The 57,671-nt window shown below is 67.4% G+C and carries 42 protein-coding genes and 1 pseudogene (1 of these 43 running past the window's edge); 19 read left to right on the top strand and 24 right to left on the bottom strand.

The window, feature by feature from the left end; genetic code table 11:
- Both ACILR9_RS16690 and ACILR9_RS16685 read right to left on the bottom strand, forming a co-directional pair.
- A protein-coding gene (locus tag ACILR9_RS16690) for a hypothetical protein (RefSeq protein WP_395711078.1) crosses the window boundary here: on the bottom strand, positions 1–804 show its beginning. It extends 867 nt beyond the left edge of the window; the window shows 804 of its 1,671 coding nt (coding positions 1–804); it begins with the start codon at positions 802–804; its stop codon lies off the left edge, out of view.
- Between the two features lie 282 nt (positions 805–1,086).
- Positions 1,087–2,598 (bottom strand): extracellular solute-binding protein, encoded by a 1,512-nt coding sequence (locus ACILR9_RS16685; protein ID WP_395711077.1) that lies wholly within the window; start codon positions 2,596–2,598, stop codon positions 1,087–1,089.
- 202 nt (positions 2,599–2,800) lie between these two features.
- Between ACILR9_RS16685 and ACILR9_RS16680 the strand changes: the two genes are divergently transcribed.
- Entirely contained in the window at positions 2,801–3,079 is a 279-nt protein-coding gene (locus ACILR9_RS16680; protein WP_395711076.1) for a hypothetical protein, read from the top strand.
- 127 nt (positions 3,080–3,206) lie between these two features.
- Here ACILR9_RS16680 and ACILR9_RS16675 read toward each other — a convergent pair whose 3' ends face one another.
- From ACILR9_RS16675 to ACILR9_RS16630, 10 genes are all read right to left on the bottom strand, one after another.
- Positions 3,207–4,793, bottom strand: a complete 1,587-nt coding sequence (locus ACILR9_RS16675; RefSeq protein ID WP_395711075.1) for an ABC transporter substrate-binding protein — start codon at positions 4,791–4,793, stop codon at positions 3,207–3,209.
- A 382-nt stretch (positions 4,794–5,175) separates the two neighbouring features.
- Entirely contained in the window at positions 5,176–6,102 is a 927-nt protein-coding gene (locus ACILR9_RS16670; RefSeq protein ID WP_395711074.1) for a hypothetical protein, read from the bottom strand.
- Positions 6,099–9,107 carry a hypothetical protein gene (locus ACILR9_RS16665; RefSeq protein ID WP_395711073.1) on the bottom strand — a complete coding sequence of 1,003 codons (3,009 nt, stop codon included), beginning with the start codon at positions 9,105–9,107 and terminating at the stop codon, positions 6,099–6,101. The genes ACILR9_RS16670 and ACILR9_RS16665 overlap by 4 nt, the downstream gene beginning before the upstream one ends.
- 50 nt (positions 9,108–9,157) lie before the next feature.
- Positions 9,158–10,072 carry a caspase family protein gene (locus tag ACILR9_RS16660; RefSeq protein WP_395711072.1) on the bottom strand — a complete coding sequence of 305 codons (915 nt, stop codon included), beginning with the start codon at positions 10,070–10,072 and terminating at the stop codon, positions 9,158–9,160.
- Between the two features lie 25 nt (positions 10,073–10,097).
- Entirely contained in the window at positions 10,098–12,548 is a 2,451-nt protein-coding gene (locus ACILR9_RS16655) for a hypothetical protein (protein ID WP_395711071.1), read from the bottom strand.
- A 199-nt stretch (positions 12,549–12,747) separates the two neighbouring features.
- The gene (locus ACILR9_RS16650; RefSeq protein ID WP_395711070.1) at positions 12,748–15,060 is read right to left on the bottom strand and encodes a hypothetical protein; all 2,313 of its coding nucleotides are present in this window, start codon (positions 15,058–15,060) and stop codon (positions 12,748–12,750) included.
- Positions 15,061–15,252: 192 nt separating this feature from the next.
- Positions 15,253–17,442 carry a hypothetical protein gene (locus ACILR9_RS16645; protein WP_395711069.1) on the bottom strand — a complete coding sequence of 730 codons (2,190 nt, stop codon included), beginning with the start codon at positions 17,440–17,442 and terminating at the stop codon, positions 15,253–15,255.
- 36 nt (positions 17,443–17,478) lie between these two features.
- Positions 17,479–18,264 carry a hypothetical protein gene (locus tag ACILR9_RS16640; RefSeq protein WP_395711068.1) on the bottom strand — a complete coding sequence of 262 codons (786 nt, stop codon included), beginning with the start codon at positions 18,262–18,264 and terminating at the stop codon, positions 17,479–17,481.
- Positions 18,261–19,994 carry a hypothetical protein gene (locus tag ACILR9_RS16635; RefSeq protein ID WP_395711067.1) on the bottom strand — a complete coding sequence of 578 codons (1,734 nt, stop codon included), beginning with the start codon at positions 19,992–19,994 and terminating at the stop codon, positions 18,261–18,263. Before ACILR9_RS16635 ends, ACILR9_RS16640 begins: the two co-directional genes overlap by 4 nt.
- Before the next feature lie 4 nt (positions 19,995–19,998).
- Positions 19,999–22,779 (bottom strand): hypothetical protein, encoded by a 2,781-nt coding sequence (locus ACILR9_RS16630; protein ID WP_395711066.1) that lies wholly within the window; start codon positions 22,777–22,779, stop codon positions 19,999–20,001.
- Between the two features lie 584 nt (positions 22,780–23,363).
- Between ACILR9_RS16630 and ACILR9_RS16625 the strand changes: the two genes are divergently transcribed.
- From ACILR9_RS16625 to ACILR9_RS16615, 3 genes are all read left to right on the top strand, one after another.
- The gene (locus ACILR9_RS16625; RefSeq protein WP_395711065.1) at positions 23,364–24,179 is read left to right on the top strand and encodes a peptidoglycan-binding protein; all 816 of its coding nucleotides are present in this window, start codon (positions 23,364–23,366) and stop codon (positions 24,177–24,179) included.
- Positions 24,180–24,334: 155 nt separating this feature from the next.
- Positions 24,335–27,118 carry a DUF4214 domain-containing protein gene (locus ACILR9_RS16620; protein ID WP_395711064.1) on the top strand — a complete coding sequence of 928 codons (2,784 nt, stop codon included), beginning with the start codon at positions 24,335–24,337 and terminating at the stop codon, positions 27,116–27,118.
- A gap of 172 nt (positions 27,119–27,290) precedes the next feature.
- On the top strand, positions 27,291–28,982 hold the full coding sequence (locus ACILR9_RS16615; protein WP_395711063.1) for an Ig-like domain-containing protein: 1,692 nt from the start codon (positions 27,291–27,293) through the stop codon (positions 28,980–28,982).
- 24 nt (positions 28,983–29,006) lie between these two features.
- Here the strand turns inward: ACILR9_RS16615 and ACILR9_RS16610 are convergent, their stop codons facing one another.
- Genes ACILR9_RS16610 through ACILR9_RS16590 form a run of 5 tightly spaced genes read right to left on the bottom strand, consistent with a single transcriptional unit; the run spans position 29,007 to position 33,415 of the window.
- On the bottom strand, positions 29,007–29,204 hold the full coding sequence (locus tag ACILR9_RS16610) for a hypothetical protein (protein WP_395711062.1): 198 nt from the start codon (positions 29,202–29,204) through the stop codon (positions 29,007–29,009).
- Between the two features lie 18 nt (positions 29,205–29,222).
- Complete coding sequence (locus tag ACILR9_RS16605; RefSeq protein WP_395711061.1) at positions 29,223–30,497, bottom strand: substrate-binding domain-containing protein; 1,275 nt, start codon at positions 30,495–30,497, stop codon at positions 29,223–29,225.
- 19 nt (positions 30,498–30,516) lie between these two features.
- Positions 30,517–31,356, bottom strand: coding sequence for a carbohydrate ABC transporter permease (locus tag ACILR9_RS16600; protein WP_395711060.1), 840 nt, complete (start codon positions 31,354–31,356; stop codon positions 30,517–30,519).
- A gap of 30 nt (positions 31,357–31,386) precedes the next feature.
- Entirely contained in the window at positions 31,387–32,277 is an 891-nt protein-coding gene (locus tag ACILR9_RS16595; protein ID WP_395711059.1) for a carbohydrate ABC transporter permease, read from the bottom strand.
- Entirely contained in the window at positions 32,270–33,415 is a 1,146-nt protein-coding gene (locus ACILR9_RS16590) for an ABC transporter ATP-binding protein (protein ID WP_395711058.1), read from the bottom strand. Before ACILR9_RS16590 ends, ACILR9_RS16595 begins: the two co-directional genes overlap by 8 nt.
- A 247-nt stretch (positions 33,416–33,662) precedes the next feature.
- On the opposite strand from ACILR9_RS16590, the gene ACILR9_RS16585 reads away from it, so the two are divergent.
- From ACILR9_RS16585 to ACILR9_RS16575, 3 genes are read left to right on the top strand one after another with little or no spacing between them, the layout of a single operon-like run.
- On the top strand, positions 33,663–34,556 hold the full coding sequence (locus ACILR9_RS16585; protein WP_395711057.1) for a MurR/RpiR family transcriptional regulator: 894 nt from the start codon (positions 33,663–33,665) through the stop codon (positions 34,554–34,556).
- 19 nt (positions 34,557–34,575) lie between these two features.
- Positions 34,576–35,328: an NTP transferase domain-containing protein gene (locus ACILR9_RS16580; RefSeq protein WP_395711056.1), complete on the top strand. Its 753-nt coding sequence runs from the start codon at positions 34,576–34,578 to the stop codon at positions 35,326–35,328.
- A gap of 43 nt (positions 35,329–35,371) precedes the next feature.
- Entirely contained in the window at positions 35,372–36,439 is a 1,068-nt protein-coding gene (locus ACILR9_RS16575) for a hypothetical protein (protein ID WP_395711055.1), read from the top strand.
- 144 nt (positions 36,440–36,583) lie between these two features.
- On the opposite strand, the gene ACILR9_RS16570 is transcribed toward ACILR9_RS16575, so the two are convergent.
- Positions 36,584–37,372: a phosphodiesterase gene (locus ACILR9_RS16570; RefSeq protein WP_395711054.1), complete on the bottom strand. Its 789-nt coding sequence runs from the start codon at positions 37,370–37,372 to the stop codon at positions 36,584–36,586.
- Positions 37,373–37,514: 142 nt separating this feature from the next.
- Here ACILR9_RS16570 and ACILR9_RS16565 point away from each other — a divergent pair, with 142 nt between their 5' ends.
- The 3 genes from ACILR9_RS16565 to ACILR9_RS16555 are packed head-to-tail and all read left to right on the top strand — an operon-like array spanning position 37,515 to position 41,310.
- Positions 37,515–38,537 (top strand): ABC transporter substrate-binding protein, encoded by a 1,023-nt coding sequence (locus ACILR9_RS16565; RefSeq protein ID WP_395711053.1) that lies wholly within the window; start codon positions 37,515–37,517, stop codon positions 38,535–38,537.
- Positions 38,534–40,246: an ABC transporter permease gene (locus ACILR9_RS16560; RefSeq protein WP_395711052.1), complete on the top strand. Its 1,713-nt coding sequence runs from the start codon at positions 38,534–38,536 to the stop codon at positions 40,244–40,246. The genes ACILR9_RS16565 and ACILR9_RS16560 overlap by 4 nt, the downstream gene beginning before the upstream one ends.
- Before the next feature lie 5 nt (positions 40,247–40,251).
- Positions 40,252–41,310, top strand: coding sequence for an ABC transporter ATP-binding protein (locus ACILR9_RS16555; RefSeq protein WP_395711051.1), 1,059 nt, complete (start codon positions 40,252–40,254; stop codon positions 41,308–41,310).
- Positions 41,311–41,501: 191 nt separating this feature from the next.
- Here the strand turns inward: ACILR9_RS16555 and ACILR9_RS16550 are convergent, their stop codons facing one another.
- The 5 genes from ACILR9_RS16550 to ACILR9_RS16530 all read right to left on the bottom strand — a co-directional run bounded on the left by ACILR9_RS16550 (position 41,502) and on the right by ACILR9_RS16530 (position 45,455).
- Positions 41,502–42,080, bottom strand: a complete 579-nt coding sequence (locus ACILR9_RS16550; protein ID WP_395711050.1) for a nucleotidyltransferase family protein — start codon at positions 42,078–42,080, stop codon at positions 41,502–41,504.
- A 58-nt stretch (positions 42,081–42,138) separates the two neighbouring features.
- A complete protein-coding gene (locus ACILR9_RS16545) occupies positions 42,139–42,495 on the bottom strand; it encodes a Bug family tripartite tricarboxylate transporter substrate binding protein (protein WP_395711049.1) in 357 nt (118 codons plus the stop codon).
- On the bottom strand, positions 42,495–43,868 hold the full coding sequence (locus ACILR9_RS16540; protein WP_395711048.1) for an SLC13 family permease: 1,374 nt from the start codon (positions 43,866–43,868) through the stop codon (positions 42,495–42,497). Before ACILR9_RS16540 ends, ACILR9_RS16545 begins: the two co-directional genes overlap by 1 nt.
- Positions 43,869–43,959: 91 nt before the next feature.
- Positions 43,960–44,304 (bottom strand): succinylglutamate desuccinylase/aspartoacylase family protein, encoded by a 345-nt coding sequence (locus ACILR9_RS16535; protein ID WP_395711047.1) that lies wholly within the window; start codon positions 44,302–44,304, stop codon positions 43,960–43,962.
- On the bottom strand, positions 44,301–45,455 hold the full coding sequence (locus ACILR9_RS16530) for a phosphoserine transaminase (protein ID WP_395711046.1): 1,155 nt from the start codon (positions 45,453–45,455) through the stop codon (positions 44,301–44,303). Before ACILR9_RS16530 ends, ACILR9_RS16535 begins: the two co-directional genes overlap by 4 nt.
- 85 nt (positions 45,456–45,540) lie before the next feature.
- Between ACILR9_RS16530 and gcvA the strand changes: the two genes are divergently transcribed.
- The 9 genes and pseudogenes from gcvA to ACILR9_RS38405 all read left to right on the top strand — a co-directional run.
- The gene (gcvA, locus tag ACILR9_RS16525; protein WP_395711045.1) at positions 45,541–46,443 is read left to right on the top strand and encodes a transcriptional regulator GcvA; all 903 of its coding nucleotides are present in this window, start codon (positions 45,541–45,543) and stop codon (positions 46,441–46,443) included.
- Between the two features lie 85 nt (positions 46,444–46,528).
- Positions 46,529–46,792: a hypothetical protein gene (locus ACILR9_RS16520; protein WP_395711044.1), complete on the top strand. Its 264-nt coding sequence runs from the start codon at positions 46,529–46,531 to the stop codon at positions 46,790–46,792.
- 9 nt (positions 46,793–46,801) lie between these two features.
- A complete protein-coding gene (gene glmS, locus ACILR9_RS16515) occupies positions 46,802–48,622 on the top strand; it encodes a glutamine--fructose-6-phosphate transaminase (isomerizing) (RefSeq protein WP_395711043.1) in 1,821 nt (606 codons plus the stop codon).
- A gap of 158 nt (positions 48,623–48,780) precedes the next feature.
- Positions 48,781–51,168, top strand: a complete 2,388-nt coding sequence (locus tag ACILR9_RS16510; RefSeq protein WP_395711042.1) for a cache domain-containing protein — start codon at positions 48,781–48,783, stop codon at positions 51,166–51,168.
- Positions 51,168–51,986: an ABC transporter permease gene (locus ACILR9_RS16505; RefSeq protein WP_395711041.1), complete on the top strand. Its 819-nt coding sequence runs from the start codon at positions 51,168–51,170 to the stop codon at positions 51,984–51,986. Before ACILR9_RS16510 ends, ACILR9_RS16505 begins: the two co-directional genes overlap by 1 nt.
- A 17-nt stretch (positions 51,987–52,003) precedes the next feature.
- Positions 52,004–52,708, top strand: a complete 705-nt coding sequence (locus tag ACILR9_RS16500; RefSeq protein ID WP_395711040.1) for a hypothetical protein — start codon at positions 52,004–52,006, stop codon at positions 52,706–52,708.
- Positions 52,705–53,754, top strand: coding sequence for an MlaD family protein (locus ACILR9_RS16495; RefSeq protein ID WP_395711039.1), 1,050 nt, complete (start codon positions 52,705–52,707; stop codon positions 53,752–53,754). The genes ACILR9_RS16500 and ACILR9_RS16495 overlap by 4 nt, the downstream gene beginning before the upstream one ends.
- Positions 53,755–53,818: 64 nt before the next feature.
- A complete protein-coding gene (locus ACILR9_RS16490) occupies positions 53,819–54,724 on the top strand; it encodes a hypothetical protein (protein WP_395711038.1) in 906 nt (301 codons plus the stop codon).
- A 175-nt stretch (positions 54,725–54,899) separates the two neighbouring features.
- Positions 54,900–55,391, top strand: a pseudogene (locus tag ACILR9_RS38405) (glycogen debranching enzyme GlgX); the annotation flags it as partial.
- A gap of 720 nt (positions 55,392–56,111) precedes the next feature.
- On the opposite strand, the gene ACILR9_RS16480 reads toward ACILR9_RS38405, so the two are convergent.
- Positions 56,112–57,371, bottom strand: a complete 1,260-nt coding sequence (locus ACILR9_RS16480; protein WP_395711037.1) for an MFS transporter — start codon at positions 57,369–57,371, stop codon at positions 56,112–56,114.
- Between the last annotated feature and the right edge of the window lie 300 nt (positions 57,372–57,671).

Raw genomic sequence — 57,671 nt, 5'->3', positions numbered from 1 at the left:
CAGCTGGCGCAGGTCGGCGATCTCGCTGGCGAACGGCGCCAGCTTCTCGTTGGCGGTCTTCGCCGCCTCGCGTTCGGCGTCGAGCTGGGCGCGCTCCTCGGCGGCCGCCTTGGCGTCGGCGCGCAGACGCTCGATCTCGCGCTCGTTGCGATCGATCTGCCGCTTGGCGTCGGCCTTGATGTCACCGAAGCCGAACAGGCTCTTCTGGGTACGCTGGTAGGCGATGTCGTCGGCGAGCCGCGTCAGCTGGGTCTCGATGCCCTTGAGACGATCGGCGTTGGCCACGATCCTGGTCTGGATCTCGCGCTCGTGCTCGCGATCACGCTCGATCTGGTCGATGGCGTCGAACGAGACGTTGTTGGTGCGCAGGTTGAATAGCGAGGTGAGCACGCGGGTGAGCGGCTCGATCTTCTTGTCGAAGTCGCGCAGCCGGTCGGTGAAGCCGCCGTAGACGGTCTGCAGCAGGCCGAAGGTCTCGTTGTCCTGCAGGGCGATGATCTGGCTCGACATCAGCTCGCGCTGGTAGGACAGGTATTCCTTGAATTCCTCGTAGGCCTTCTCGCGCTGGCGCACCTCCTCCTTGGTGCCGCTGAAGGTGCGCGCCTTGGCGATGGCGCTGCGCTTCTCCTCCGGCCGGCCCTCGGCAAAGACCAGCTGGAAGAACGGGTTCTCCTTGATCTTGGGAAACTTCTCCTCGGCGGCAACCGCCTCCGTCTTCCTTTCCTCCCGCGCCTGTTCGGCCTGACGCATGACGGCATCGGTCAGCACCGACGCGCGACGGGCTTTCTTGCTGGCTGTGGACATCGACGACACCTCCGGAAGGATCGTGGGCCTGTTCGGGAATCAAAGGCTGGCCGGTTCGTGAAAGGATCGCTGACCCGTTCGTGACTGCTCGAGCGACGACTGTTGCCTACGGCGCACGCACTTGGTGGCGAGGGGCCCAGGCGGTCGCTCCGTGCGCGCTACCGGTATCCTCGAAACAAGGCAAAGTGTGGCATGATCCGGTGGAATCGTCGAGGTAACCGCCTCCCCGAGGGGCCTCCCAGATGTGCAGACTCGGGCATTGCAGCCTGGGAATGTGTGGACTCAAGGCTTGCGGAACGGTGCGGTGGCATGGTCGACCTTCTCCCTGATCGCCGTCATGCACAGGTCCGGGCTGGCGTGCTGGCCGGCCAGAAGCTTGCCAAGCTCGACGGGGATGGCGTTGTTCGAGATGTCGACCCAGGCCGGCAATTTGGGCTCGGTGCCCATGGCGTTGTTGATGGTCCACTCGGTCGCAGGGAAGTGGCGCGTCGTGCCCGGCCCGACCTTGGCGGCGGCCAGCACGCGCGGGTCCTTGTAGGTCGAGGCGCGCACCACCGCGCCGCCGCTGCCCAGGACGGCCGAGCGCGCCGCCACGTCCTTGGAACACAGCCATTGCAGGAAGACCCAGGCGGCGTCGGGATTGCGCGAGTATTTCGCCAGGCCGACCGAGGAGCCGCCCTGATGGCCGATGTGCGGAATCTCCGAGAAGCCGGCCGCGTCGGGCGAGCGCAGCCTGGCCTCGCTCGGCGGACGGGCGGCCTGCATCAGGCCGACCACCCTTGAGCCCGGGCCGTCGAAACCGGGAAAGAACTCGCCCCACGACAGCGCCATCGCCGCGTTGCCGCGCGCCAGCGATTGCCATTCGCCATCCCAGGTCCAATCCCTAGCCTCGGCCGGCATGTGCTTGGCCAGCTCGAGCATGTAGGCGAGGCCTTTCAGGCCATCCTCGTCACCGCCGGAGAAGGTCCCGTCTTGGCCGAACACCGAGCCGCCATGCGCCCACAGCCAGGCGGTCCAGTCGCAGTTGAGCGAATAATGGCCGGCCTTGAGCTGGCCGGTGGTGCCGCGGATGCCGCTGCCGCGCTCGGCCGCGTCCAAGGTCTTCACGGCGGCCATGTATTCGGCCATCGTCGTCGGCACCTTGAGACGGTGCTTGTCGAACAGGTCCTTGCGGTACATCAGGATGAAGATCGGGATGTCGAAGGGAATGCCGACCAGCGTGTCCCGGTAGGTCGCGATGTTCTGCATGACCGGCCCGGGGAAGTCGCCCCAGTCGAACGCGGGCAGGGCGAGGTCCTTCTTGCGCTCGTAAAGGTCACGCGGATCGATCGTGTCGCCAATAAAGAGCGGCGCCCACGACTGGTCGAGGTAATAGAGGTCGTAGGCACCTGCCCGATCCTTCACGTCCACGCTGACCTTGTGCAGGACCTGCTCGAGCGGCGCGACCTCGATCTCCACCTCGATGCCGGTGCGCGCCGTGAACTCGTCCCGGGCCAGCGTCCGGGCGACCAGCGTGGGCGGCGTCGGCTCGGAGACGAAGCGGATCTTCGTGCCCTTGAACGGCCGCCCGACATCCTCGAGCCACTTCATCAGCTCGGGCGAGGCGGCCGGCGCCTGCTGCGCGAAGCCTTTCGAGACAAACGGCCGGGGCCCGCCCAGCATGGCCATGGCAAAACCCGAAAGCCCGACCCCGCCGCGCGCCAGCCGGCGCAGAAAGTCGCGCTTGCCGATGCGCCGCTGCGAGAAGGCCCGGGCGGCGGCTGCAACATGGTCCTTGCGATCGCTGTCCTTCATCTTTCGCTCAACGATTGTCCCCTGCTCGTGTGCTCAAATTGCACCCTAACGCGCCCGTCCGACCCGTCAAAGACCGAGGAGATTGGCGGACAGCACTCGAACTGCTGAGCGCGACATTCGGGCGCCACCATTGGGCAGATCGCCGAGAGTAGAATGGCACGACGCTCACACTCCGAAAGATCAGCTCGCAGCAGACAAGGCCATGACCCTTTTCAATGTCTTCCTCGTCATCGTCACCTCGATCGCGGGGTCGGTCATCGGTGTTCCCTACCTCTGGTGGAATGTCATCTTTGCCGAGGGCGGCCTGTTCTCCGTAGAACTGGGCGCCGCCGTGGTCGGCACCGTGGCGTTCTGGGGCAGTGCCTTCACCGCCATCCAGAGACACGACGTGCATTGGCTGTGGCGCGGCGCTGGCGCCGTCGCGGCCACTGTGGTGATTTCCGCGTTGGTCCAGCGGGTGAGACACCGGGCCGGAAAGTAGCTCCGGCGCACTCCGTGATATTGCAAGGCCGCCCGCTCCTTCAGCCCGTCGAGATCCGCACCCGAGCCGCCGTCCGACCGCAAGCGACAGCGCGGCCGCGAGGTCGAGAAACGGCAGGGGCCGCAGGTTAGCGGTCGAGCCAAATGTCCTCGAAGCGCCACCCGTTGTAGATGCTGTTGGTCTGGATGGTGTAGTTCTTGACGTAGGGGTGCCAGCAGCCGGCGGCCATCTGGTTGGAGATGATCGGGCGGGCGATGTCCTCCTGGAGCTGCCGGTCGATCTCCCATACCATCTGCCGGCGCTTCTCCTGGTCGACTTCCTGCGACTGCGCCTCGAACAGCGCCGCCATCTTGGGATTGCAGTAGCCGTCGTAGTTGCGCAGCGAGCCGCAGGCATAGCCTTCGAAGAAGGTGACGTCGGGATCATCGACCGCGCTGCCGCTGTAGTTCATCGCCACGAAGAAATCCTTCTTGAAGACGCGGTTGTAGTAGACCGCGGTGTCGATGATCTCGAGCTCCGCCTCTATCCAGATCTGCTTCAGCTGGTCGATCAGGATCACCGCCGGGTCGCGGAACACGGCGATGTTGCGCGTGCTGACCTTGATCTTGAGCGGCTTGTCCGGCCCATAACCGGCCTCCTTCATCAGGGCGCGGGCCTCCTCGCGCGCCTTGGCGACGTCGCCGTAGCCGACAATCGACCTCAGCATATCCGGCGTCAGCCCCCACTGGCCGTCGGGCGGCGGCAGCATGGCGCCGCTCATCTGCCCCTGCCCCTCGTTGAGGATGTCCATGAATGCCTGGCGATCCACGCTCAGCGCCATGGCGCGGCGGATCCTCGGGTCGTCGAACGGCGGCTTCTCGCGATTGATCATGACGTTGGCGGCGACGCCGGTGCTGCGCATGGTGCACAGGGCGTTCGGCGCATCCTTGCGGATGTTCTTGAGCAGCGGAACCGTCACATCGACCGGCAGGGTCATGTCGAACTTGCCGCTGATGAAGGACAGCATGCGCGTCGAGCGATCGGCGATGATCGTGTACTCGATGCCGTCGAGATACGGCAACCCGGGCTTCCAGTAGTCGGGGTTCTTCACCAGCTTGATGCCCTCATTCATCTTGAACTCGGCGAGCTTGAACGGGCCGGTGCCGATCGGCTTCCGCCGCATCTCCGCGGTCGGGACGTGACACGGGTAGATCGGCGTGTACCCCGAAGCGAGCAGAGCGGGCAGCGCCGGTTGGCGGCGCTTGAGATGGATGGTGACGTCGAAGTCGCTCTCGACCGTCACCTTCTCGAGGTTGCCCCACCAGGCAGAGCGAGGGTTGCGCCGCAGCTTCTCGGGGTCGATCAGGAGATCGAAGGTGCAGGCGACGTCCTTGGCGGTGAACGGCTTGCCGTCATGCCACTTCACACCCTGGCGCAATTTGAAGCTGAGCGCTTTGCCGTCGGCGCTCCACGTCCAGCTCGTGGCGAGATCGGGCACGATGGATTCAAGGCTGTTGCGCGCGACATGCTGGTCGAAAATAACGAGGTTGTTGTAGAGCGCCATGAACGGCATGACGGCCGAGAACGTTGCCTCCTCATGGATCGAGGCGCTGGGCGGCGTATCCATGTGCTCGATCTTCAGCACACCACCGGACTTCTGGGCGAGAACCGGGTTGCTCGCCAAGATGAAAGATGCCACGGCGGCAAGACCGAGGTATCGGATCAGGCTTTTCATTGTTTCCTCCTCGACGCGTTAACGCTTTGCCTCCGCACGCTGGGTACTCCGGATGAATTCTGGGTGCAGAGACGGCCCCTGCGCAAGCTTGGGCATGACTTCATTCACGTGCGAGTGCCCCAGCCCGAGCGCAGCGAGGCGACCTTTCCTTTCTCGGATCTGCGCCCAAAGTCGCCTCAGCCACTATATTCACACGCTCTCCGCGGCGCTCTTCTCATTCTCCTCCCCAGCTTTGCTGGGGAGGTGTCCGCGTCTTCTCGGACGGAGGGGTCGAAAGCCCCACTGAGACTCCTGACCCCTCCGTCTCGGATTACCGAGACACCTCCCCAGCGAAGCTGGGGAGGAGAATGAAAAGTGCGCCACGGCGTGGCGCGTTCCCGGCCTAGACGATCCTGAGGCCGATGGCTGTCGCGATGCCGACCGATGTGGCCCCTAGGGTCAGCATCATGGGCCGCACCTGGCGGTCGGCCCACAGCGTCGCCAGCGCCGGGTTGGCGTCGCCGCCGGAGTCCAGGAGACGTTTGCGCACGCGCTCTTCGCCGCCGGCGGCGCTCACGCGCATGAAGGCGGCCAGGGCGGTGACATGGCCCGTCGCATCGAGAGCGAGGCTCAGTCCGAGGCGGCTGCCGTCCTCGTCGTCGAAGCCACCGCCGGTCCAGTCGGCCAAGGCCGCATCGAGGCTCCGCGCAAGCGGCTCGATCTCAGGGTCGGCGCAGAGGCGCCAGAGGTCGCCGGCGACGCGTGTCGACCGGGCCCAGTAGAATTCGCGACCGCCGTCCCGTGTGAGGCCGAGCATCATCGGTTTGTCGTCGCCGCGCAGCAAAGGCGCGGCGCGCTCGACGCGAGGCGCAGCGAGGCGGCAGAGGACATAGAGCTTGCCGGCGTCGCCCCTGGCGTCGTGGCGGCCTGCCGCCCAGACCGGCCACGGCTCGTCGACCTGCGCCAGCGCTTCGCGCGCAGCCGAGCGCGTGCCGCAGGGCAGGCCGCCGTCGATCGAGCGCAGCAGAGCCAGCGCGCGCGTGAGGCAACGCGCGCCGGACCATTCCGGCGCCGCGGGCTCGGCGGTCCAGAACAGGCCGGGGCGTCCCGGGCGCCATACCAGCTCGACCGGCACGCCGTCGGCGAGCGGGCTGAACTGCCAGGCGACTTCGGGCCAGTCGGTCCTGGTCGTCCAGCTCAGCGCGGCGGCGAGCGCCCGCCGACCGCGCTCCACCGGCTCGGGCGCCTCGCGCTCGAGCGCCGCCAGGGCGCGATCGAGCGCGGCCTGCCCAGCCTCATCAGGAGCGCGACCGAGCGCGACCGTAGTCACATCAGCAGCTCGACCAGCGTGTTGGTCGTGGTCGTCGCCGGGCGTTCGAAGCGGCCGTTGTCGGTCCTGACGAACAGCGCCTTCCAGGTGAACTGCCGCGCCTTGCGGTCGCGGATGGTGATGCGCAGCCGCTTGGGATCGCGGTCGGCGCCGGCGAACTGGATGCGCTCGGTGCGCTCCACGCCGTTGGTCGCGTCGGCATAGGAGACGTCGACGAACACACTGCGCACCACGGCCGGGTCCCACATCGGGATGAGGTCGAGGTCCAAAGCATTGGGGAACGGATCGTCGATCGACACTGCGTTGGCGTTGGTGGTCACCGGCTGGTCGACGATCGGCGGATTGCCGTCCTTCAGATGATGGGTCAGCCGGAAGGTGAAATCGCGCGCGTTGGGCGACGAGGTCCGCACCTTCCAGAATTGCGGCGCGCTGCCCCCCCGCACGGTCAGGGTCTTGCGCGCCTTCCAGCCCGACGGATCGTCGAAGGCGAGGTCGACCTCGATGCGCTCGACCATTTCCGCATCGATTCGGTTGGCGATGATCTGCACCTCGAGGAAGCCGAGATGCTCATGCGGTGTGACCATCAGGGTGCGATCGACCGTGCCGGTCGCCGGGATCTCGTAGCTGAGCTTCTCGCCCTGCCAGCCCGAGCCCTGCTCCGAATCGAAGTGGAACTGCTTGCTGGCACGATAAGCGACATCGAGCGCCGGGCTCATGAAGGTCGAGAAGGTCGCACGAGTCGGCGCGTTGCGGTCGAAGGTCAGGTCCTTGTGGCGCAAGGTCGCCGGATCGTCCGGGTTGCCGTAGTCGACGGCAACCTGGATCGCGTTGAGGCCGATGCGCGCATAGTCCACTGGCGCGTCGACCGTCACCTCGAAGGCTCGGAAGAACGGATCGTCGAGATCGACCTCGACGAAGTGTTTGCTGAAATCGTCGATCTGCCCAAGCATCAGGCCGATGAAGCCTTGCGGCGCATAGGTTCGCTGCACCGCCTCGGTGCGGTCGTAGACCAGCTCGACGGTCTTGCGTTCCTCCTTGCGGATGAACTTGAGCTTGAACGACACCAGCGCCGGCATGCTGGTCGGCACTGGCGCCGTGACCGGCGGAGTCACCGGAGGCGTGACCGGCGGAGTCACGGGCGGAGTCACCGGCGGTGTTACGGGCGGGGTCACCGGTGGCACGACCGGCGGCACGACGGGCGGCGTGATCACCGGAGCCGGACGCAGGATGACGCCCGTCACCGTGACGGCCGGAACCTGCGGCACCACCGGCTGCGTGCCGCCGACCCAGCGGCAGATGACGTAGCGGTCGTCCGGCTGATCCTGCCGGCCGGCCGCCTGCGCATCCGAATGGCCCTTGGCGAGGCTGTTGCGGAACGTCGCGTGGCCCTGCATGCAGGCGCGCGCCACGTCGATGCGCCGGCGCGACAGGTCGAGATCGTGCTGCTCGCGCGCCGGCGGCGGGCCGAGCGGATCGGGATTGAGCACCTCGAAGCTGGCGTTGCCCTCGCAGTCGATGATGCGCGGCGTCGGCAGCGTGTCCAGCCACGCCTGGAAACGCTTCGACCCGGTCGGCGGGCCCGACGGCGCCGGCTGGCCGTCCGGCCCGCTGGCATTGTGGAAGCGCTGGTCGGTGGTGGTGTTGGCCGCGTACTGCGCCTTGATCGTGTTGAAGTTCGCCGCCGCGGGCTTGTCCTTCTCGAAGAACAGCTTGAAGGCCAGCGACGTCTGCGGCGGCGGCCCGCCGCCGCCGGCCGGCCACAGCACGGCGATGGTCTGCGGCGGTGCGCCACCCACGACATTGACGACGATCTTGTTGTCGCGAACCGTCGCCGGTGCGCCGTTGACGGTCGCCGTCCAACCGGCCGGCCCGTCGACGGCGATCTTCTCCTCGTCGGTCGTGCTGCCGGGCTCGAGGCGGATGTTCTGTCCGGCCGGTGGCGGCTCGGGCAGGCGCGTCACCGTGAGCCTCGCCGGCTGGCGCGTCGAGGTTCCGCCCGTGGCGCCGGTGGCACCCGTGGCACCGGTGGCGCCGGTCGAGCCGGTGGCACCGGTCGAGCCGGTGGCACCGGTGCGTCCCCCGCTGGCACCGGTCGGCCCGGTCGGCGTCGGGTTCATCTCGCGGGCGCGCTTCAGCACAGCGTCGAGGCTTTCGGGCTTGGCCATGCGCTTCTCGACGTCATCCGGCGTGATCGACGGCTCGAACCACTTGGAGAGCAGGTTGTCCTTGAAGAAGTCGAGCGCCCACTGCTCCTTCTCGTTCTTGTCCTGCTCGCCGGTGAAATCGATGACCTCGATCTTGATCGCGCCGTCGGCCACCAGCTTCTCGAAGCCGGCATCGATGCCGGCCTTGACCCAGTAGACCTGCGCCTCGAGGCCGGCCGAGAAGTGATTGAAGATGTCCTCGTACTTGGCCGTGATCTTCACGTGCAGCGCCGGCCGCAGGATCGTGTATTTGAGATCGTAGACGACGCCCACCGGCGTGGTGCCCTGCGTGAACGCCTGCTCGAGGATGATCGCGCCTTCCTGGCTCAGGGTCAGCGAGAAGGCCGCGACGTTGTCGCCGGCCAGCGACGGCACCGTGGCGCCGCGAATCGTCTCCACCGCGCGGAAGGTGCCGGGCGGCGCGTTGGCCGGCGCTGCCGTGCCGCCCGATCCTTCGAGATCGAGCGCAATGCAGCGCACCGTGCCTTCGTCGAACGGGATCGCCGACAGGCGCACCGGCCCGCCGCCGCGGCTGCGGCTGGCGAGCTGGGCGCGGATGCTGCGCTCGGTTGCCTCGGGCAACTTGAGATTGGCCTCGAAGGTGCAGAAGCCACCGCCCTTGGCACCGCCGGCCACCGCCGCCGGCCGCCACTTGATCATGGTGAAGGCCGGCCGGCCGTCGAGCGCACGCTTGGCCAGCGCCACCGGCGAGGCGAGGTACCAGAACTGCTTGGGGTCGGCGTGATCGGAGAAGACGGTGACCCCGTCGACGGTGATGGTCGCCGTGCCTATCTGCTGCATGCTCTCTCTCCCGCGCTCTTGTTCGACCGTGACTTAAGGCGACCGGATGCTCAGCGACTGTCGGTGAAGCCCTCGAGGAAGTTCTCGCCCATCCGGTTGTCCTGGCCGACGAGCTGCGGCTGCTGGACGATCGCCGGACTGGCGCCGGGGAAGAGCTGGGTCACGTAACCAGAGACGCGCGTGTTCAGCTCGTCGACCAGCGAACGGTGATCGATCTGGAAGTTGGACTGGTTGACCAGGTCGACAAGCGACTTGGTCATCAGGCCGTTCTTCACCGCCGAGGATGCCGGCCCCTCGTAGGTCAGCTCGTCCGGCCGGCACCCGGAGATCAAGGTCGTCTTGGCCTGCTTGACGGTCGTGAAATTCGGCCCCGGATCGAGGTCGATCCGGTCATGATCGAGGTGGACGTTCTTGACGTTGCCCTCGCAGACGACGCGATCGGTCGGCGACAGAAGCAGGCCGCAGGGGATCAGGCTGGTCATCTGCGCGACGATGCGCTGGACCAGCGTCTGCTCCATGGGAGGCGTCCTCGCCTCTGCCTCGAGGCTCATGCCACCCGAATGGCAACTGTCGAAAACACAGGTGAAATTGACGTGGCTCGGCTGCAGCCCGTCGGAAATGTTGAACAGCTCGTGGTCGGAGATCCATTGCCCCGATGCCGGGATGATCACCTCGTAGAATTGTCCCGGCTTGGTAGGATGCGGCAAACGGCTGCCATGGCCTGCGTAATAGAAGCAGAGCACGTCGCCGGGCTGGGATTGCGTGACGCAGTATCGGAGCGCCTTCAGGATCACCGCCGAATCGGCCTTCAGGTCGAGATAGGTCAGGATGTTGTCGGGCTCGAACAGGAAGGCGTCGACCAGCAGGTGATAAAAGGCGCTCGCATCGCGCACGCACATGGCGAGCGAGTTCACGCCCTGGACCGAGTAATCGTTGATGCCGATGACGACGGCGCGCTTGGTCATGACCTGTCTCTCCTCTTCTGGTCGGTCAGTCCGAAACGGCGATCAGCGTCTCGGTGGAGTCCACGAACTCGCCGGCCCGCATCGCGCCCGTCTTGGGCACCACCGTGACTCGGAAGCGGAACGACTTGGTGGCGCCCTTGGGCAGGCCGACCCGCACCTCGCGGTCGACATCGGTCGGCGCGATGCGGAAGCGTTCGCTGCGCTTGAAGCCGGACGGCGCATCGGAGTAGTCGAAATCGACGAACGCCAGGCGGGTGCGTGCGGCGTCGAGGATCGGGATGAGTTGCAGGCTCAACCCCTCGGGGAACGGATCGTCGATCAGGATCGAGCTGGCCTCGGTCGTTCCGGCTTCGCCGCCGCGCGTCGTGCGATCCTTCATGACGAAGGTCGTGCTGAAGCCGATCGTCCGTGCAGCCGGATTGTCGAGGCGCAGCTTCCAGGCCGCCTGCTTGGCCGCCTCGGTCAAGATCAGCGTCTTCTTCTGCTGCCCGCTGGTCAGCGCCACCTCGACACGCTCGATCTGGCCCCAGTCGATCTTGTTGGCGACGGCGCTGATCGTCCTGACGCCGACATGTTCGAACGGGTTGAGCACGATCGTGCGATCGGTCGTCTCGAACGGCCCGAACTCGTAGCTGAACTTCGATCCTTCGAAGCCCGATGCCGGATCGAAGTGAAACTGCACGGTGTAGCGCAGGCTCTGCACGTCTCCGTCGTTCTGGAACACCGTCCAGCTCTGCTCGGCGGCGTTCTGGCCCTCGAAGCGCAGGTTCTGGCTCTTCACGCCGCCCGGGTCGCCGGGCTTGCCGTAGCTCAGCGCGATCTCGGCGGCGCGAAGGCCGATCGCGGCGAAGTCCGGGATGGTCGATACCTTGATCTCGAACCGGCGGAAAAACGGGTCGTCGAGATCGACCTCGATGAAGTGGCTCTTCTTGTCGAGATCGCCCGCCAGCAGCCCGAAGAAGCCCTGCGGCGCATAGCTGCGCTGGGTGGCCTCGCTGCGCGAGTAGCGGAAGACGAGCTTCTTGCGCTCTTCCTGCTTGATGCCGCGGAAGCGGAAGGAAGTGACCGCCTGGGCACCGCCGCCTTGCGTTGGTGTGGAACCCGACGTGGAGGATGTCGTCGCAGGCGTCGCCGGCATGGATCCCGCAGCGCCGGTCGCACTGCCGCCCGTCGTCGCACCGCCGCCCGTCGCGCCCCCGGCCGTCGCGCCTCCTTTCGTCGCGCCTCCGGTCGCTGCGCCTCCCGCTGGTGGCGCCGTGCCGCCGCTCGTCGTTCCCGCGGTGGCGTTGCCGCCCGTCGTCGCGCCCGCCGGCGTGCCGGGGGGCCGGCCGGCCGTCACCGTCGGCGATACGCCAGCCGCGGCCGAGGAACCGAGCGCCGCTCCGGTCGCGGCACCCGCCGCCTGCCCGGTCGATTCGGTCGGGCTTTCACCCGGCCCGCCGGCGGGAGGCTGAGCCACGCGGCCCGGCTCCGTGCCGCCGCGGCCCGTCCCTGCCGTCGGGCTGTCGGCGACGCTCGCCGGCGGTCCCGGACGCGACACCACCTCATCGTTGGTCGGGCGGCTCGGCACCGGTGTCGGCGGCGGGCGCAGCGCCTCGCCGCGCTTCAGCACCGCATCGAGCCCTTCAGTCTGCGGAATGCCGCCGCGCAACTCGCCTACGGTCAAGGTCGGCGTAAAGTACTGTGCCAGCAGCGACTCCTTGAAGAAGTTCAGCGCCCACGTCTCCTTGCTCTCGCGGTCGGTGGCGCCGATGAAATCGTGCACCTCGATCCTGATCGCGCCGTCCTGCACCAGTTTCTCGAAGCCGGAATCGATGCCGCCGCGCACGAACATCACCTGGCTGTCGACGCTGCCGGCAAACTGCTCGAACACGCGGCTCATGTCGGCGGTGATGGTGACGTCGAGCGCCGGCCGCATGCCGGAGTATTTCAGCTCGTAGATGACGCCGACCGGCATGCCGCCCTGCTTGAACGCCTGCTCGACGATGATCGCGCCTTCCTGGCTCAAGGTCAGGCTGAAGCTCGCGCGATTGACCGCGTCGAGCGATGGCACGGTGGCGCCGAGCGCTTTCTCGACGGCGCGAAAGGCACCGGCCGGCGGCGGCTGGGCGCCGGGGCTGGCCGTCGCGCCGCTGTCGAGATCGAGGGCGATCACGCGCACGCTGCCCTCGTCGAACGGCACCGCGGCGAGCCGCGGCTTGCCGCGCGCCATGGCCGACAGCTTCGAGAGGATGCGCCGCTCGAGCTCGGGGTCGAGCTTCAGGTCGACGCTGAAGGTGAGGAAACCGCCACCCTTGGCGACGCCCGCGGCATCGGCGGCCCGCACCTTGATGAAGGTGAACTCGGCCCGCCCGTCCTCACGCCGTCGCGTGAGCTGCACCGGGCCCGGCAGATACCAGAATTGCCTGGCATCGGCATGATCGGCAAACACCTGGATCCCCTCGATGGTCCAGGCCTGGCTGTTGAGCATCAGCATGGTGCGTGCCTCCCGCTTCCCGGGCCAAGGGCCTGTAACGAAACAAGTGCTCCACTTGTGATGACACTTCTGTCATCCCGAGTGAGGCGCTTGCGAAGCAAGCGCCGTAAGCGAGGGGCCTTTGTTTGGAGCCTCAAAGGTCCCTCGCCGCGCTCGGGATGACAGCGATTCCGCAGCGATGAGTTCGTTGCAAACGACACTAGGGCGCCTTCACAAGCAACTCGTCTTCTTCGGCTTCCCGCCAGTCGGTTTCCTGGGTCATGCCGTTGGTGAACAGGTACTTGGCGCGCCAGCGATAGGCGTTGCGCGCCGCATCGACGTAGTCGAACTCGAAGAGCTTGCGCGCGCCCGGCCCCTCGAAGGTGGCGCGATCGGCGACGTCGATTCCGGCATCGGCGTCCTTGTAGGCGAGATCGACCTCGACGCGCTCGAGCTTGGGCTTGGCAAAATCGAGCGGCGGCAGCACGCCGATGATGCGATGGCCCTTCATGTCGGTGCGCACCAGGATGCGGCTCGCCTCGGTGAAGGATTCGGGGACCTCCATCACCGTGCCGCCCTTGAGGATCGTGGTGACCTTGAACGACACCAGCTTCCTGGTGCGGTCCTTGCGGTCGATCACGAACTTCTTCGGTGCCTTGTCCTCGGGTGAGAAGGCGAGGTTGGCGCTCTCCTCGACATCGTTGGCCTTGTCGACATACTGCAGGTCGACGAAGATCTGCTCGACATCCTCCCAGCGGCCGACCACCGGAACAACCTCGACGCTGAGCCGCAAGGTCCCGAACGGATCGCGGATGTCGACGAGATCGCCGTCACTGGTCTGCCAGCCACTGTCGACATCCTCATGGTTCGCCGCCTGGTGCACGAGCCGGTAGCTGAAGCCGCGGCGGGCCTTGTCGAGGGCGACGAAGGTCCAGCTCTTCGGCCCGCCGTCCTTGGTGACGATCAGCGTGTCGTCGGTCTTGATCTTGTGGGCCGGATCCTCGTAGCGCAGCATGACCTGCACCTGCGGGTACTTCGCCCACGGATAGCTCGGCGAGGCGATCACCGGGATGGTGACGCGCGCGTAGAGCTCGGCCGGCTGCAGCTCCAGCACATCGCCGGCCACCGAGAGCGGTGCCGACGTCACCTCGAGCGGGCGCTCTCCGCCGGCATCGGGCTTGAAGCGCACCGCATACTCGACCTCGACCGGGCGCTTGACCGCGCCGTTCTCGAGGATCGAGGACCATTCCACCGTCGCCTCCTTGCCGGTTTCCTCCAGCACGGCGCTGCGCACCTCGTTGCCGTACTTGAGAGTGGCGTTGACGGAGGTGAGCTCGTCGCGCGCCATCTCGCCGCGATTGATCACGCGGACGCGACGGCGCTCGAACCACGGATCGTCGGCATTGACCTCGAGGATGAAGCGCTTGACGTCGATGCCGTCCTCCAAGGCCCGGAACAGGCCGCTGACCGTTCCTTGCGGGTAGATCGTGCGGACGATGGCGGAGCGTTCGGCGATCTCGACATCGAGCCGGCGCCGGTCGATGCGCTTGTAGTCGGTCTTCTTGTAGCTGAACGTGCCGATGAAGCCGCCGATCCCGCCGGTCGACGCCATCATGGCGGCTTGGCGGCCGAAATCCTGGATCATGTCCGCCGCCCTGTCCCAGCCGTCCGGCCGTTGCTTGTTGGGCGGCAGGCTGGCTGTGAAGAAGGCGTCGGTGATCATCTCCTGAACGCGCTGCCGCGCGCTCTCGAAGCGCTCGTTGACGGCCTTGCTGGCGTCGCCGGCGTCGGGGACGAAATTGTCCGCCTCCATCTTGATGACCTGGCTCTCGACCAGCTTGTCGACCGCCTTGTTGATCTCGGTCGAGGTGAAGAAACTTTCGTGGCCGAAGGTCTCGTCCATCGATTTCTGGACGCGGTCCCAGTCGATGTTCAGGCGCACCGAGAAGGCCGGCCGCAGCCCCGCGAAATCGACGCTGTAGACCACGACGATCGGCGAGATCTCGCCCTTCATCGCCGTCTCCATGATCGCCGTGCCCTGCGGATCGAGCTCGACCGAGAACGCCGCCCCGTTGTCGCCGAACAGCGCGGGCTTGGCGAAATGCTCCATCTTGAGCACGAACCGCTCCTGCGGCGGCGGTGGAGGCGGCGCGCCCGGCCGGGCCGGCGGCGGCGGCGCGGCGCTGTCCTGCCCGAAGATCAGCAGGCGGACGCTGCCGTCGAGCGGCTGGATCGGCACCAGGCGCGGCGTCCGCGGCAGCCGCGCCAGACGGCGCACCTCGCCCGCCACAGCGTCGATCTCGGCCTCGAGCAGGCCGACATGGACGTCGAAGGTGAGGAAGCCGCCGGCGCCGGCGACCAGCGAGCGATACTTGATCAGCTGGATGCGCGGCACCTGCTTGCCCGACGCCGCATCGAGGGTGGTCCTGAGGCGCGGCATCGCCGGCAGGTAGTAGTACTGCTCGGGGTCCTCGTGGTCGCGAAAAACCGACACCCCGTTGATGAAGTAGAATGGCGCTTCCAGGTACAGCATCGCCGGCAACCCTCCAATTGATTGAACAGCTCATGCGCCTTCTCATCTCCTCCCCAGCTTCGCTGGGGAGGTGTCCGCATAACCGCGGACGGAGGGGTCATGAGCTGTGAGACTCTTGACCCCTCCGTCGGCGAAGACGCCGACACCTCCCCAGCAGAGCTGGGGAGGAGAATGAGAGCATGAGGCTCATGGCTACGCCGTCGGTTCGAGCACCAGCGATTCGTCCGACGCGTCGAACGGCGGCGGCTCCTTCTTGGTGCCGTCGTTCAGGAAGAAGCGCGGCGCCACCTTGTAGGTCTTCTTCGACTTGTCCTTGATGTTGACCGACCACTTCATCGGCGCCACGCCCTTGCGCAGCGTGAAGGTGTCGCTCTCGTCGATGCCGTTGGCGCTGTCGACGTAGGAGAGCTTTACGGTGACCAGCTTGAGCAGCCCCCAGTCGAGCAGGTCGGGGATGAGCTCGACCTCGAGTTTCAGCACGTCCTCGCCTTCCAGCACCGTGTTGGAGGTCACGGCCTTCTGCGCGATGGTGGTCGGCGGCCGGCCGTCCTTGTAGACGATGTTGCCGGTGTAGTTCAGCGTGCCGACCTTCTCGCTGATCACCGGGAACGACCAGTCCTCGAAGCGCTTGCCGGCCTTGCTGAAGGCGAATGACTTGGTCTGGCGGTAGCCGTGCTCGGCGTCCTCGTAGATGAAATCGAGAAACAGCGTGTCGATGACGTTGTCGAAATCGCCCTTGGTGCGCACCGAGATCGTGCGCATCGCCGAGAACGGATCGTTGACGTAGAGCGCCTCGCCGTTTGCCGTCTCCTCGGGCACCGCGATCTCGCGGCCGCCCTTCATGAAGTACTTGACCGAGTACTTCCAGGGCTTGGAGCGTGGCTTGAAGATGACCTCGCGGATCTGGTGCTTGAGCTCCTTGGGCGTGATGAGGAACTGCTTCTCGATGTTGACGTCGCCGTCCTGGTAGACGCACTTGACCTGCGCCTGGGTGACTTCCTCGAAGTTGATGTCGCCGACCTCGACGTCGACCTTCCACACGCCGAGATCGCCGATGTTGATCGAGATGTCCGACTTGGCCTTGATCAGAGGCGACTTGAAGACGTTGCTCTCGCCCTTGTAGTTGACGACGTATGAGTATTCGAACTCGCCGGTGCCGCCGTCGTAGAACGCCTCGAAGCGCTCCTGGTCCTCGGGTTTGCGGAAGGTGTAGGTCTCGGAACGGCCGCTGCCGGTCTTGCCCTTGTAGTGCACCTCGACGTTGACGCTGGCGATCGGCAGGTCATTGAAATCGGCGTTGACCATGAAGGCCGCGCTGAACTGCTTGAAGAACGGATCGTCGGCGTCGACCGTGATGGCGTAGTCTTCCCATTTCAGCGCCTTGCCTCCGACCTGGATCTGGCCGAACGCAGGCAGCGGCGCATTGGGGTTGGCCGGCATCTCGATGATCTTCTCGGCGAGGTACTCGACCCGCACCGACGCCGAGCGCTGAACGTCGACGGTGCGGACGATGTCCTCGAAGCCGCGTTCGCGGATCTTCTCGACATCCCGGCTTTCCGGCGGGATGGCTTCCAGCACGTTGCGCTTGATCGCCTCATCGAGCTGCCGGCGCACCGATTCCTCGATGTTGTCGATCATCTTCTGGTGCGCCGCGCCGTCCATGCCGGCCGGCGGCGGCTGCTGGATCCAGTGGACCTTCTGGCTGTCGCTCTTGCGCATCGTCTCGCGAATCTTCTCCTCGTAGTCGTCGTCGCGATAGATGTGGCTCTTCTCCTCGATACGTTGCGAGAAGTGCATGAAGGCAGCCGCGTCCCAGGTTCCGACGAGGTGAGCCTTGGGCAGCTTGGCGGCATAGGAAAGCTCGTAGCCGACCAGCACCAGCCCGGCGCCCTGCGCCTTCATCGCCGCCTCGAACACCGGCGCGCCGAACTCGTTGAGCTCGATGCCGATCGAGACGGCGTTGTTGCCGAACAGCGACGGCGGCGTCGGCACGACGACGCGCTGGACCAGCGCCTTGCCGTCGGAGCCCATGACCTCCACCGTGACCTTGCCCTTGGTGATCAGCGGACGGCCGATGCGCACGTTGGAGGCCTGGCTGCCGGGGATGCCGCGCGCCTTGAGCCGTTCCTCGATGCGCGAGCGGATCGTCTGCTCGTCCTTCTGCGGCAGCGCGAGCTCGGCCTGCATGACCAGCATGCCGCCGCCCTTCACGCCGCCCGGCCGGTCGATCGGGAAGCGGTACTTGATGAACTTGAAGACCGCCTTGCCCTCGCGGATCGCCAGGGTCGGCTCGCCCGGCAGGGCGTAGTATTGCAGCGCATCCTTGTCGTCAGCCCAGTAGGCCGTCTGGCCGACAACGTCCTGGCTATCGAGCTTCAGCATCTTGCAACTCCCTGGTTCTAGGTGTCGTCGATGGGTTCATGTGAGCCAGCCGGTGACATCGGCCTCGAGGCTGAGCGCGATCGGCGCCGCCTCGGTGCGCGTGACCTCCGCCTCGAGATTGGCCGCGCGCCGGTCGCGCTCCGAGCCGGAACCCGATGCGGCGTCGAAGCGCGCCAGAAGCTTCGCCGCCTCCTTGGCGACCTCCTCGCGCGCCTGCGCCTGGAGCGCCTGCGATGCGCCTTCGTCGCACTGCATCGACAGCATGAGCTGGCCGCTCTCGATCGCCGGCTCGATGTCGGTGACGCCGGTGGGATCGCCGGCGAGCTTTGCCGTCGCGGCGCGCGTGGCCGGCAGGTCGATGTCGTAGCGCACCGAGAGCCGGCCCTTGCCGGACTTCATCGCGCTCTTGGCCTGCTTGGCGCGGTCGCCCTGCAGCATGGCCGAGAACGCCGCCGAATGCGGCGGCAGCGCCGACGGCCGCGCGCTCGCCAGCTCGACCGGCGCCGCGCCTTGCACGGTGAGCAGCAGGCTTGCGCCGCGCACGCTGAGATCGGCGGGACGGAGATCGATGTCGGCAGGCTTGCCGCCCGCAGCGGCGGCGATGCCGGCTTTCGCCACCGCCAGCTCAGCCTCGCCGGGCGCCAGGGCGGCGCCCACCGTCAGCATCAACATGTCGCCGACATCCATCACCGTGACCTGCGCGCGGCCGCTGGCGGCGCGCTGCGCCGTCGGCGCGGCGGGCAGATAGCGCCACAGGTCCGGCGTGGCGGGATCGCGCCACACGTTCACGGTGCCGTAGCGCTTGCCGGGCAGGTCGCTCATGCCGCCACCCCTTCCGCAACGAGATCGAGACGCGCCGCGGTCACCGGGGCTGAGAACGCCGCCTGCCCGCGCCAGCGCCAGCGCAGGCCCGGCCGGAACGGATCACGGCAGAACCAGTGGTGCATGCGCGCCGGCGTCGCCGCATTGAAGGCATAGGTCTCGACCTCGGCATCGGAGGACGCGTCCTCGGCCAGCACCTCGATGGCACGCAAGGGCGTGCCGGCGGGCAGCGTCACGGTGATCTCCATCGTGCGCGCGCCGTAGCCCGGGATGTCGGACAGCTCGATGCGCCAGTCGGCGGGCGGGCGCGCCGGCAGCGCCACGCGGTAAGCACCGTCGCGCGAGACCAGCGTCGCGTCCAACCTCGCGTCGGTCGTCGTGATCGGCACGGCCAAGGTTGCCCGCGGCACCGCGACGGTGAGCGTCACCCGGGCCGGGCCGAAGCCGACCTCGAGGTTCGCGATGCCGAGCACGGCCGCCCCCGCCTCGACATCGACGAACTGCAAGGGAAAGTCGCCGGGTCGCAACAGGACCTGCAGGCCGTTGCCCGCCTGCGCCGCGCCGTCGAGGCGCTTGGCGCCGCGACCGTCCGGGGTCGGCCAGAAGGCAAATCCCGTGCAGCTCCAGCTGACCGGCTCGTTGGCCGAGAGCTTCACCCGGCGCACGACGCTGCGACCGTCGAGCGGAAGCTCGAAATCCTCGCGCACCTCGTGCGGCCGCGCCGGCGGACGCGGCGCGAAGACCAGGGTGGCGCCGAGCGCGAGCGGCCCGAAGCACGGCCGCGCGACGCTGGCATCGACGACGATGTCGTGCTGGCCCGATTGCAGCGTGGCGCTGGTCGAGCGCGTCGTCAGCGTCGCCAGCCCACCGGCGGCGGACGCGAGATCGCGCGCCACGGCGAAGGGATCGAGCACGATCGTCAGCGCCCGCGTGGCCATCACCACCTCGCCGATATCGAGCGTGGCGGTTCCGGCGGCGATGCCCGTCTCGGCGAGCACCAGCGCCAGGCCGCCGCCTTGCGACCGCAGAGCGAGCGGCCCCGCGCACAGCCGGGCGCGGATGTGATCGGCCACTGCCTCGCCAATGGCCTGCGCCGGCATGTCCGCCGCAGCGCCAGCCAAGCTCACGCCGACCTTCGACGGATTCTCGATCAGCGCATCGACCAGCATCGCCGGGGTCATCGCCCCATTGGCAAGCGCACGACGCAGACGCGCGACGTCGACTGTCGCCTTGATCGGCAACCGCGCCGCGACGCCTGCCACCTCGACGTCGACCGCGGCCAGCAGCGAGGCCGCGCCGCTCGCCAGCGCGCTCTCCATGATGGCGACGCCTTCGGCCTCGAGCGGCAGCATGAGTCGCGCCACACCGAGCCCCGAGCAGTCGAGTGGCAACGCCGCCGTCAATTGCGGCGGCAAGGCGAGGGCATTCGAGCTCAGGCTCAGCCAGCCGCGCAGGGCCGGCACGATGCGCACCTTTCCATCAGCCGTCGCTCCGTGCGAGGCCAACCGCAGGATCATGTCGAGCCGGCCGTAGCCCTTCCGTCCCGGCATCGGCACCAGCGGCCGGAAAGCGGACAGGTGGAAGGCCGGCCTGCCGTCCGGTTCGGTCGCGACCGTCAGCGCATCGGGCAGGACGAGCGCGATGCCGTCGACCTGGTAGGCCGACCAGGCGGCGCTGCCAGTGCTGCTGCCGACGGCGGCGGGGCCTCCCCAGTCTGGCAAGCCGCGCATGCGTTCACCCGGCCGGCAGCAGGGGAACCAGCAGGTCGGTCGTGTCGCTGCGCCATTCGCTGTCGGCCAGGCGCGCGCTGCGCCGGATGATCTGGCACTTGTAGCGATAGCCGCCGGCGCTGGCGCGGCGCAGCACGATATCGCTGACCGAGCTCGTCAGCTTGACCTCCGCATCCGCCTTCTCCGGCGTCAGCTCGACGCTCGGCCCGCCGTCGAATTGCACGATCACGGCGAACGCCTTGTCGGCCGGATTGCCCGACGGTGCGTCGAACATGCCGGGGAAAAGTTTCACCCGGACCGTGCGCTTGCTCTCGGCCGCGGTATCGGCATCGAGGATAGCGGCCCACAGCTTCTCGCTGTCGAGCAGCGGCTTGACGCCGGAGAGATCGAGCATCGGCTCGATCTCGGCATTGTTCGGCGGTTCCTTCAGCGGCGACACCATCAGCGCCACGCTCTCGCCGGGGGCGAGCTGCATCGGCAGCGTGCCGTCGGCACGTGCCGCCGCGGGCACTTCCATGCCGCGAATCAGCAGCGAGGCATTGAGCGAGGAGATCTGGACCGGACTTTCGACGGCATTGGTGAGGGTGATGCGAAACGCGCCGGCCCGCTCGCCGAGCTCGATGACCGGCTCGAGCAGCTCGCCGTTCATCCGGTCGAAGCGGGCGTCGAGCGGTATCTTGCCGGCCGCGCCGCCGCCGAAATCGCAGCGCACCTCGCCCTTCATGATCGCCACCGCCCCGCCGACCAACGAATCGTAGACCGTCTGGAAATCGCCCATCGGCAAGGTCTCGGAGACGACCAGCGCTGTGCGCACGTCGATCTGCGCCGCCGGCCGCTCGACCAGGCCGCCGCCCGTCGCGCCGGGCAGCACCAGCCAGAAGCTCGCCTTCTCGACCGGCACCGGCTCGAGGCGGATGCGGCTTGCGCGCTCGTCCTCCGGCTTCACGCCGAGCAGGCTGGCCAATGCGTTGCCGGCGGTCGCTCCCGCGTCGCCGCCGCCCAGCAATCCCCCGACCACGCCGCCCACCACGTCGGCGGCTGCCGCGGTCGCTCTCGGATCGCCGCCCAGGAGGCCCCCCAGCACGCCGCCCAGGCTGCCGGCCAGGCCGCCACCCAACTGAGCCGACCGCGGTGTGGGTGCCGGTTGCGGCGCCGGCGAACCCGGCGGCGTCGGCAGGCGCTTGGCGAACTCTCGGCGCGCGGCCTCGAGACGCCGCGTATCGCTCCACGGCGTGGCGACGAACTCGAAGCCGATCATCGGATCGGCCTCCGGCGTCGCGCCGGCGACCACGCGCACCGACATCAGCGGCGTGAACGGGCTCGGTTTGTCGCGGCGCGCCAACCGGAATGCGTCGGGCAGATAGAAGATGCGCGTCGGATCGGCGGCATCCTCCCAGTAGTCGTAGAATCGCCCATCGAACTGCAGCTGACGCGCCACCAATCCGGGCCCGCTGCCACCGTGCGGCACGGCACCGTCGAACAGATAGGGATGGAGCTGCGGGTTGAGGAACAGCGGATCGGGATCGACGGCTTGGGGAAACCCGCGCGTCACCGGCCGGAAGCGGCCGGCCGCCCCGACGATCGGCACGGCGACCCTGACCGAGCGCGTCGCGACGATGCCGCAGCCCGAGCCTGATGTGGTGATCGCCGCCAGCGCCTGGTCGCGTTCGCCCGGGCTGACAAAATTCATCAGGCCGATCACCGCCGACTTGTCCTCGGTCTCGCCGAGCGACGTGAACTCGAGCGTCTTGGTGATCGTGCCGCCGTCCGATTTGGTGAGGCGATAGACGAGCTGCAGCAGCAGATCGTGCTCGAGCTCTGTCGCGGCGGGATCGTTCGCGCCGGCGGGGCGCGTCTTGCCAAGCGCCACGCGTAGCGTCCACTGGCCGGCCTCGCCGGGCGCCATGCGGATCTCGTACTGCTCCGAGCCGGAGACGACGCGGCGCGCGAGCTGATAGGTCGGCAGGTAGTAGCGCGCGGCCCCGCTCGGCGCCTCGAGCAGCTTGTCGGGATCGACCGGGTCGGAGCTCGCCACGGGAAGCGCCAGCTCCTCGCGCGTCGCACCCGATGCGCCGCCGGCATAGGCAAGGCCCTGGCACTTGCGGCACCAGCGCCAGTTGGGCTGGCCTTCGGCATTGGCGTCATTGATCGGCAGCAGATAGTCGCCGCTGCCGCCGTGATTGTGCGGTCCGCCGGCCGGGCATGCGCCCGGCGTCGGCTGGCCGCCAAACGCCAGGCCCTGACAGCGATTGCACCAGCGCCAGTTCGACTGATGGCGCGGCTGCGCCGCCACGTTGGCCTTCAGCACATAGTCGCCGCTCTGGCTGAGATCGTGCGCGCCGCCTTTCGGACAGACGCTCGTCGGGCTGCCGCCGAAGGCGAGCCCCTGGCACTTGCGGCACCAGCGCCAGTTCGATTGCCCGGCAAGGCCTGCGCGATTGATCGCCAGCGTGTAGTTGCCACTGCCGGTGTGATCGTGCTCGCCGCCCGCCGGGCACGATGGACGTGTCGCCGGAACGGGCCTGACGCGAATCGGACGCAGGCGCTCCGACAGGGCGGGATTGAGGACGCGCGCTTCGTCCAGCCGCGCTTGCGGAAACAACCGGGCCTGTCGATTGAGAACGGGTGCGGCGCTGACGACGGACGCGACAGGCCGCGCTTCGGCGACTGGCGCGGCGAGCTTCGACGGTGGCGCGGCGACGGCGGGCCTGGCAGTTGTCGGACGAACGGCCTGGAGGTCGAGAGCCTGGCCGCCGATCCTCGAGAATCGCATATTCCCTGCCATGCCGCCCTCCCGCAGGCCATCCAAGCGGCCCCCGCTGCGACCCCGGTTTCAGAGCTCCTTGATGGATGCGCTTCGTCTCACAGCCATTCCATTTCCACTCGATGCGATGCCTTGCCAATCGAATGGACGAATGAAGCTGCGCTCCGGGTATCCTCGACTCGAACGTCCTCTTGCTTCTGGCGAACCAGGGACGAATGACCCGAAATCGAGTGGGACAGACCGAGATCGAGGAGCAGGACGTTACATGCGCATCCACCTCTCTAAGTCGAGGCGCGGTAATTCTCATGGTGCCTGAAGAGGGTCAATTACCCGAAGTGCATATCTCGACTCGGGATTATCCAGTGCAATTGGCCATGACTTTGCCGTTTTGAAGTGCCATCAACCGAGCGCGTCGCAATCAAGCGACAGAAGCAGGCTCCGCAAGGCACTCGTCGAAGGACCACGTCCCGCCGAACCGCGCGAAGATCGTGCCGGCGTCATTCCTTCCAGGCACCACGGATTGCATCTGCGTCTGAGCGCGCTACGCTCGCGTATTCAGAATGGCGTTTGCACCATTCTATTACTGCCCACGGGGGGACAAGCCTATGATCCACATCGACGCCCAGACGATGTTCGAGGTGGCACCTCGCTTTTCCGGCGAGAATGCCGCCAACCAGGCAGCGATCATCGCCGCCGCCGGCGAGGTATTGCAGGTGACCCTGCAACAGTACGACATCAATACACGCCTCAGGATCGCGCATTTTCTCGGCCAGACCTGCCATGAATCGGCGGGCTTCCGCACCACCGAGGAGTTCGCCAGCGGCGATGCCTACGAGGGCCGGACCGATCTCGGGAACACCCAGCCCGGCGACGGCCGGCGATACAAGGGGCGTGGCCTGCTGCAGCTCACCGGACGGGCCAACTACCGAGAGCTGGGCGGCGTGCTGGGCGTCGATCTCGAGGGCAGACCGGAGCTTGCGGCGCAGCCGGCGCTGTCTCTCCGCATCGCCTGCGAGTACTGGAAGAAACGCAATATCAACAAGCCGTGCGACCAGGACGACCTGATGACGGTCACCCGCCTGATCAACGGCGGTCTCAACGGGCTCGAGGACCGTCGGCTGTATACGAACAATGCCCGACGCGCCTTGGCCCGCATCGAGGGCGTGCAACTCTCGGGCGCGCAGACCGCCAGCGATAAGCGCATCCTGCACCGGGGTTCCAAAGGCGAAGACGTGGCCGAGCTGCAGACCCTGCTGCGCAAGCTCGATTTTGCAGTCGCCATCGATGGCGACTTCGGCGCCGGTACGGAGGTGGCGGTGACGCGCTTCCAGTCCGAGAACCAGCTCGATGCCGACGGCATCGTCGGTGCACAGACTTGGGCCGCGCTCCTGGCGGCAAAGGTTCCGGCCGCCAGAGCGTAGAGCCCGCGGCAAGGGTTGCCCGGCCCCGCGATCGACAGCGGGCCGCCGCTGGGCGAACAGCGCGCCACGACGAGCGGATTGCGCCTGTGGCGCGCGGGTACGGTGACGCGCTACGATTGCGCTTTCAGGCAAGACCGGCAGCGGAGCGACAATCGATGACGACGACCATGACCTTTGCGCTGAGCCCGACGCTTGCGGCGCAGCTTGCGGCCCAGCCCAATTCCTACGTCTTCGCGCTGCAGTACGCAGGGGGTCAGTTCGTGGCCGGCTCGTCGACCGCGCCGCTGGTGAGCAACGGCCAGCCCGGCAACATGACGATCGCCCTGCCGTCCTCGTTCTCGAGTGGCCAAGTCTTCATCCTCGTCCAGCAGAACGGCGACGGCACCCTCGGACAGACGATCAGCACCCTGAACTCGGGCGACGTCAACGCCATCAGCCCGGCCACCGCTCAGCAGTACGGCTACCAGTACCAGCTCGTCGAGGCGACGCTCAGCGGCAGCACCGGCGATCTCGGCGACATCTCGTCGGTCAACACTTTCGCCTTTCCGGTCACCTACTCCGACGTCAACGGTACGCGAGGCTTCGCGCCGGGTTTCGTCGGCAACACGCTCCAAAGCTCGTTGAACGGCATCGCCCCGGGCAGCCTGCAGAGCGGGCTTTCGATCGGCCCTGCGCAGGGCCCCAACATGACGATCAACCCGTGGCCCGCGGCCGATTGGACGGCCTATCTCAATGCGCTTTCCAACGGTTCGTCGAACGCCGCGAAAACCCTGCAGGATATGACGATCGTCACGTACTTCGGGCCGACCGACACGGTGAGCCAGTATGGCGTGTCGTACAACAGCTCGACGCAGTATTTCACGCTGACGCCCAACCTGACGAACGGCGCCACGAACAGCGACTATATTCGAATATCGTACGCCAATCTGTTGAACAGCATCTATGCGCAGAACGGCGCGATCGAAATCTCGACCGACGGCGGCAACACCTGGACCACCTCGACCACCACCACGCCGAACACGGCGGACGGTACGGTGATGAAGTATTTCGTCGCCGGCTTCGATGCCGGATATTGGGGCGGTTCCGGCACCTCGGCCAATCCCAACGATCCCAGCGCATTCGACCTCAACGATACCTGGAACTGGAACTACAACTACGCTTACAATGCCACGTTCAATCCCGTCGGCAGCGCGATCGTATACTCTAATATCCTGGGTAGCGGCCCCGGCACGGCCGGCGGCAACAACCGGTTCTACGATCCATGGGCACAGGCGGTGCAGAATGCCAGCAACACCTACGGCTGGTCGTACGGCGACCTGATCTCCCAGGGCGGAACCAATCCGCAAATCTCGCTGTGGGACACGACAGTGACCCCCAACCAGCAGGTGTCGAACATCGCCGTCACGCTCTATTCCAATAGCGAGACCATCACCGCGAGCGCCGGCTTCATCGGCGTGCCGCCCGCCTATGTCGCCCCGCCCGCGGTCAATCAGGGCTACGCCGCAGGCCTGCCGAACTACTATGCCGTCAACACGTCGACCAGCGGCGTCAACGTCCTCTCCTTCGCCACCTCGTTCGGCCCCGGCAACTCCCATTCGCCCAACAGCACGACGCCGCTGTCGCTCCGGTTCTACTCGCCCAACGACAGCATGGCGGGCGCCGACGGCTTCGTGACGCTGTCGATCACCGGCGTCACCGGTTCGGACTGGGCAGTGCTCGGGGTGCGCGGCGGACCCGGCACCTGGAACCTGCAGACCGTCGGCGCAGCGCCGCCGAATGGCCTTTTCACGATCTACGATCTGCCAGTCACGGCCGGCGGCCAGACCGGCTGGTACCAGATCGTCTTCGGCGGCACGACCTACAACATCTACGCCACGTCGAGCAGCGGCGCCTTCCTGCCGATCGAGGGACCGTCGTCCAATCCGCTGAACTTCGTCGTCGATCACGGGCTGGGCTACGGACCCGGCCAGGGCGTCTCGCAGAACGCTACCGGCCTGTTCGGTTACGCCCTGAACTTCGCGCCGAGCGGCACGATCACATATGACATCAGCGTTTTCAGCCCGCCCGGCACCCAGGTCGGGACCAACGGCATCGACACGTTCGCCGGCTCCGCGGGTGACGATTTCTTCAACGGCGCGCCGGGCAACGACACGCTCAACGGCGGCCCGGGCACGGACACCGCCGTATCATGGTTGCCGTCGAAGAATTTCACCTTGGCCGGATATGCCGGCAGCGCCACCGTGATCTCCCAGGCCCGCTTCGGCACCGACGGAACCGACACGCTGAACAGCATCGAGCATCTTCAGTTTCGCGACACGGTCGTCGATGCGACCACCATTGCCAAGACCGCCCACCTCGACGGCGTGCAGATCAACCAGCTCATCGACCTGTACACCGAGATCGGCCGCGCGCCTGATGCGCTCGGTTTCAGCTATTGGGGCAGCCAGCTGCACGACGGTATGCCGTTGAACGAACTTTACAAGAGCTTCTTCCTGCAGCCCGAGGTCGCGAGCCTCTTTCCCGTCGGCCTGTCCAACCAGGAGTTCGTCACCAAGATCTACGCCAACGTTCTCAGCCGCGCGCCGGACGCCGGCGGGCTGGCATACTGGGTGGCGCAGTTGCAGCAGGGGCAGATCTCGAAGGACAACTTCCTGCTGCCCTTCATCAATGGCGCGCGGGCCAACGCGGGTGCGGTGGCCGATCAGCAGACGCTGGCGAACAAGGAGCTTGTCGGCAGGCACTTCACGCTCGAGCAGGGCCTGACCAACGCCGACTGGGCAAAGACGGTGATGGCGCATGTCGACAGCACCGCCGCCAGCGTCGGCGCCGCCAACGCCCAGACCGACGCATTCGCCGCGATCGCAGGCGCCGAAGCCACGACCGAGCTCATGGTGAAGATCGTGGGCATCGCGTTCGATCAACCGCCGAGCTCGCCTTGAGTGCGCGCTCTTCTCATCCTCCTTCCCAGCGAATCTGGGGAGGAGGATGAGAAGAGCGTTCAGGCGATCGTGACTTGCCTTTGCCACACCTCTGCCCTCATGCCTGTCGATATAGTACCTACACTGACCCAGCACGCCCCTCGATCAAGCCAAGCCGGCAGGAGGAAACGCAATGCCGTTAAGCGCCGCGGCAACCATCATCGTCGCCCCGCTCCAAACGAGCTACCGATACACGATTGTCCTCAAAGACACTGGGACCACTCCAATCGGGGCGTTCTGGTTCTCGTGGATCCCCGGCCAGGGTTACCTGCCCAGCCTGCCGACCTTCTCATCCTCGGCTCAATGGTCGGCGCAGCTCACCGACGGTCCGTTGCCTGGCAACGGCTACAGCATTCTTTGGCAGGCAACCTCCGCGCTGAACGCCCTGCAGCCCGGCCAGGCGGATAGCTTCACCTTCTCCTCGGCCGTTGCGCCCACCGTCCTGTTCGGCAGTTCGACGATCCATCCACCGACCCCGGTAACGACATCCTTCGTCTACTCGGGCGCCGCCTTCAGCGATGCCGGCTTCACGCTGATGGCCACCCAAGAGCCTGCCGCGGTCGCATCGGTGTCGATTGCCTTCGCTGCCTCGACCCGTTCGGAAGGCAATTCGGGCTCGATGCCCTTCACCTTCACGGTGACGCGCTCCGGCGATACCTCGGCGGCCCACAGCGTTGCCTATGCGGTATCCCCCGGAACGGTGTTTCCCGCCGACGCGGACGATTTCACAGGACACGTCTTGCCGTCCGGCACGGTGGTCTTCCTGGCTGGCGAGATCACCAAGACGATCACGGTGAACGTCGCCGGCGACGCCGACCTCGAGGCGTCGGAAAGTTTCAAGGTCACTCTGTCCGCTCCGTCCACCGGACTCAGCGTCGACGCCGCCTCGGCAGACGGGAAGATCCTCAACGACGATTCGGCGCCGCCGGTCTCGACGATCGATGACGCCTATGTCGTCGTCGTCGGCCATTCGCTGACGGTCGGCGCCGAGGCGAGCGTGCTCGTGAACGACGAGGGCGGACCGACCCTGTCGGCGACGCTGGTGAGCGGCCCCAGCCACGGCGACATGGTGCTGGCGGCCAACGGCACCTTCGTCTACACGCCGCACGAGGACTTCGCCGGCATCGACAGCTTCGTCTACCGCGCCAGCAACAACAACGGATTGGCCAACGAGCAAGGCCTGATCTATGTCGTGCCGACGAGCAGTGGTGCCTCGCCGACGCTGGACCTGCTCGCGCTCACCGCTCCCGAGCAGATCGCGGCAACCTACGTGGCCTTCTTCGGTCGCGGCGCCGACGCCGGCGGACACGGCTTCTGGGTCGGCCAGTTCAATGCGAACCTGCCCACCCAGGGGCCAGCCGCGTTGTTCGGCAATATCGCCAGCTCCTTCGGAATCAGTGCCGAGGCGAAGGCGCTCTATCCCTTCCTGGCCGATCCCTTCAACGCAAGCGATGCGCAGATCAGCAGCTTTCTCAATTCGGTCTACAACAACATGTTCAATCGATCGTCCGACGCCGGCGGCCTCGGCTATTGGACGGAACAGATCAAGGTGACGCTGCAGGCCGGACAATTCGTCGGCTCGGTGCTGGTCAACATCATCAGCGGGGCGCAGAACTCGGCGGCTGGACAGGACATCACCACCCTGATGGGCAAGGTGGCGGTGAGCCTCGAATATGTCGAGCAGCAGCAGCAGCTCGGCACGACCTTCACATCGCAAGACGACGGCGCGGAAGCCACGGCGCTCCTCGATGCCGTGACCCACGCTCCTCAGACGGTCCTGGTCGGCATGGCGCAGGCGCATTCACTGGTAGCGGCGGACGTCTGACTCCGCAGCGTGCTTCGCAAGGGTCTACCCGCGGTCGTGCAACGACCGGACGACGAAGCGGGCGCCAGCGACGTCGTCGGGAGAAAAGCTGCCGACGCGCATCTGCTCCTTCACCCGATCGACGAAATCCTCGTCGATGACGCGCCGGTCAAACGTGAGAACGACCGGATACGAGGCGACCAGCCTGTCCCGAAGGAATACATCGACGATCTTCCGGGCCATCCTGATGCCAGTTGCGCGCTACTTGGGCAGGAGCTTGTTGACGTCGGCCGCCATGGCCGCGAGCGCCGCATCGGGTGCCGCCGACTTGTCGATCGCCGTCTGCAGGCGATCCTTGATCGCCTGAATGATCTTCAGGTTGTTGTCTCCGGGGAATGCATACCAGGCCGTCATCAGCGATTGCTGGCTGAGCGACGTCAGATGGTTCGGCTTCTCGGCATAGAAGTCTTTCAGCATCGCCGGGTTGGTCGCCGGCAGGGAGTTGGGCGGCATGTAGCCCGTGCCCTTGACCATGATGGTGGCGCCTTCCGGACCGGTAATGAACTTCATGAAGCGCCAGGCGGCCGCCTGCCTCGCCGGCTCGGTCGCGAACATGAGGGCCGATGCGCCGCCGGTGGGAAGCTTGGGGTTGGGCCCGGGCACCGGGAAGCGCGCCGTGCGCCACTTGAACTTGCCGGCCACGCCCTCGTCGGCCACGCGCAGGAGCGACGTCGATTCGGTCCAGATGCCGAGCTTGCCGCCGAAAAACGCGGCGCGGCTCGAATCGGGTGACAGGTTGGGCATGCCGACGTCGCGCACCATACGGCCCAGCAGCTCGATCGATTTCTTGCCCGGCTCCTTGTCGAAGGCGATCGTCTTTTCGTCCTCGCTCATCATGCGGCCGCCGTGGGAGAACACCAGCGCCTGCCACATCCAGTTCCCGGTGATCGCCCAGGAGTAGAACAGGCCGATATTGTCGTTGCCGAGCGCATTGATCTTGTTGGCGAGATCGAAGACGCCGCCCCAGGTGGTCGGGAAGTTGGCCGGATCGCCGCCTGCCTTCTGCACCAGGTCGTCGTTGATGTAGACGATCGGCGTCGAGACGGCGAACGCCAGCCCGTAGGGCCTTCCACCGTAGGTGCCGAGCGCCATCATCGACGGCGAGAAGCCTTGGCCCTGCCAGTCCTTCTCCTTCTCGATGAAGGGCGTGAGATCGACCGCGATCTTGCGATCGACGAACAGCCGCTGGAGGTTGATCGCCTGCAGCGCCACGTCGGGCAGCTGTTTGGTGATGGCCTGGCGCAGCGCGGTTTGGGCTGCGTCCTCGTACTCCTTGTAGGCCGGCAGGTAGTTGACCGCGAGGTCGGGGTTGGCCTTCTCGAACTCCGTCTTCAGAGTGGCGAAGACCTTGTCGAAGATGAAGCCCAGCGGGTACTGCACGTTGATGGTCGTCCTGGTTTGCGCCGGAGCCGGCCCGCCGCCGACCAGGGCCGTCGCCAGGGCAGCAGCGCTGCCCTTCATGAACTGTCGTCTCATGACGATCTCCCTCTCCTGTTCAACCCTTCATTCCAGTGAAGACGACACCTTCGACGAAGCGGCGCTGGGCGACCAGAAAGGCCAGGACCAGCGGCGCGATGACGATGGTGGCCGCTGCCATAAGCGGGCCGTACGCCGTGCCCTCGCCGTTCAGCTTGAGATGGGCCACGCCGAGCGGCGGTGTATAGAGGCCCTGCTCGCCAACCGCTATCAGCGGCCAGAAATAGTCGTTCCAATGGGCAACCACCGAGAAGATTCCGAAAGCGACCAGCGCCGGGATCGCCGCCGGTGCCATCACCGACCAGACGATGCCGTACTCGCTCATGCCGTCGATGCGGGCGGCGTCGATCAGGTCGTCGGGCACGCCGAGGAAGAACTGGCGCATCAGGAAGATGCCGAACACCGAAATGGTGAAGGGCAGGACCAGGGCGGCGTAGGTGTTCAGGAGCCCGAGCCAGTAGAACAGGATGTAGATCGGCAGCGCCGTTGCCTGGTAGGGGATCATCAGGCAGACCAGCACCGCGCTGAACAAGGTGGTGCGGCCGCGAAAGCGCAGCTTCGCCAGCGCATAGGCCGCCGGCACGTTGACCACAAGCTGCAGGACGAAGATCGCCGCTGTCACGACGACGCCGTTCAGCAGGAAGTGCAGCAGCGGCACCTGGGTCAACGCCTCTTGATAATTCTCGACCGCCGCGACCCGGTGCGGCAGCAGCTGGAACTCCGGCGAGTAGATCTCTTCCTTGGGCTTCAGCGACGTCGCCACCATGACGATGAACGGCGCCAGCATCACCAGGGTGCCGAGGCCCAGCACGAGATGGCGCACGCCGCGCAGCGCGCGCGGCAGGCGATGGCCATTCATGGCGCCAGCCTCGTCATGGCGTGAATCGCCTCATGGTGCGGGCCTCCTTGCCTCGAGGAGGAAGACGCGGATCACCGACAGCGCCAGGATGAACACCAGGAAGACCACGACCAGCGCCGCCGCATAGCCGACTCGAAAGAAGCCGAAGGCCTCGGCATAGATCGTGTGCAACAGGACCTCCGACGCCTTGTTCGGCCCGCCGCCGGTCAGCACCTGCACCGTGTCGAACACCTGGAAGGCGCGGATGGCGGTGATCACCACGGTGAACAGCGTGACCGGCGCCAGCATCGGCCAGGTGACGAGAGCGAAACGCGAAGGGCCGTTGCGGGCGCCGTCGACGGCGGCAGCCTCGTAGAGCTCGGACGGAATGGCGGTGAGGCCGGCCATGAACAGCACCATGTTGAAGCCGACGCTCTGCCAGATGCCGATGCCGCACAGCGTGAACAGCACGAGCTTGCGGTCGTGCAGGAAATCGAGCGGTCTCAGGCCGAGCCATTTCAGGACGAAGTTCACCGCCCCGATGCGCGGATCGAGCATGAAGCCCCAGACGATCGCCATCGCGATCAGGGTTGCCATCACCGGCAGGAAATAGGCCGAGCGGTAAAAGCCGCGCAAGCCATGGTCGGCCTCGATCAGCAGCGCCGCGCCGAGTCCCAGCGCCACCGATGCCGGCACCACGATGGCGACGTAGACCAGCGTGTTGAGGACGGAGATGCGCACCGTGGCGTCCTCGTTCATCTCCTCGTAGTTCGCCAATCCGACGATCGACAGGGATGGTGCGCCGAGCTGGTAGTCGGTGAAGGAGAGCGCAATCAGGCAGAGCAGCGGCCCGATCAGGAACACCAGCATCAGCAGGACCGCCGGCATGGTGAGGAGCAGGACGTTGAGACGCCCGGTGCGGCGCGGTGACGGCTCAGCCATCGCGCGCGATCCTGCGGCCCGCGCTGTCGAACAGCAGCAGATGCTCGGCCGGGAAGCGGATCTGTACGGTCGCGCCGATCTCCGTCGATTCGACGGCAGCCGGATCGCAACGGATGATCGCCGGGCTCGCCATGCCGTGCAGCACAACGTGCAGGAACAGGTCGGAGCCCAGATTCTCGCGAAACACGATCCGTCCCGGGATGCCAGCGCCCATCGTGACGGCGAGCCGCTCGGGCCGGATCGCCGCCTGCAGCCCGGTCCCGATGGGGAGCCCGCTGTCGCGCGCGACCGGCATCCCGAGCACGCCGATCCCGACGGGCGTCGCCACAGCAGGAAAGACGTTGATGCGCGGCATGCCGACGAACTGCGCCACGCGCAGATCGTCGGGATCGTGATAGAGCGTCGCCGGCGACGCGATCTGGCGCAACTGGCCGTCGAGAATCACCGCGACCCGATCGGACATGGTCATCGCCTCGGCCTGATCATGCGTCACGTAGACGAACGTGGCGCCGAGCTCGCGATGGAGCTGAGCCAGCTCGGCGCGCATGTGCACGCGCAGCTCGGCATCGAGGTTGCTGAGCGGCTCGTCCATCAGGAAGGCGCGCGGCTGACGAACCATGGCGCGGGCGAGCGCCACGCGCTGCTTCTGGCCGCCCGAGAGCTGCGCGGGCTTGCGGTCGAGCAGGCTTTCCAGCCGCAAGGTCGCGGCCACGCCGCGCACCGCCTCGGCGATCGACCCGTTGGTGCCGCGCACGGCGGGCAGCACGCCGGCACCGGGCAGGCGCTGCAGGCGCGTCAGCCGGCGCATGCGCAGCGGCACTGCGATGTTCTCGGCTACCGTCAGATGCGGGTAGAGCGCGTACGACTGGAACACCATCGCAATGTCGCGCTTGTCGGGCGCCAGGCCGTCCATCGACACGCCGTCAATGACGACGGTGCCCCCGCTCTGCGGTTCAAGGCCGGCGATGATGCGCAGCAACGTCGACTTGCCGCAGCCCGACGGCCCCAGGACGGTGATGAACTCGCCGGCGCGAACGTCGAGGTCGATGTCGCGCAGCACCGAAACCTCGCCGAACCGCTTGGCGATTGCCGAAAGCACGATCGCGCCCCGGCGCGCGGGCCGTTCCGTCCCTGCCATGCTCGGGCTCACATGCATGGGAATGGCGCGCCCGGATGTACCGCGCGAAGACATCGCGCGCAGCGCGGGCCGCCACGACCAGACCGGCACCAGATGCCGCGGGCTGCCAACAGCACGTCCTCCCCCGCTCGCAACAGGACGGGCAGACGATAACGTGCGCGCTGCGGGTTGAAAAGAACTCATTATTGGATCATTTAGACACTGAGTTTATTTCAAACAGATGTCACGACAGTACCGAGGGGCAGGAATGTCGGGGAAGCAGCGGCTGGCGAACGGGCGGACGGTGGAAGCGGAAGACAAGGCCTCCATCCTGACGCTGATCCGCCAGTCGATGCGCACCCTGCCGCCGACCGCCCGGCGCATCGCGGAGTACGTCGACGGGCACGCCAGCGACGTGATCCGCATGTCGATCACCGAGCTCGCCGAGCACGCGGAGGCGAGCGAGGGCAGCATCGTCGGCCTGTGCCGTCGGCTGGGCATCGACGGCTTCCAGGAATTGAAGATCCTGCTGTCGCGTGATCTCGTCGATCCGGTGCGACTGATCCACGAGGACCTGCGCGAGACCGATTCGGTGGCCGACGTGGCCGAGCACGTGTTCGCGGCCCACATCGCCTCGCTGCAGCAGACTCGCCAGCTGCTGGCGATGCCGGCGCTCACCAGGGCGGTCGAGATCATCCGCAACGCGCGGCGCCTCGAGGTCTACGGCATCGGCAGCTCCGGGCCGATCGCCCAGGACCTCGCCTATCGGCTGCTGCAGCTCGGCCGCGATGCCAAGGTGGTGAGCGATTCGCACATCCAGGCGGTGAGCGCCGCGATGACCGATGCCAGCACGGCGGTCATCACCATCTCGCATTCCGGCAGCACGACGGAGACCGTGCTGGCGACGCGGCTGGCCCGCGACGCCGGCGCGCGCACGATCGGCATCACCCGCATGGGCAAGTCGCCGCTGGCGCGCTATTGCGACATCGTCCTGCACACCATCGCCAACGAGACGCGCTACCGGCCGGAAGCGATGAGCAGCCGCGTCGCCCAGCTCGCGCTCATCGACACGCTGGTGTCGTGCTGCGCGCTGGCCGACGCCAAGCGCTCGGTCGCCAAGCTCGAGCTCAGCGCCCGCATCATCGCCGGCAAGCGCTTCTGATGCACGCGATCATCCTCCAATGCGTGCCATCATCATAGGCGCCGGCCGCGGCAGCCGGCTGATGCCGACGACCGAGAACGCTCCCAAATGCTTCGCGGAGATCCAGGGCAAGCGCATCCTCGACTGGACGGTCGAGGCGCTGAAGGGCGGCGGCTGCACCGAAATCTGCTTCGTCGGCGGCTATCGCATGGAGGCGGTGCGGCACGACTATCCCGAGTTCGTCTTTCGCGCCAACCGCGACTGGCCCGACAACAACATCCTGGTCTCGCTGATGTGCGCTGAGGATCTGATGGACCGGCCCTTCGTCACGGCCTACTCCGATATCCTGTTCACTCCTCAGCTGGTGGCCGGCCTCGTGCAGGCCAGGGACGAGATCGCGCTCGGCGTCGACACCGACTGGCGCGAGCACTACAGGCCGCGCACCCGCCATCCGCCGCACGACGCCGAGAAGGTCATCACGCGCGGCAGCCGGGTCGAGCGCGTCCATCGCGGCATCCCCTACGAGGACGCCACCGGCGAGTTCATCGGCGTGGCCAAGTTCGGCAGCGAGGGCGCGCGCCGGCTGCGCGAATTCTACCACCAGCGCATGGCGAAGTTCTGGGACCGGCCTTACCGCGAGGCAGCGCTGTTCCAGAAGGCGTACCTGATCCACCTGTTCCAGGACATGATCGAGCACGGCATCGCCTTCGGCCACGTCGACACGCCCGGCAAGTACCGCGAGATCGACACCCAGGAAGACATGGACCTCGCCCAGACGCTGTGGCGGCCCTGATATGGCGCCCCGGACATGATGGCCCTGACATGACGATCCTGACATGACGGGCCGCTCCCTGCCGCTGTTCCCGGCGTCGGTCGTCGGCTCGATCCCGCGCCCCCTGGTGGTGCGCGAGCTGATCGAGAAGCCGCACTGGGACGCCGTCGATTCCGCGACCATGGATGCCGCCATCCGCTTTGTCGTGGCAATGCAGGAGCGGGCCGGGCTCGACGTCGTGAATGACGGCGAATGGCGGCGCCGCTCCTATATCGGCGTCATCGCCGAGCTGGCGCACGGCTTCACGTTGGAAACCAATCCCGCCGACGGCCGGCCGTGGACGGTGGTGACCGAGAGGCTGACGCCCAAGCCGGCCGGCTTCGTCGCTGCCGAGGCGGCCTTCGTGAAGCAGGTCGCCACCGTCGCCACCAAGATCACGCTGCCCGCCCCCGCCCTGCTCGGCGAGCGCCTATGGGATGCCGAGCGCTCGCGCAAGGCCTATCCTACCTGCGAGGATTTCGTGCGCGCCTGCGTGGCGCCGCTGCGGGCCGAGATCGCGCTGCTCCGAGACATCGGCGTCGAGATCGTGCAGATCGACGATCCGCATCTCTGCCTGTTCGTCGATCGCGACGTCCGCGCGCGCTACGACGATCCGGACCGCGCCGCCGACTTCGCCGTCGACATGATCAACGCCACGGTCGCGGGCTTTGCCGGCGTGAAGTTCGCCGTGCATCTCTGCCGGCGGGCCGGCGCCCGCGTGCGCGGCGAGAAGCACCATGCCGGCACCTACGGCCCGATCCTGGCCCAGCTCAATCGCCTCGCGGTGCAGCATCTCACGATGGAATTCACGGCCGCCGGCGCCGACGATCTCGAAAGTCTCGGTCGCCTGCGCGAGGATTTCGAGCTCGGCCTCGGCGTCGTCGACGTGACTCCGGGTGTACCGGAAGCCGCCCCGGTAATCGCCGCCCGCGTCGAGCGCGCGCTCACGCGGATCGACGGGCGGCGCATCACCCTCAACCCCGATTGCGGCTTCGCCCCCGGCTCCGCCGCCAGGGTCGACACCGACGAGGTCTATCTCAAGCTCAAGGCCGAAGCCCAAGCCGCGCGGCTGCTGCGCGAGAGGTATGGCTGACCCATTCTCCTCCCCAGCTTCGCTGGGGAGGTGTCGCGTCATACGCGACGGAGGGGTCAGGAGTCTCAGTGGGGCTTTCGACCCCTCCGTCGGCGATTACGCCGACACCTCCCCAGCGAAGCTGGGGAGGAGAAAGGGAGCGAGTCACAGCAGGAACGTATTCGTCCGATCGAGATAATCATGCATATGCACGATCATCTGGTCCTCCTCGAGCAGCACCACGCCGTAGGCTGGCGGCTCGTGGCTGCCCATGATGCGGCCCTCGACCACGAAATCGAGCGCCACCTGGTGGCTGGTCGCGCGCAGGGTCGAGATAGGGATGCCGCGCCAGCTTCCCGCCACCGGCCGATGCAAATGGCCGAAGAACAGGTGGCGGATGTTCTTGCGGCCCGCGATCGCCTGGCTGAAGAAGCGCGGCTCCAGCAGCGAGATGTCGTCCATGCGCTTCAGCCTGACCCTGAACGGCGGATGATGCATGAAGATGATCGCCGGCTGATCGCCGGTGCGGGCCAGCGTGTCGCTGAGCCAGGCGGCGCGCGCCTCGCAGAAGGTGCCCCACGGCTTGCCGGGCTCGTTGGTGTCGAGGCAGACGCCCAGCACGCCCTCGCCCATGTCGAAGGTGAACTGGATGAACCCGTTGGCATCGACGCGGGCGTCGGGAAAGGTCGCGCGGAAACCGGCGCGGTCGTCGTGGTTGCCGACCAGAAGGTGGTAGGGCATGGCCAGCTTGTCGAGCTCGCGTTTCAGCGCCTGGTAGGCCGGCAGCTCCCCCTTGTGGGCGAGATCGCCGGTCAGGATCGCAAAGGCGGCGTCGGCATGATGCTTGTTGACGTCGGCGACGCAGAGCGCGAGCCGATCGAGTGGATTGAGGCCGTAGAGCAGAGTGCCGGGCGGCACGAAGTGCGTGTCGGTGATATGGATGAACTTCTGCATTGCCCCCGCTCCAGGATCGGCCTTTGGTACCATTCCGCTTTGCCACAATTGGCAGCATAAGACTCTTTATTCTTCCGTGGACGGTGCCCCGACGCGCGGCCTATATCGGTCTGCAACAATACTGTCATATCGGGGGAAATCGATGGGTCTGCTTCGTCGCGCGACGCTCGCATTGGCTGGAGTCGTCGCGGGTTCGATCGTCAGTCTCGCCGCCGCCTCGGCTGCCGATCTCAACGTCTACACGATCTGGCCCGAGAACTACGCCCGCCCGATGTTCCAGGAGTTCGAGAAGCAGACCGGCATCAAGGTCAACTTCCTGCGCTTCTCCTCCGGCGAGGCCCTGGCGCGCGTCATCGCCGAGAAGAACAATCCGCGCATCGATGTCCTGTTCGGCGGACCGGTGGAAACATTCGCGGCCGGCATCAAGGAGGGCATCTTCGAGCCCTACAAGTCGCCATCGTTCGCCAAGCTGCCGGCGCGCTTCAAGCACGCTGACGGCCAGTGGACGGCGATCGCCGACGATCCGCTGGTGTTCATGACCAACGCGGCATTCCTCAAGGCCAACAACCTGCAGCCGCCGGCCTCGTGGAACGACCTGCTGAACCCGGCCTACAAGAACGGCCTGCAGATGGCCGATGCGCGGACGTCGGGCACGGCGGTGACGCGCATCTTCTCCGTCCTCGAGGTCAACGAGCGCAACGAGGACAAGGCCTTCGCGTACCTGAAGAAGCTGCGCCAGAACGTGCAGGTCTATACCAAGAGCGGCGGCGGCGGCACCTTGCCGGTCGGCCTCGGCCAGGCTGCCGGCGGCATCTTCTTCATCGTCGACGCGCTCGAGACCAAGGCCAAGGGCTACGATGTCGTCGTCAGCTTTCCCAAGGAGGGCATCGGCACCTCGGCCGAAGCAATCGCGCTGATCAAGGGTGCGAAGAATCCCGAGTCGGCCAAGAAGCTGATCGACTTCGCCACCAGCCCGGCCATGCAGTCCAAGCTCGCCGAGCACAAGGTGAACTTCGTTCCGGCCAACCCCGAGGTGAAGACCGATCCGGCGCTGGCCGAGGTGTTGAAGGGCGCCAGGATCTTTCCGATCGACGACGACTACGCCGGCGCCAATCGCAAGCGCATCATCGAGCGTTGGGTGAAGGAGATCCTGCCGGCCCAGTGACGGCCGTGACCAGGACACGGTCGGCGGCGCCGTGGCGCCGCCTCGCCGGCGATCCGGCCTTGCTGACGGCGGTCGCCGCGATCTGGTGCCTGCTGCTGCTCTTCGTGCTGTTCCCGCTGGCCCATCTGCTGGAGCGCGCCTTCGTCGACGACGGCGCGCTCACGCTCGAGCCCCTGTTGTCGGCCGTGCTGGATCCCAGCCACCAGGCGGCGTTCGTCAACAGCCTGGTGCTGGCCGCCGCCGTCGGTGCGCTTGGAACCGCGCTCGGCCTCGTCTTCGCCCTGACGGCGGTTCGGTCGGGGCTCGGCCGGCACTGGCTGACCCTGCTCGATGCGGCGGCGCTGCTGCCGCTGGTGTCGCCGCCCTTCACGACCTCGATCGCGATCATCTTCTCGTTCGGGCCCAGGGGCCTGATCACCCACGACCTGCTCGGCCTCACCAACGTCTCGGCCTACGGCTTCTGGAGCACGACGCTCGCCGAGACCCTGACCTACTTCCCGATCGCCTATCTCACCCTGCGGCCGATCCTGGCGGCGATCGACCCCAACCTCGAGGAGATGGCCTTCAGCCTCGGCAGCTCGCGTTGGCGCATTTTCCGGACCGTGACCCTGCCGCTCTGCGTGCCGGGCTTCGCCAATGCGTTCCTGTTGCTGTTCGCGGCCTCGCTCGCGGATTTCGCGACCCCCCTCATCCTCGCCGGCAATGCCTTCCCGGTGCTGCCGACCCAGGCCTACCTGCAGATCACCGGCTTGTTCGATTTCAAGGGCGGCGCCGTCCTGTCCCTGATGCTGCTGCTGCCGGCCGTCGTGATCTTCCTGCTGCAGCGCTACTGGGTCGGCCAACGCAGCTACGTCACCGTCAGCGGCAAGGTGGGCCAGCGCTCGCGCTCGCGCGCCATCGCCCGCTGGACGATCTGGCTGCTGGTGGCAGCCTGCCTCGCCGTGACGGCCATCATCGTCTACTTCTACGCGCTGCTGGTCGTGGCCTCTCTGGTCACGGCATTCGGCGCCAACAACAGCTTCACCTGGCACCACTACCACGTGATCTTCACCGAGGGCCTGCCGGCCATCCGGGACACGCTGATCATCGCCGCCATCGGCATGCCGATCGGCGGCCTGTACGGCGTGCTCGTGGGCTACCTCGTCGCGCGGCGGCGCTTTCCCGGCCGTCACGCCATCGAGCTGGTCGCGATGATCAACTACGCCCTTCCCGGCACGATCGTCGGCATCGCCTACCTGATCGCCTTCAACGACCCGCCGATCGCCCTGACCGGCGGCGCCCTGATCATCATCGCCTGCTACGTCTTTCGCTACAGCCCGACCGGCATCCGCGCCACGGTGGCCCTGCTGCAGCAGATCGACCGCAGCCTCGAGGACGCCTCGGCAAGCCTCGGCGCCGGCACGTCCGAAACCTTTCGCCGCGTCATGCTGCCCCTGATCGCACCGGCCTTCTTCGCCGGCCTGGGCGTGGTCTTCATCCGCTCGATGACGGCGATCAGCGCCACGATCTTCCTGGTGTCCATCAGCTGGACGCTGATCACGGTGCGCATCCTGGAGAACATGACCGAGCTCGCGCTCGGCCCGGCCGCGGCCTTCTCGGTGCTCGTGATCGTGGTCGTCTTCATCGTTGTCGGTGGCCTCAGCGCCGTGCTGGCGCGGCTGCGCACGCCGGCCGCCGGCGGCGCGGCGCGCTCCTTCCTCGGAGGTTAGCCCAGGTGTCCGTCGGCATTCGCCTCGAGCACGTCTCCAAGCGCTTCGATCACAGCGTCAAGGGCGAGGTCTACGCCGTGCGCGAGGTCAGCCTGTCGGTCGAGGACGGCCAGCTCGTCACCCTGCTCGGGCCCTCCGGCTGCGGCAAGTCGACGACGCTCCGCATGATCGCGGGTTTTGAGGAACCCGACGCCGGCGCGATCCTGATCGACGGCCGCGACGTGACGCACGTGCTGCCGAATCGCCGCGGCATCGGCTTCGTGTTCCAGAACTACGCGCTGTTTCCCCACCTCTCGGTGTTCGAGAACGTCGCCTACGGGCTGCGCGTGCAGGGCCGCGACGAACGCGCGATCGTCCAGGCAGTCGGCACCGTGCTCGATCTCGTCGGCCTCGCCGGCTACGAGCGTCAGCAGCCGCACCAGCTTTCCGGCGGCGAGCAGCAGCGCGTCGCCCTGGCCCGCGCCGTCGTGTTCGAGCCCAAGGTCCTGCTGTTCGACGAGCCGCTCAGCAACCTCGATGCCAAGCTCCGGCTCGAGATGCGCGAGCAGATCCGCGCCTTGCAGAAGAGGATCGGCATCACGACGGTGTACGTGACGCACGACCAGGAAGAGGCGATGGCGATCTCCGATCGAATCGCCGTCATGGACCGCGGCTCGGTCGTCCAGGAAGGCAGCGCGCGCGACCTCTACTATCGGCCGCGGACCGAGTTCGTCGCCCGCTTCATCGGCCGGACGAACGTCCTGAAGGCTCGCGTGCTGTCGTCGAGCCAGGTCGAGACCGAAGGAATGTCGATCGCGTTCGCGTCGGGCCGGCAGCCGGGCGACATGATGAGCCTGGTCGTGCGCCCGGAGATGATCGCGCTGCGAGCCGGCGGCGGTCCGGGCCCCAACGGCCGCATCGTCCAGGTGACATTCCTGGGCGAGAAGACCGACTATCAAGTCGCGTTCGGCGGCACCATGCTGCAAGTCGTGATGAGCGGCCTGGCAAGCGCGGCCCTTCAACCCGACACGGCCGTGACGATCGACTTCAACGTCGACGGCTTCCACATCCTCGAGCAGGACTAGCGCGCGATTTTCCTACGTTGAAGCGCCATCCCTCAGGCCGACGTCCGAGCTTCTGTCGTCCTGAGCGCAGCGAAGAACCTCGCCGCCGCCTGCAATGGGAGCACTTTGAAGCTCCTGGCGATGAGATCCTTCGCTGCGCTCACGATGACAGAATGGATACCGAGTCGGTTCAACAAAAAACCAATCACGCTCTAGCGTGAATCGGCCACTCCCAGCGGCACCGGCACCTGATCCCACGAGACGACATGAAGTCCCGGCCAGAGCGTCGACCAGCGTTCGATCTTCGCCTCGTAGACCTGACGCGAGATCTGCTTCTTGTTCGGCCGCACGATCAGGCCCAGCAGATCGGCGAGGCCGAATGGAGCCACGAGCGCGAGCCCGTTCGCACCGGGCTGCACGCCGACCGATGTGGCGGTCGTCGGAAAGGTCGAGATGGCATCGGCGGTCGAGACGTAGGGCGCGAGCGGCTGGCCGAGCTTGGCCTCGTACCAAAGATGGACGCGTGCCTCGTTCTTGACGTCGATCCAGACGGGCAAGTCCGAAAAGAGCGCTCTCACTCTTGCCGACTGCGTCGCCTCCGCTGCATCCGACAGATCGTCGCCATCGAAATAGACGATATCGATATCGGCGATGCCGTGCTGCGGCGGCAAGCCCAAGCCGTCGTTCCAGACGGTCTGCGCGATCGCGCCGGCAACCAGCCAGGCATCGGGCAGGCCGACGTGCGTCCATCTGGCGATCACGGCGGACAGCAGCGGGCTGCTTTGGATCACGGCGTACAGTCGCTCCGCCTGAATCATCGCATCTGCCGGCAAGATCTTCACCCTGCAGTCAGTCTACGACAGCACCGGAACCTTTCGCCAGTGGCGTCCATTTCGTGATCTCGCTCGCGAGGAAGCGCGACGCGTCGTCGGGCGTGCCCTGGCGCGTATCGACGCTATCCTTCGCCTTGGCGACGGCGTCGGCACCGAGAATGCCGCCGGCGCCGGCCTTGTTGTCGACGATGATCTGCTGACCGAGCGCCGCGGCCATGGACGGTGCGATCAGGCGACCAACCAGGTCGGTGGTGCCGCCCGGAGCGAACGGCACGACGAGACGGATCGGCCGCGTCGGCCATTTGTCCTGGGCCGACAAAGTTGCCGGATGGAGCGCGGCCGCGGTGGCAGCCAGCACGGTACGACGGCGCATCAGGATGCTCCCGCCAGGGGCAGCGACAGGAGCGCCCACCAGGGCAGCACCAGCATCACCACCACGATCGTCAGCACGAGCATGCCGAGCCCGAGGCGGCGCACGTCGGCGGTGGCGAAGTAGCCGCTTTCGTAGGCCAGCAGGTTGGCGACGGTCTGCACCGGATAGAGGATCACGGCATCGACGGCGAGCGTCGCCACCAGGCCGCAGAGCAGCGGGTTGAGCCCGGCCGCCGTTGCGATGGTGATCGCGATCGGGATCAAGAGCGCCATGCAGGCCGCGAGGTTGGTGATGGCGAGGTGCACGACGGCGACCGCCACGATCAACAGCGCCAACAGGACGAGCGGCGCGGCCGACAAACCGGCCAGGTGGCCGACCAGCAGCTCGCCGAGCCAGGCCGCCGCGCCGCTCTCGGTCATCGCCCGGGCAAGCGAAATCGAAGCGCCCACGGTGAGGATCAGGCTCCAGGACAGCTTGGCCTCGAAGACCTTCCAGGTCAGCACGCCGAAGGGTGGGCACAGCAGTGCGATGGCAGCGATCAGCGCCGGGATCGCGGGCGAGAGGTGATGCCACGAATCGCTGAGCCACAGCACCGCGGTCAGGGCGAGCACCACGAGAGTCCTGGTCTCGGCCGTCGACAGCGGCACGGCCGGCGGCACGGCGGCAGCCGCGACCGGCGGCTCGAACCTGCCGACCATGAGGCGGAGATAGAGACCGCCCAGCAGGATCAGGGCGTAGTACGGCACCGCCATCAGGCCGAACCAATGCAGCCAGGAGAAGCCCCCGAGCAGCGTCGCCGCCGCGATCGACGCGATGCCACCGGTCAGCAGCGCCGACGAGGCGAGCGGGTTCAGCATGCCGAGCGCCAGCATGAGGGCGCGACCGACGCGGCCTCCCTTGTCGATGCCCATGCCGTCGAGCGCCTCGCGATAGGCCGGGATCAGGATGGCGTTGCGCGTGATCGCCGACGGCACGAGAAAGGCCAGCGCCGGCAGCGAGACGATCATCTGCGCGTAGAGTCGCGTCGGGTTGCCGCGTGCGCTGAGCGTCAGGAAGCGCGCCGCGCGCTGTGCCAGGCCACTCGCTTCGACGGCAGCGCCCATGGCCGCCGCGCCGATCAGGAAGAACGCGACCTCCGACGTGAAGCCGTGCAGCGCCGCCGGCAGGGTCATGCCCGGCGTGATGGCCAGCAGCACGATGACGAGCAGAGCGGTGACGCCGAGCGCAACCGCCTCGGTGATCCACAGGATGGTGCCCGCGGCAGCGACACCCAGCGCTGCCAACGCCGGCAGGCCAAGCCCGGCCTGCGCCGGCACGAGGCGTGCCCCGAGGTAGGCCAGCAGCGCGACCAGGAGCCAGAGTTCCTTCCTCATGTCGCCGGACTCGCCAGTTGATAGAGACAGTCGCCGCGGCGCGCCCAGCCCGGGAAGCGACGACAGAGCACCATGCCGGCGCGGTCGAACGTCACGATCTGCCGCCGTCGAGCGGCGAGACGCGCCGGCCCGCCATGACGGCGGGATAGTTCGCCGCCGTGAGCACGATGAGGCGGCCCCGTAACGCTGCTACATCGAGCGAGCGCACGAGCTTCATCAGGGCGATCTGGCCTTCGTGCTCATCGCCATGATTGCCGGCCACCAGCAGGACACTCGGCCCGCTGCCGCCCACCGCCACGGTGATGGGAATGGGAATCCAGCCATAGGCCGAGTCGTGCGTGGAGTGCGGCAGCTTGAGGTAGCCGTGGCGCAGGCCCGGCGCATCGAGATCCACGGTCGAGGCGATGCGCGAAGTTGCGGCCGCCGCCGGGATCACGGCGCCACCTCGGCATAGGCCCAGTCGAGCCAGCCGAACAGGGCGCGCAGGTCTGCCGTCTCGACGGTCGCGCCGGCCCAAAGACGCAGGCCGGGCGGCGCGTGGCGATAGGCCTCGATGTCGAAGGCTGCCCCTTCGGCCTCGAGCAATGCCGCGAGCCGGCGGGCGATTGCGGCCTGGTCGGCGCTTTCGAGGCGCGCGACCGCCGGATCGGCGATGCGCAGGCAGACCGAGGTGCACGAGCGATGGGCCTTGTCGACGGCGAGAAAGGCAGGCCAGCCGGCGCGCGCCACCCACTCTTCGATCGCCGCGAGATTGGCCTCGGCGCGGGTAATCAGCGCCGGTAGCCCGCCGATATCCGCCGCCCAGCGTAAGGCGTCGAGATGATCCTCGACCGCAAGCATCGACGGCGTGTTGATGGTCTCGCCGCGAAAGATGCCCTCGGCGAGCGCGCCGTCCTGCGTCAGTCGGAAGATCTTCGGCATCGGCCACGCCGGCGTGTGGCTCAGCAGGCGTTCGATGGCGCGCGGGCTCAATGCGATCATGCCGTGCTGGGCCTCGCCCCCGAGCGCCTTCTGCCACGACCAGGTCGTGACATCGAGCTTGTCCCAGGGCAGCGCCATGGCGAAGGCGGCGGAGGTGGCGTCGCAGATCGTGAGGCCGCTTCGGTCGGCTGCGATCCACCCGCCGTCGGGCACGCGAACCCCCGAGGTCGTGCCGTTCCAGGCGAACACGATGTCGCGCTCGGCCGACACCGCGGTGAGGTCGGGCAGGCAACCGTAGGGCGCCGCCAGGCAGCGCTCATCGGCAAGCCTCAATTGGCTTATGATGTCCTGCGCCCACTGTTCGCCAAAGCTCTCCCAGGCCAGGACGTCGACGCCGCGCGGTCCGAGCAGCGACCACAGCACCATCTCGACGGCGCCGGTGTCCGACGCCGGCACGATGGCCACGCGGTAATCGGCGGGAATGTCGAGCACGCTGCGCGATCGCTCGATCACCTCGGCGAGCCGCGCCTTGCCGGCGGCGGAACGATGGGAGCGCCCCACCAGCGCGGCGGCGAGCCCCTCCGGCCGCCAGCCGGGGCGCTTGGCGCAGGGTCCGGAGGAGAAGCACGGATTGCGCGGCCGGGCTGTGGGTCTTCGAATGCTCATCGCCGCACAGAGGACGACAATTGGAGGCAGGCGACAAACGATCTAAGCTCACCGCATCTGTGAGCTTTCATCACAAAGAGGGTGCATGGCGCGACGTCGGCTTCCCCCGTTGAAGGCCTTGCCGGTTTTCGAGCAGGCGGCGCGGCTGCTGAGCTTCAGCGCGGCCGCGCACGAGCTGAACCTCACCCACGGCGCGATCAGCCGGCAGATAAAATCGCTCGAAGCGCATCTCGGCGCAGAACTGTTCCGTCGCTCGACCCGGCGGCTCGAGCTGACGGAAGCCGGCAACGCAATGCTGCCGGCGGTACGCACGGCGCTCGACATCATCGAGAGCAGCGCCGCGCGGCTGACCGGCGCCACCCAGCGCGGCCCCCTGGTGGTGGCGTGCCTGCCGACCTTCATGATGCGCTGGCTGATCCCGCGCCTCTACGATTTCAACGCGCGCCATCCGGCGATCGACGTTCGGCTCTCGGCATCGTCGGGCCCCGTCAACTTTGCGCGCGAGGAGATCGACATCGCGATCCGCATCGGCAACCCGCCGTGGCCGGCCGGCATCGAAGCCCGCCCCTTCATGGACGAGGAGATCGGACCGGTGTGCAGTCCCGACTTTGCGGCCAGGCACCCGCTCCGCCGGCCCGCCGATCTGCACGACCTGCCGCTCCTGCACACTGAGACGCGGATTGACGCCTGGGCGGACTGGCTGAAGCGTCGCCGGACGCCAAACATCGACGCCGGCCGCGGACGGCGCTTCGAGCATTTCTATTTCCTGCTGGCGGCGGCGGTCGGCGGGCTGGGCGTCGCCATGGCGCCGCGTCCCCTGGTCGACGAGGACCTGCAACTCGGCCGCTTGGTCGCCCCGTTCGGCTTTACGCCCAGCGGCCGCCGCTATTGCCTGACCTACCCGGCAACCCTGGCGAAGGCCCGGAAGGTCAGCACGTTCAGCAATTGGGTCGTCCGAGCCACCCGATCCTCGTCTCCTCCAGCATGAAATCATGGCATTTCTGCCCAGAATCGGGCAAAAATGTCTCTTCTCCAAGCCCCGGTTGCTAGGAATTCATGTGAATGGAGCCGAGTTGGCCGATTTGGACGAGCTCGTAGAATACCTCGCCCGAACATCGCCACTGGACCGCGGCGAGGCCCGGCGCCTCGTCGACGAGGTCGTGTCGTTCCTGATCGAGCAGCCGGATGCCTTCGTCCGGCGGCGGCATCTGGCGCTCCAGCGCCAGGGTCTCGCCAATGCGGCGATCTTCGCCCGTCTCCAGGTGGAGCTGGCGCAGCGGCGCTTCCCGGCCCCGGCCTACACCACGCGGCAGTTGCGCCGCATCATCTACGGCTAGGAACCCACCATGTGCGGCATCGTCGGCTATATCGGCAAGCGCCAGGCGGCGCCCATCCTGATGGAAGGCCTGCATCGCCTCGAATATCGCGGCTACGATTCGGCCGGCATCGCGATCGGCCACAAGGGCGTGCTCAAGCTCGCCAAGCGCAAGGGCAAGGTCCGCGAGCTCGAGGAGCTGAAGCCGCAGCGCTTCAAGGGCATGCTGGGCGTCGCCCACACGAGGTGGGCAACCAGCGGCGAGCCGAGCGACCGCAACGCCCATCCCCATTGCGACGCCAGCGGCCGCTATGCTGTCGTGCACAATGGCATCATCGAGAATGCTGCTGCGCTCAAGGCGCAGCTCACGGCGCGCGGCATCGTCTTCAGCTCGGAGACCGATACCGAGGTCGTCGCCCACCTGATCGCGCTGATGGACGATGGCTCACCGCTCGAGACCGTCGTCAGTGCCGTGCTGCGGCTCGTCGTCGGCACCTATGGCCTGGCGGTCATCGATGCCGAGCGCGCCGACCAGCTCGTGGTGGCGCGCAACGGCAGCCCGATCGTGCTCGGCATCGGCGACAAGGAGATGCTGTTCGCGTCGGATGCGGCGGCCTTCGTGCGCCACGCCGCGAGCATCGTTCACCTCGACGACGGCGAGCTCGCCACCGTGCGCGCCGACGGCTACGAGACACGCCGGCTCGACGGCACCAGCACAGTCAAGACGCCGTCCACCCTGGAATGGAAGGACGAGGCCTACGACAAGGGCGCCTTCCGGCACTACATGCACAAGGAGATCGCCGACCAGCCCGAGGCGGTGCGGCGAACCCTGAGCGGCCGCCTCGACCCCCGCTTCCAGACCACGCACCTCGGCGGCATCGAGCTCGCGGCGCGCGATCTGCTGGACGTGCATCGAATCCGCATCCTGGGCTGCGGCGCCGCCTACCTCGCCGGGGTGGCCGGCGCCCACCTGATCGAGCAGCTCGCGCGCATCCCGAGCCAGGCCGAGCAGGCGTCCGAGTTCCGCTACCGCAACCCGGTGATCGAGAAGGACACGCTCTACATCGCCGTCAGCCAGTCGGGCGAGACGTTCGACACCCTGGCCGCCGTGCAGGAGATCAAGCGCAAGGGCGGCCGGGTGCTCGGCATCGTCAATGTCGTCGGCAGCACGATCGCGCGCGAATGCGGCCGCGGCATCTACCTGCGGGCCGGCCCGGAGATCGCCGTGGTGTCGACCAAGACCTTCACCTGCAGCGTCGTGGCCCTCGCCCTGCTCGCCATCAATCTCGGCCGCCTGCGCGACCTCTCGCATGCCGGCGGCGCCCGCCTGCTGGGCGCGCTGGAAGCCCTGCCCGACCACATTGCCGCGATCCTCGCCCGGGAAGACGAGATCGCCGTGCTGGCGCAACGCTTCGCCACGGCCCAGCACGCCTTCTATCTCGGCCGGGCAGCGGGCTATGCGATCGCCCAGGAGGGCGCGCTGAAGCTGAAGGAGATCAGCTATCTCCACGCCGAGGCCTATCCGGCCTCCGAGCTGAAGCACGGGCCGCTGGCGCTGATCACGCCCGAGACGCCCAGCGTCATCGTGCTGCCGCACGACGACCTGATGGCCAAGAACCTCTCGACGATCGACGAGATCAAGGCCCGCGGCGGACCGGTCATCGCCGTGACCCATCCGGGCGACGCTCCTGCCGCCGTCGATGGATCGTTCGTGGTGCCCAAACTCGCGCCCGAGCTCGATCCCCTGCTGCTCAACATCCCGCTGCAGTTGCTGGCGTATCACGTCGCCATGGCACGGGGCTGCGACATCGACCAGCCGCGCAACCTCGCCAAGTCCGTCACGGTCGAGTGACCGGCGAGGGCCCACAGCCGCGCTCTTGACCCTCCTCCCCAGCGAAGCTGGGGAGGAAAATGAAGAGCGGCCCCACCCCGCGATCCCGCCTCGGCTATGCGTCCGGGGGCACGTCGGACTCTACTAATGGCGTGCCGATGGGGTAAGCTGGAGGTCGCATGGCCAGCTTGTCACCGTCCGATCAGGTGGCGCCCGACCTGACGGCCCTGTCGGAGGCCCAGCGTGAGGGGCGCCCGTCCCGTTTGCGCAGGGCGTTGCGCCACAGCCTGCCAGTGGCCGGTGTCGTGGTTGCGGTGGTTCTGGTCGCGGGCATGGCCTATTCGGCCTACGAGCGCAATCGCCGGGGCGCCGCCATCCTGGGCAACGACCTGATCACGGCGATCGACCAGCGGGTCGCCGTTCAGATGCAGTCCTACTTTGCTCCGGCCGTGCAGTTCCTCGAGCTGGCCGACGCAGCCGGGGCCGGGCGCAGCGTGCCCAGCGGCGCCCAGGAGGTCCGGCGATTCGCCCGGCATGCACTGGGCACCGTCACCGCCGCCACCGCCTTCAGCTACGCCGATCCCGAGGGCAATTTCCTGTTCGTGGTCCGCAACGACAAAGGCGGCTTCGACACCAAGACGATCGAGCGTCAGGGCGACAAGCGGACCGTCAGCTGGACCCGGCGCGATGCCCAGGGAAACGTGGTCGGGGTCGAGACCGATCCGGCCGACACGTTCGATCCCCGGACACGCCCCTGGTACCAGGGCGCGGAGCGCACGAAGAAGCCGTATTGGAGCGAGACCTATCTCTTCTTCACCTTGAAGAAGCCCGGCATCACCCTGTCGATTCCGCACTTCGACGCCGAAGGCAGGCTGCAGACGGTGATGGGCATCGACATCGAGCTCGCCAACCTGTGCAGCTTCCTGAAACAGCTCGACATCGGGCAAAGAGGCAAGGCGCTCATCCTCGACAAGAGCGGGCGCATCGTCGCCTACCCGAGCGACGACTGGCTGCCAGCCGAGCGGCCCGACGCCAAGGCGCCGATGCTCGACGAGCTCGGCGACCCCTTGATGACCCGGATCTTCAATCACCTGCGCGTTTCCGGCTTCGGCCGCCAGGTGCTGACATTCGGCGACCAGCACATCATCGTCTCGTCGGAGCCCGTGAGCATGGTCACCGACCGCAACTGGGTGGTCGTGATCGTCGTTCCCGAGACCGACTTCGTGGGCTTCGTCGCCGACAGCGCCTATGCCACGCTGTTCATGTCGGGGCTGGTCGTGCTGATCGTTGCCGGGCTGTCGGGCCTGCTGGCCTGGCGCAGCGTCGCCGCCGACCGCACGGTCACCGCGGCCGCCGCGCGCCAGCAGGCGCTCGAGGCGCGAAACCGCACCTTCGTCGAGCTGGCGCGCACCAGCGGCCCGACCGATGGCTCGCAGGACGAGAGCCTGGAAAGCGCGCTCGAGACCGCCGCCACCGCCTGCGCCGGCAAGCGGGTCGCGGTATGGCGCCTCAACAGCGACCGCACCACGCTGTTGTGCGAGGATTGCTTCGACCGCGCCGTGAACGACCATACCAGCGGCATGGAGCTGCATCGCGACCAGATGCCAGACCTGTTCGCCGCGCTGGGCAACGGTGAGCCGATCGACGCCGAGGATGCCAGCCAGGGGCGCACGGCCGACCTGTTCGTCGCCTACCTGAAGCCGCTGAACACCACCAGCATCTACATCGTGCCGATCCTCTCCAACGGCCGCTTGAGCGGCATGATCACGGTCGAGGATCCGGCGCGCGGCGAGCATGCCGCCAGCATGGTGGCATTCTGCGATGCGCTGGCCGTGGTGCTGGCGCTGCGCTACGCCGCCGCCGCCCCGCCGGTGCCTGTCGCGGCGCGCGCCGCAGCCGCCGCAGCGGCCGGCGGCTCGGCCGGCGGGGCCTCGGTCGAAAGCTTCGCCACCCGCGAATCGCGGCTCGAGCAGACCCTGATGCTGGCGAACGCCTCGCTCGACGATCTCGAGGACAATGCGATCGAGCGGGCGACGATCGCCGTGCTGAAGCTGCCGATGTGGACCACGGTGGCCAAGCGCCCGGCATCGTGCGAGGAAAGCACGGCGATGGAGGCGATCGTCAACGAGCTCAAGCGCTCGATCGAGAGCAGCGGGCTTACTTACGCGGCGATGCTCGACGACCAGCTCGTGCTAGCAGCCTTCTCCGGCGACAAGACGGCGGTCACCGCCTCGGCGCGCTGCGTGGCGACGGCGATGCTCGACCTGCGCGACCGCCTGCTCGAGCTCGAGGGACGTTGGAACATCAACCTCGATTTCAGCTTCGCCATCGATATCGGCACGGTCATGAGCATGACGGTCGCCACCGAGCCGCCGAGCCGGCATCTGTGGGGCGGCGCGATCGGCGTCGCCAAGGTGCTGTCGACCAGCACCGCCCGGCGCACCATCGCCGCCTCGGAAACCGCCTACGAGCTGCTCGCCGACCGCTTCCTGTTCCGGCCGCGCGGCACCTACTTCCTGCCCGAGACCGGCGACATGCGCACCTTCGTCCTGGTGGACCGCCTGTGATGGCGGGAACGGAGCGCCGCGACCTCCCGCTGGTGCGACGCGGCCTGGCGGCGCTGGGCGGCGCCACGATCCTGCTGATCCATCGCCTGCTACTCTATCTGTCGCTGGCCGCCACCGTCGTCGCGGTGTCGCTGCGCCGCGGCACCTGGCACGGGCCGGTGCGCGTCGAGTTCAAGCGCGTGCTGCATGAGGTGACGGTGCGCTCGTTCGCCACCGCGGTGGCGACCGGCCTGCTGGTCGGCTTCGCGCTGGTGTCGCAGGCGGTCTACTGGCTGGCCCAGACCGGCACGACCGGCTTGGTCGGCCAGGTCATCGTCGTCCTGCTGGTGCGCGAGTTCGTACCCATCCTGGTCGGCCTGATCCTGTTTGGTCGCGCCGGGACGGCGACCTTGATCGAGCTCGGCGAGGCGCGCGCCCGCGGCTGGCTGCGCCAGCTCGAGATCCAGGGGCTCGATCCGCTGATGCTGCTGATCGTGCCGCGCGCCTTCGCCTTTGCGCTGGGTGCCTTCTGCCTCGCCACCATCCTGCTGCTGTCGACCCTGCTGACCGGCTACGTGATGGCCAACGGGCTCGGGCTGATCTCCTACTCGATCTGGGATTTCAGCGATCTCGTGCTGCGCGCCATGAAGATCAACGACTTCATCCTGCCGCCGTTGAAATGCATCACCATCGGGTTCGTCGTGGCGCTGGCCTGCTGCTCGACCGGGCTGGCGCGGCGCGACCAGGCCGACGAGCTGCAGCGCCTGGTGCCACGCGGCTTCGTGCGTTCGGCGCTCGCGATCTTCGTGGTCAACAGCCTCTACGACCTCGTGCCGTGAGAGGGTGGTAGGCTGACATGGCGCTCCGGCCCACCCGTTCTGTCCTGTCGCTGCGCGGCGTCGCCCTGGCCGAGCGCCAGCTCTCGACGACGCCGATCCGGCTCGACCTCGAGCTGCCGCGCCGTACCGTCGCCCTGGTCGAGGTCGACGACGACGCCGACGCCGCCGAGCTGGTCGACCTCTGCGTCGGGCTGGCCGACCCCTATGCCGGCGAGGTGCAGTTCCTCGGCGTCAACTGGACGACGCGCAATCCGCGCGAGCGCATGCATCGACGGCGCCGCATCGGCGCGGTCGTGCAGAGTGACGTCTGGCCGAGCCACATGTCGGTGCTCGACGCGGTTCTGCTGGCCGGCGCCTACCATTTCGAGCGGCCGCGCGAGGAGATGATCGACCATGCCACCCAGCTTGCGCGGCTGTTCGGCCTGCCCGGCCTGCCGTCGGGACGCAGCGAGACCACCCCGCGTCGCGCCCTGGTGCGGGCGGCCTGCGTGCGCGGCCTGCTGGGCGAGCCCGACCTGATCGTGGTCCACGACCCGGCGCTCGAGCACACGCCCGACCTCGCCGTGCCGATGGCGCAGGCCATCCTGGCAGCGCGCGACCGCGGCGCCGCGGTGCTATGGATTACCGGCAGCCTGGCGGCCCAGGCCACGCAGTTCGTCGAGGCGGAGCAGGTGCTCCGGCTGGCCGAGCACGGGCTGGCGCAAGGACGGAGGGCGCGATGAAGCGTTCGATCTTCGGTGTCTTCCAGTTCGACGAGCTCGTCGGGGCCGTGGTGCTGGCCTGCCTCGGCGTGTTCATCGGCGTGCTGATCAACGCGGGCTTCCTCAAGGACTGGTTCCAGCCGTCCTTCACGCTGCGCATCCTGCTGCCCGACGAAGGCGTCGCGGGCCTGGCGCCCGGCGCCGAGGTGCAGGTGCTGGGCACCCGCGCCGGCGAGGTCCGCCGCATCGTCATCGACCCCAACCAGCGCATGCATGCGGTCGCCCGCGTCGAGGACCAGATGCGCCCGTTCATCCGGCGCGACTCGGTGGTCTCGATCCGCCGCCAGTTCGGCGTAGCGGGTGCGGCCTTCATCGACATCACGCGCGGCGCCGGCCCCGAGCTCGACTGGTCCTATGCCGTGATCGCCGCCTCGAGCGACCGCGCGCCGACCGATACGCTGGGCCAGATGATCGACGAGCTGCGCGCCAAGATCATTCCGCTGATCGACGACGTCAACAAGGCGGTGCAGGCCTTCACCGCGGTCGCCCATCGCGCCGTCGATCCGGCCGGCCCGCTCGAGCAGACGCTGACCACGGCCGCCACCGTCGTGCGCAAGATCGAGGGTCCGCTCGAGCAGACGATGACCTCGGCCGCCAACGTCGCCCGCAAGGTCGACAGCGGCGAAGGGGTCGCCGGCCGCCTCATCTCCAGCGACAAGATGGCCAACGAGGTCGAAGCCGCCCTGGTGAGCGTGCGCGAGCTCGCCGCCCAGCTCGAGCGCACGTCGAAGGACCCGCGCATCGCCCAGATCCTGGTGAAGACCGATTCGATCCTGACGTCGCTGCAGCAGACCACGCGCAATCTCGCCAACACCACGCCGCGCATCGCCGAGAACGTCGCCGTCACAACCGAAGCCTTGCCGAGCACCCTGCTGCAGGCCCAGATCGCCGCGCACGAGCTCGAGCTGCTGCTCGGCCAGTTGCGCCGTCATTGGCTGCTCGGCGGCTCCAACGCCCCGCCCGCCCCGGCCAGCCGGCGGGCGCCGGCGATCGAGGTGCGCCCATGATCGAGTGGCGCCCATGATCGAGTGGCGATCGTGATCGAGAGGCAATCATGACCGGGGCGAGATCGTGAATCTGCGCCTGCTGGCACCGATGGCGGCGATCGCTCTCGCGGCGTGCGGCGGCAGCCCGGCCGATCCCGGGCCGCCGCCCGACGCCAAGCTCGACCAGGCCAACCGCGCCGGCAGCCAGGCGCTGTCGATGGACATGCCGAGCCTGGCGGTGCGCCAATACAAGACCGCCCTGCAGCGCGCCTACGAGCGCGACGACGCCGGCGCCATCGCCGACGTGTCGTACAATCTGGCGCTGGCGCAAATGCGGGCAGGCGATGCCAAGGCCGCGATCACCACGGTGCGCGACGCCCAGCGCGACCTCGAGCTCAGGCGCCTGCCGGTGCCGGCCGAGCTGTTCCTCGTGCTGGCGGCAGCGTCCTATCGCGCCGGCGATCTTGCCGCCGCCGACAGCGCGGCCCAGGAAGCCTCGAGCCGAACCTCGAGCGACAGCGACACCGCTCCGCGCGCCTGGTTCATCCGCGGCCTGGTGGCGGCGCAGCGCGGCGACGGCCCTGCACTTGCCCAGGCGATCGCCGCCCTGCCGACCTCGAGGCAGGCCGACATGCAAGCCGACCGAGAGGAGCTGGAAGGCCGCGCCGCCCTGCTCGGCAACCGTCCGGCCGACGCTCTCGTCCTGCTTCAGCGCGCCGCCGCCAATCGCCAGCAGGCGCTCGACTATCGCGGCATGGTGCGCGCCCTGGCGTCGGCCGCCGACGCCGCCCAACGCTCCGGCCAGGCACCCGAGGCCGCCGACCTGCTGCTGCGGGCCGGCCGCAGCGCCTTGCTCCAGGGCGACACCGCTACTGCTCAGCCGCTCCTGCGGCAGGCCGAGGAGGTGGCCCGGCAGACCGGCCAGAGCGGCATCGTCGAGGAGGTCGCCCGGCTGCGCCGGGCCGCTGCGGAGCGCCCGGCGGCGCGGTGATCGCGAGTACCGGCAAACCCTCATGGTCTTCCGGACCGCGCGCGTCTCGCCTGCCGGCGAGAAGCGCAGGCGTCGCGGGAGGGGAACGACAACTCAAGGAACGCCGCCGTTCGTTCTCATCGCTGGGGAGCCTGCGGGACGGCTCGCGCGTTCTGCAAGCCCATCAGCGAAAGGAATCCTTGTGCCGAGCTCGTCGCCCCGCAGATCGCGCCTGTCCGAAGGCCTGCCCTATCCTCTCGGCGCGACCTGGGATGGGCTGGGCGTGAACTTCGCCCTGTTTTCGGCGCACGCAACGAAGGTCGAGCTGTGCCTGTTCGAGGACAGCGGCAGGCGCGAGGTAGAGCGTCTTGCCCTGCCGGAGTACACAGACGAGGTCTGGCATGGTTACCTGCCCGACGCGCGGCCGGGCACGGTCTATGGCTATCGCGTACACGGGCCATACGATCCTGCGGCCGGGCACCGCTTCAATCCCAACAAGCTTCTGCTCGATCCGTACGGGCGGCAGATGATCGGCCGCATCGACTGGAATCCGGCGCTGTTCGGCTACCAGGTCGAGACCGGCGATCTAAGCTTCTTTGCCCCGGCGCGGCGTTACGCGGCCAACGCGGATTTCGCATTTGCCGAAGGGTCGACCAGCGATCCCGGCATTCGCGCCGTGCGGCTCATTCAGATGCGCAACTTCCTGGCCACGCTGTTGCTCAGCCGCGGCACGCCAATGCTGCTGGGTGGCGACGAGTTCGGGCGGAGCCAGGGCGGAAACAACAACAGCTACTGCCAAGACAACGAAATCTCCTGGCACGATTGGGAAGGCATCGGCCCGGAAGGCCGCGCCCAGGCCGAGTTCGTGCGCAAGCTCCTGATGATACGCCGGGCGCTGCCCATGCTAAGGCGCGGCCGGTTCCTGACCGGCACCTATGACGAGGAGATCGGTGTCAAGGACGTGAGCTGGCTTATGCCGCAAGGCGTGGAAATGACGGCAGAGAACTGGCAAGACCCCCATGGCCGGTGCCTTGGCATCCTGCTCGACGGACGGGCGCAGGAAACCGGCATCCGCAGAGTGGGCGACGATTCGACCTTGCTGATCGTCGTCAATGCCCACACCGAGATCGTGCCCTTTGTGCTGCCCGCAGCAACGGGCGGCAGCCGTTGGGTCAAGCTCCTGGATACGCACACGCCGGAACACAAGGAATTGCAGCGCGCTTCCTTCGGCAAGGAGTTCGCGGTGCCGGGACGAGCACTGCTCCTGTTCGTGCTCGAGCCCGAGCGTACGCCACAACGGTCGACCGCGGCGGAGCGCTCCTATCAGCGCGTCGTGCAGGCGGTCGAGGAGGCCGCCCTCAAGGCGGTGCGTTTCGGTTTCGAGTGAGGCGCAGGCCCGGCCTTGTCGTCATTTGACCATGGACCACAGGCCGCTGCGCCGCGACGATGCCATGCGACCGACCAGAAAGCCGACAATCAGAAGATTGAGGATGTTGAAGCCCACCCCGGAGGCGAAGGCCGGCGCGTAATATCCGAAGTGATCGTAGAGGCTGCCGGCGAACCAGCTGCCGAAGGCCATGCCGCTCATCGCCGTGAACAGGGTCAACGGAATGCGCCACGACGCCTCGGCCGCCGGGAACAGCTCGCGGATCGCCACCGAGTAGGCGGGGATGATGCCGCTGAATCCCAGCCCGAAGACGGTGGCCACGGCGAACAGGCCGACCTCGTCCTGGGTGAGCAGGAAGCAGGCGATGGCGATCGCCTGGCAAGTCGAGCCGGCGAGCACGGTGCGCAGGCCGCCGATCCGGTCGGCGAGCGCACCCCACGCTTGGCGCGACAGGAAGGCCGCCGCCAGCATGACCGACAGCATCGCGGCGCCATGGGTCGGGCGTATGCCGATGTCGCCGCAGAAAGCGACCAGATGGCCTTGCGGGATCGACATCGGGATGCAGCAGGAGAAACCCGCCAAGCAGAGCAGGGCCTGCGCGAGATTGGGCGGCAGGCCGGCAACGCGCCGACTCGGCGCGTCGGCTGCGTGCCCGGGCACGGCGGATGCGGTGACGGGCGCCGGCCTGAGGAGAAACGTCATCGGCACGACGACGACGAGCACCACGGCGGCAAAGGCCAGCATCACCCATTGCCAGCCGACCTGGGCGATGCCCTGCTCGATCAGCGATGGCCACACGACGCCGGCAACGTATTGGCCCGACGAGATGAGCGCGACCGCCGAGCCGCGGCGGCGATAGAACCAGCGGGTGACATAGACCAGGAGCGGCGGATAGACGGCGCCGTTGCCGAGCAGGCCGACCATCAGCCCGTGGCCGACATAGACGGCCCACACCGACCCGGTCGACGACAGCGCCAGGCCGCCGGCGATCATGACGGCGCCGAACATCACCGTGGTGCGCAGCCCGATGCGATCGGCCAGCCAGCCCATCAGGATGCCGCCGGCCCCTGTGCCGACCCACACCAAGGACCCGGCAAGGGCGATCACCGAGCGATCGGTGCCGAGCGCCTCCTGCATGGTCCGCATGCCGACGATGATCAGGAGCGGCGAGCCGTAGGACACCGAGAGGAGCGCAAGCGCGATCCACGCCACCCGCCACGCGTCAGGGCTGTCGACCCCGGCCTGCTGGTCCGCGGCGACGCGGCTCTGCGATCCATCCATGCCCGTGCTCCCTCGCCGCGCCTTGCGACCGGGAGGCGGGGCGCGTTCGTCGGCGAGCTTCGACTCGGCGCCGCGCCAGGGGAAGGATTCGTTTCACATGCGCGGCATGCAATTTCACCCGGCCGCGCGCGACTCACACGAGCGCTCTTTCATTTTCCTCCCCCAGCTTCGCTGGCTAACTTGAGCACAGATGTTGCGCTGCGAGATGGTAACCATCAGCGATAGCGTAGAAGCGTTCGAGTCCGTCGCGCATAGTGATGGGGCCATTTGATTTGTCACTTTGGTATCCGGTCCATCCGC

The organism is Reyranella sp. (assembly GCF_044224635.1).
Taxonomy (GTDB): domain Bacteria; phylum Pseudomonadota; class Alphaproteobacteria; order Reyranellales; family Reyranellaceae; genus Reyranella.
Note: the sequence above shows the minus strand (reverse complement) of the source record. Positions and strands in the feature narration are given on the sequence as shown.

Coding starts and splice junctions, on each gene's coding strand:
- ACILR9_RS16655 (WP_395711071.1), bottom strand. CDS start 12,548: ATGCTGATGCTCAACAGCCAGGCCTGGACCATCGAGGGGATCCAGGTG.
- ACILR9_RS16585 (WP_395711057.1), top strand. CDS start 33,663: ATGTCGGGGAAGCAGCGGCTGGCGAACGGGCGGACGGTGGAAGCGGAA.
- ACILR9_RS16685 (WP_395711077.1), bottom strand. CDS start 2,598: ATGAAGGACAGCGATCGCAAGGACCATGTTGCAGCCGCCGCCCGGGCC.
- ACILR9_RS16680 (WP_395711076.1), top strand. CDS start 2,801: ATGACCCTTTTCAATGTCTTCCTCGTCATCGTCACCTCGATCGCGGGG.
- ACILR9_RS16650 (WP_395711070.1), bottom strand. CDS start 15,060: ATGCTGTACCTGGAAGCGCCATTCTACTTCATCAACGGGGTGTCGGTT.
- ACILR9_RS16590 (WP_395711058.1), bottom strand. CDS start 33,415: ATGGCAGGGACGGAACGGCCCGCGCGCCGGGGCGCGATCGTGCTTTCG.
- ACILR9_RS16570 (WP_395711054.1), bottom strand. CDS start 37,372: ATGCAGAAGTTCATCCATATCACCGACACGCACTTCGTGCCGCCCGGC.
- ACILR9_RS16645 (WP_395711069.1), bottom strand. CDS start 17,442: ATGCTGAAGCTCGATAGCCAGGACGTTGTCGGCCAGACGGCCTACTGG.
- gcvA (WP_395711045.1), top strand. CDS start 45,541: ATGGCGCGACGTCGGCTTCCCCCGTTGAAGGCCTTGCCGGTTTTCGAG.
- ACILR9_RS16675 (WP_395711075.1), bottom strand. CDS start 4,793: ATGAAAAGCCTGATCCGATACCTCGGTCTTGCCGCCGTGGCATCTTTC.
- ACILR9_RS16505 (WP_395711041.1), top strand. CDS start 51,168: ATGGCGGGAACGGAGCGCCGCGACCTCCCGCTGGTGCGACGCGGCCTG.
- ACILR9_RS16605 (WP_395711061.1), bottom strand. CDS start 30,497: ATGAGACGACAGTTCATGAAGGGCAGCGCTGCTGCCCTGGCGACGGCC.
- ACILR9_RS16480 (WP_395711037.1), bottom strand. CDS start 57,371: ATGGATGGATCGCAGAGCCGCGTCGCCGCGGACCAGCAGGCCGGGGTC.
- ACILR9_RS16495 (WP_395711039.1), top strand. CDS start 52,705: ATGAAGCGTTCGATCTTCGGTGTCTTCCAGTTCGACGAGCTCGTCGGG.
- ACILR9_RS16545 (WP_395711049.1), bottom strand. CDS start 42,495: ATGCGCCGTCGTACCGTGCTGGCTGCCACCGCGGCCGCGCTCCATCCG.
- ACILR9_RS16565 (WP_395711053.1), top strand. CDS start 37,515: ATGGGTCTGCTTCGTCGCGCGACGCTCGCATTGGCTGGAGTCGTCGCG.
- ACILR9_RS16665 (WP_395711073.1), bottom strand. CDS start 9,107: ATGCAGCAGATAGGCACGGCGACCATCACCGTCGACGGGGTCACCGTC.
- ACILR9_RS16600 (WP_395711060.1), bottom strand. CDS start 31,356: ATGAATGGCCATCGCCTGCCGCGCGCGCTGCGCGGCGTGCGCCATCTC.
- ACILR9_RS16630 (WP_395711066.1), bottom strand. CDS start 22,779: ATGGCAGGGAATATGCGATTCTCGAGGATCGGCGGCCAGGCTCTCGAC.
- ACILR9_RS16540 (WP_395711048.1), bottom strand. CDS start 43,868: ATGAGGAAGGAACTCTGGCTCCTGGTCGCGCTGCTGGCCTACCTCGGG.
- ACILR9_RS16620 (WP_395711064.1), top strand. CDS start 24,335: ATGACGACGACCATGACCTTTGCGCTGAGCCCGACGCTTGCGGCGCAG.
- ACILR9_RS16660 (WP_395711072.1), bottom strand. CDS start 10,072: ATGACCAAGCGCGCCGTCGTCATCGGCATCAACGATTACTCGGTCCAG.
- ACILR9_RS16595 (WP_395711059.1), bottom strand. CDS start 32,277: ATGGCTGAGCCGTCACCGCGCCGCACCGGGCGTCTCAACGTCCTGCTC.
- ACILR9_RS16530 (WP_395711046.1), bottom strand. CDS start 45,455: ATGAGCATTCGAAGACCCACAGCCCGGCCGCGCAATCCGTGCTTCTCC.
- ACILR9_RS16575 (WP_395711055.1), top strand. CDS start 35,372: ATGACGGGCCGCTCCCTGCCGCTGTTCCCGGCGTCGGTCGTCGGCTCG.
- ACILR9_RS16510 (WP_395711042.1), top strand. CDS start 48,781: ATGGCCAGCTTGTCACCGTCCGATCAGGTGGCGCCCGACCTGACGGCC.
- ACILR9_RS16635 (WP_395711067.1), bottom strand. CDS start 19,994: ATGCGCGGCTTGCCAGACTGGGGAGGCCCCGCCGCCGTCGGCAGCAGC.
- ACILR9_RS16610 (WP_395711062.1), bottom strand. CDS start 29,204: ATGGCCCGGAAGATCGTCGATGTATTCCTTCGGGACAGGCTGGTCGCC.
- ACILR9_RS16625 (WP_395711065.1), top strand. CDS start 23,364: ATGATCCACATCGACGCCCAGACGATGTTCGAGGTGGCACCTCGCTTT.
- ACILR9_RS16640 (WP_395711068.1), bottom strand. CDS start 18,264: ATGAGCGACCTGCCCGGCAAGCGCTACGGCACCGTGAACGTGTGGCGC.
- ACILR9_RS16615 (WP_395711063.1), top strand. CDS start 27,291: ATGCCGTTAAGCGCCGCGGCAACCATCATCGTCGCCCCGCTCCAAACG.
- ACILR9_RS16580 (WP_395711056.1), top strand. CDS start 34,576: ATGCGTGCCATCATCATAGGCGCCGGCCGCGGCAGCCGGCTGATGCCG.
- glmS (WP_395711043.1), top strand. CDS start 46,802: ATGTGCGGCATCGTCGGCTATATCGGCAAGCGCCAGGCGGCGCCCATC.
- ACILR9_RS16500 (WP_395711040.1), top strand. CDS start 52,004: ATGGCGCTCCGGCCCACCCGTTCTGTCCTGTCGCTGCGCGGCGTCGCC.